We start from the raw sequence: 57,671 nt of genomic DNA, 5'->3' as shown, positions 1-57,671 counted from the left end.
CGGGATGCCGTAGACCTTCCCGCCGTCGGAGAACGCCGCCTTGGCGCCCGCGTCGATGCTGTCCCACGTCGGCACCGTCGAGGCGTTGGCGTACTGGGTGATGTCCATGACCTGGCCGGAGTCGAGCACCTGCTGTAGGTCGGTCATGTATCCGTAGAAGACGTCAGTGGTCGTGCCGCCCTGTAGGCGGGCGGTGAAGTCCGGCGGGTTGTTGCACTGGGTGCCGACCGAAACGCTCTTGATCTCGATATTCGGGTTTGCCTTCTGGAACGCGTCGACGTCGGCGTTCCAGTTGGCCAGCAGCTCTTTCTGTGACGCGACCGGCTGGCAGTCGACCGTGATGGTGACTTTTCCGCCGGACGAGGACGACCCGTCGTCGTCGCTCTTGGTGGAACACGCCGTGAGGCTCAGCCCCGCGACACCGGCCGCGGCCGCTATGGCGACGACCCTTCGAAACAGCGGTGCGGACATTGTCCTTCCCTTCGGGAACTGCACGAGCGCAAGTGGAGTCACCGTAGCTAACGCGACATATTTCTGCAAGGTTCTGATGGAACGCTGCAAACTTGAGACTTGGCCGTGTCTAATAGCTGACGGACACGCGCGGTATGCACCTAAAAAGGGCGGTTGCGTGATCGCAACCGCCCTGGGATCAGGCCGTCATCGAGGCAGGACGCGGGTCCAGATGTTGGTGGAGAGAGGACCCTGGGTCAGGCTGATCCGCTCCAGGCGCACGTTGTCGCCGCCGGGCCGCTCGAACAGCCGCGTGCCGTCGCCGAGCATCACCGGCGCGACGCTGACCAGCACCTCGTCGAGCAGGCCGGCGTCGAGGCACTCGCGGGCGACGTTGGCGCCGAGGATGTTGACGTACTTGTCGCCGGCCGCCTCCTTGGCCGCCGCGACCGCGCTCCCGAGGTCGTCCACGAACGTCACGCCGGGCACCGGCTCGGGCGGGACCCGGTGGGTCAGCACGAACGTCGGGCCGTCCCACGCGCCGCCGAAGGCCCCCTCGTGCTCGGTGCCCTTGTTGGGGTCGTCCCCCTCGAACGTGCGCCGGCCGACGAGCAACGCGCCGATCCGGTGTACCAGGCCGTCCATCTCGGGGTCGGGCCCGAAGTACGGCTTGAGCCAGGACATGTCGCCGCCGTGCCCGGCGATGAACCCGTCCAGCGACATCGTCGCCGCGTAGAGCATCTTTGCCATGAGCTGCCTCTTTCCCGTCAGGTGTCGGTTACACCCGTTGAGACGTCGGCGGCCGGAAAAGTCATCGGTAGCCCGAAAGCCTTGAACAGGCCGGTGTCGTGGAAGGCGCTGAGCTCGGCGACAAGCCCTCCCTCGACCCGGATCACACCGATCGCGAACGCCCGGAAGGTGTCGTCGCCAGGCGCGCGCACGTATCCCGCCACGGCCGGCATCCCGTTGGCCGCCGTCGGCACCATGCGGAAGCGGCCCACGTAGTAAGGCCCCGCGGGGTCCCAGCTCGCCCTGAGGGTGGCCAGCACCGCGTCCCGGCCGGCGAACCACATCGGCCACGGCGGCATGACCGCGCGGATGTCCTCGGCCAGCAGGTCGGCGAGCGCGACGAGGTCGGCCCGCTCGACCGCCTCCACGTAGCGGCGGACGACCGCCATTTCCTCTTCGGTCGGGCCGAGCGGTTGCGTCCACTCCAGCCGGTGCTCCGGCAGGTGCTCGCGCAGCGTGGCCCGGGCCCGCTGGAGCGCGCTGTTGGTCGAGGCGACGCTGGCGTCCAGCGCCGACGCGGCCTCCTTGGCCGACCAGCCGAGCACGTCGCGCAGGATCAGGGTGGCCCGCTGCCGCGGCGGCAGGTGCTGGATCGCGGCCAGGAACGCCAGCTCCATCGTCTCCCGCGTGACCGCGACGGAGTCCGGCTCGGTCTCGACCGGCGCCGCGCCGTCCGGAAAGGGTTGCAGCCACGGGATGTCCGTGCGCGGCGGCAGGTCGGCGGTCGGGTCGGACGCCGGCGCGAGGTCCTGCGGGAGCACCCGGCGGGCGCGGCCGCGCAGCGTGTCGAGGCAGGCGTTGGTGGCGATGCGGTAGAGCCAGGCCCGCGGCGACGACCGGCCGGCGAAGCCGTCCCGCCCCTTCCACGCCCGCAGGAAGGTCTCCTGCACCAGGTCTTCCGCCTCGTCGTACGAGCCGAGCATCCGGTAGCAGTGCACCCGCAGCTCCCGCCGGTGTCGCTCCACCATCTCCGCGAACGCGGACCCATCGCCCATAACCGCGAACGCTACCGTGATGGCTCCGTAAATCCTTGACGGATTTGCCAATCGAGCTTGACTACACGCCACCCCACGCGGTTATCGTGCGCACACTTTTCCCACGAGCAGACTCTGCGGGGGTCCCGGTGCGCGTTGGTCGATTGTGGACGATTGTGGTCGCGGTGCCGCTGGCGTTGACGGTGCCGGCCGCCGCCTCCGCGGCGGGTGCCGGAGCCGTGCGGGACGCCCGGCCGGGCGCGCCGACCGGCTTGCAGGTCTCGGGCGTCGCCTGCACGAACGCCGGCATCAGCATCGGCACGGTGACGCCGACGCTGTCCGCCGTCTTCCCGGACGTCGACTCGCACGAGTCCATCACCGGCACGTGGGAGTGGCTGGAGGTGCCGGCGTCCGGCGTCTGGGGCCCGTGGACCCCACGCCTGCCCGCGCCGCCGCAGACCACGGCCTCGGCGAACAGCCGGGCCACGACCTCGCCGCTGTCCGGCCTCGCGAACGCGAAGCGGTACGCGTTTCGGGTCAAGGGCACCGACCCGGCGCCGCGGAGCCAGACGAGCCCCTGGTCGCCGTGGTGCGTGTTCACGGTCGACACCGTGGTCCCCACGGCGACCGTGACCGTGGTGACGCCGCCCGCGGGCCTCGGCGAGCCGGGCACGTTCCGCCTCGACTCGCCGGCCCCGGACGTCGTCACATTCAGCTATGGCTGGACCGACCCGCCCGTCACCGAGGTGCCCGCGACGGGCGCCGGGACTGGCCGGACCGCCACGGTGACGCTGAACGCGTCGCGATACGGCACAAACATCCTGTTCGCGCGGGCGATCGACGCGACCGGCAACCACGGGCCCATCGTCTCGGTCGAGGTCCCGGTGCCCGAGCCTTCGGTGGCGGTGGCCGGGTGGGGCCTGGAGGCTTATCTGGGCATGACCGAGGAAAACGCGCTCGCCGACCTGAACGCGGCGAGGGCGGACACCCCGCTCACGCCGCATGACCTCACCTGGGTCGCGGACGCCCGGCTGATCGGCGCGCGGACCGCCGGCTTCGCTGGAAGCGCCACGTCGTACGCCTCCGCCGGCGCACCCGTCGTCAGCACCTCGCGGAGCTACTCGGTGGCCGCCTGGGTGCGTACACCGTCGCTGCCCTGCGCCGGGCGTCAGACGGTGGCCTCCGTCGACGGCGCGCACACCAGCGCCTTCTTCCTGACGTTCGACTGCGCCACGGCGCGATGGGGCATGCGGGTGGCCGACGCCGACCGCGTGGACGCCGCGACGGTGGACGCGTGGGCCCCGGCGGCGTCGACCGGCCCGCACTGGCGGCACGTCGCGGGCGTCTGGAACGCGGCCGCCCACGAGGTCCGGCTCTACCTCGACGGCGCGCTCGTCGCCACGGCCACCCCGTCGGCGGCTTGGCTCGCGGCGTACGGCGACGGCTGGGACGCGACAGGCCCGTTCGTGGTCGGGCGCGACCGGTACGGCGACGCGGACGGGGGCGGGTTCGCCGGCGAGGTCGCGAGCATGTTCGTGTACGACCGGGTGCTCCGCCAGGAGGACCTCACCGGTGACCCGGCGGCGTTCGAGCCGGGCCTGCTCGCACCGGCGAGCGTCGGGCACTGGGAGTTCGGAAACGGCGGCTCCTGCTACGACGACTCGATCGACCCGCTCTGGTGCATGGCGCCGCCCACGGATGCGTGGGAACGCTGGCTGCGCTTCCGGCAGGGGTCGGACGTCGACTACAGCCAGCGCAACGGCGCCCTTCTGCTGGACGGCGTGCACTTCGCCGAGGCGGGCGACCCGTTCCACGGCCTCGCCACTGTCGAGTACGCCGTGACCCAGCGCAACGTCGCCGCGCCCGGCGAGCCGGACCAGTGGGCGGACGCGCCGGTGCTGCGCACCGACCAGTCGTACACGGTGTCGTTGTGGGTGCGTCCGAGCCGGGTGACCGGCGACGACATGACTGCGCTGTCCCAGCAAGGTGCGACCGGGTCGGCGTTCACGCTTGGCGTCAGGGAGCAGCACTGGACGTTCGCGGCTTCGGGCGCCCAGGCCGTCGCGACGGCGGCGGACACCACGGTCTGGACGCACCTCGTCGGTGTCTACGACGCGCCCGCGGGGCAGCTGCGCCTGTACGTGAACGGCGAGCTCGCGGCCACCACGGCGTACTCCTCCGCCGCGCCGGCGAACGGTGCGCTGACAGTGGGCGCCGCGCGGTCCGGTGCCGGCATCGGTGAGCTCTGGTTCGGCGGGCTCGACGACATGTACGTGTACCAGAGTGCTATGACCGCTGCCCAGGTGGCGGAGCTGCACGACGAGCAGGACTGACCGCCGTGGTCGTGGTTTGATCGGGGCGTGGCTGGAGCTGACGTCAAACGGACGGTCGAGGCGGTGTGGCGGATCGAGGCCGCCCGCCTCATCGCCGGTCTCGCGCGGATGACCCACGATGTCGGGCTCGCCGAGGAGCTGGCGCAGGATGCCCTCGTCGCCGCGCTGGAGCAGTGGCCTGAGTCGGGTGTGCCGGACAACCCCGGTGCCTGGCTCATGGCCATCTCCAAGCGCCGGGCGATCGACCACTTCCGCCGCCGGGAGCGGTTCGACCGCAAGGTGGAGGAGCTGGGGCGTGACCTGGAGACGGAGCACACGCCCGACTTCGACGCGGCGGTCGAAGACATCGGCGACGACATGCTGCGCCTTGTGTTCACGGCCTGCCACCCGGTGCTCTCGACGGAGGCCCGCGTCGCGCTGACGCTGAAGGTCCTGGGTGGCCTGACCACCGAGGAGATCGCGCGGGCATACCTGGTATCCGAGTCCACCGTCGCCCAGCGGATCGTGCGGGCCAAGCGGACGCTGGCCGAAAAGCGCGTGCCGTTCGAGGTGCCGAGCGGTGCGGAGCTGCCGGCCCGGCTGGCGTCCGTCCTCGAGGTGATCTATCTCATCTTCAACGAGGGCTACACCGCCACCGTTGGCGACGACTGGATGCGGCCGGCGTTGTGCGAAGACGCGTTGCGGCTCGGGCGGATCGTCGCCGGGCTGGTGCCGCGCGAGCCGGAGGTGCACGGCCTTGTGGCACTGATGGAGATCCAGGCATCGCGGTCCGCGGCCCGGGTCGGTCCATCGGGCCAGCCGGTGCTGCTGATGGAGCAAAACCGCGGCCGCTGGGACCAGCTGCTCATCCGCCGTGGACTCGCCGCCTTGGACCGCGCCGAAAAGCTGGGCGGTGCGCGGGGTCCGTACGCGCTGCAAGCGGCGATCGCGGCCGTGCACGCCCGGGCGCGTACCGCCGAGGAGACCGACTTCGTGCGGATGGCCGCCCTCTACGAGCAGCTCGCCGTGGTCGCGCCGTCACCGGTCGTAGAGCTCAACCGCGCGGTGGCGGTGTCGATGGCGTACGGGCCGGAGGAGGGGCTCAAGCTCGTCGACGAGCTGATGGCTGAGCCGACACTCAAGGACTACCACCTGCTACCCAGCGTGCGGGCCGACCTACTGGTAAAGCTGGGACGCAAGGAGGAGGCGGGTGTCGAGCTGGCGCGGGCGGCGGGGCTGGCGCGCAACCTCCGCGAGCGAGAGCTGCTGCTGGAGCGGGCTCGCGCTTTGTAAACTCCGCGTCCCGAGGGCGCCATCCGATTGTGTGAATCAGTACCATCGGGCGCATGTCACGGGGCCCGATGTTCGCCGATCACGACTCCACCGAGGTCATCGAGATCCCGGAGGATCCACAGCCGCCGAAGAAGAAGTCGCGCCGGGGGCGAACGATCGTCCTCATCACGCTGCTGGTGCTGGCGCTGCTGGCCGGTGGTGGGCTGATCGCCGGCGGCCTCTACTACCGGTCGGTGGAGGGCAGCATCGATCGGGTCGACGCCTTCAAGGACGTGCCGGCGGAGTCGCGTCCGCAGAAGGTGGCCGACGACGCCAAAAACATCCTGATCTTGGGCAGCGACTCGCGGGATCCGGAAAACACGACCGGCACGCGCAGCGACACGATCATCCTGGCCCACCTGCCGAAGGGGCGGGGCAGCGCGCAGATGATCTCCATCCCGCGCGACCTGTGGGTGAGCGTGCCGAAGTCGAAGGACGGCCAGCACGGCGGGCGTGACGCGAAGATCAATTCGGCCTTCGCCTGGGGTGGCATCCCGCTGACCGTGCAGACCGTGGAGAAGTACACGGGCGTGCGGGTCGACCACGTGGCGATCATCGACTTCGCCGGGTTCCAGGAGATCATCGACGCGCTCGACGGTGTGGAGATCGACGTCGAGCAGAGCTTCACGTCCATCCACAAGCCACACCGCAAGTTCACCAAGGGTCCGCAGACGCTCGACGGTGCCGCCGCGCTCGACTACGCCCGCGAGCGGTACGCGTTCCGCGACGGCGACTTCGCCCGGATGCGCCACCAGCAGCAGCTCATCAAGGCGGTGCTGGACAAGGCGGCTTCCGGCGGGCTGCTAACCAACCCGGGCCGGCTCAACTCGTTCCTCCGGGCCACCGCGGACGCGGTTTCGGTCGACGAGACGATGAGCGTCTTCGACACCGCGACCGAGCTCCGCCACCTGCGCAGCGGCAGCCTGACGTTCCTCACCAGCCCCAACAAGGGTTCCGGGCGGGTCGGCTCGGAGAGCGTGGTGCTCGACGACCCGCAGAAGGCGAAGGCGCTCTACGACGCGGTCCGCCGCGACTCCGTCCCGGACCTGCTCAACGCGGCGAAGTAAGCGGCGAACGCAAGCGCTAGCCCGCGGCCACGAAGGGCAACACGTCGCCCTCGAAGCCGTCGATGTACTTCGCCGGATCGGCCTGGAGCACCGAGCCGATCACCGTGCCGAAGACCTGGCGGAAGTCCATCGTGGACTTGAGGTCGCCGTCGTCGAGGTTGGTGAGGCTCGGCTGCTCGCCGTAGAAGCCGCCGGCGACCCGGTGACCGAGCACGAAGACCGGACCGGCGGTGCCGTGGTCGGTGCCCTCCGACGCGTTGCCGTGCACCCGGCGGCCGAACTCGCTGTAGACCACCACCGTGACCTGCCGCCCGGCCTCGGTCTTCGCCATCCGGTCCACAAAGGACGTCAGTGCGGCGTCGAGCTGGGCGAGCAGCAGCTCGTGACCGGCGATCTCCTTGGCGTGCGTGTCGAAGCCGCCGAGGCTCACCGAGTACACCCGGGTCGGCACGCCCGCCTCGACGCACCGCGCGACGAGCGCGAGCTGCGTGGACAGGACGCTGGCCCCACCGGTGCCGGTGGCCGGCACGTCCGGCGCGGCGGCGCCCTTGTCGGTCGTGCCGGCGGCGTGCTCCACCTCGCGCACCATGTGCTCCACGTCCAGCAGGTCGGTGTACGACGTCGCGGCGTGCGCCTGATGGGCCGGCTCGCCGGGCTGCTGGTGGCCGAGCCCGGCGACCATCTGGAGGTCGATGCCCTCCGGGAGCGCGAGCCCGCCGATGCTGACGCACGCGCCGGCCCGGGTCTCGCCGGCGAGCAGCACCGGCAGCACGGGCTCGAAGCTCACCGCGGCCTCCGGTGCCGCCCGCGTGCCGTCGAGCCAGCGCCCCACCCACCCGGTGTGTACCGGCGTGAGCGGCGAGCCGGTCTGCCAGATGTCCATCGAGCGGAAGTGGCTGCGGTCGGGGCGCGGATAGCCGACCCCGCGCACGATCGCGAGGTGCTTTTCGTCCCAGAGCCGCTTGAACCCGGCCAGCTTAGGGTTGAGCCCCAACGCGTCGTCGAGCCGCAGGACCCGCTCGGGCGCGTAGGCGATATCGGGCCGCGCCCGGTAGTACGCGCCGTCCGCGTACGGGATGACGGTGTTGAGGCCGTCGTTGCCGCCGTAGAGGGTGACCAGGACGAGCTTCTGGTCGGCCTTGCCGGGGCCCGCTTCGGCGCCTTTCTGGAGCAGCTCGGCGATCCCGACGGCGGTGGTGCCGGCCATCAGCGCGCCCACACCGGCCACGCCGGAGGCGAGCAGAAACTTGCGGCGGGTCACTGCGTCCATTCAGGTCACCAGGTATTCCGGGCTCGCCATGCCGAGGGTCAGCATGTGGCGCGGGTCCTTCACCTCGCGCAGCACCGTGTACGTCCGGTCGGTCCACCCGTCGACGCAGAGGATGTACGCCACCTCCTCGGGCGTGAGCTTGTCGACCGCGGCCAGCTTGGCGAGCGTGCCGGCCAGGACGAGACGGACCCGACCGGCGGCCGAGGTGAGCCATGCCCCACCCGCCGCCCAGCCACCGACGCTCGGTGGTGCGAACGGCACCTGGCCCATCGCGCGCAGGCCGGTGAGGATCGTGGTGAGGGTCTCCGGCGGCAGGCCGCCGAGCCGCAGACCGAGCTGTCGCATCGCGCCCACGAGCCACTCCACCGGCTGCTTGACCATCGTCTTCGCGGTCGCTCCGAAGGCCTCGTCTTCGAGGAGCACCCGCAGCATCGCCCGGTGCGCCGGAAACACGGCCGCCATCGCCTCCCGGGTGGCTTCCGGGATCGGCTGGCTGGACGACGCGTACCTGTACCACATACGGGAGGCGATGAAGCGCGGGCACTCTTTGCGGCGCAGCAACAGGTTGGCCAGGCCGACGGCGTCGATCGCGCCGGTCACGCCGAGGATCGTCTTGCGGCCGCCGTCGTAGTGCTCGGGCTGCATGATGCAGGCCTCCGAGCCGAGGCTGACCCGGTAGCCGGTGAGCGCCCGCCCGGCTTCCTTCACGTCCTTCTCGGTGTACTGCCCGATGCCCAGCAGGAAGAGCTCCATCAGCTCGCGGGCGAGGTTTTCGTTCGGCGACTTCTTGGTGTTGAGGTGGCCGTCGAGCCAGTACACGAGGGCGGGATCCAGCACCATCTTGCGGGTCATCTCCGCGAAGTCGCGGGCCTGCCGGATGGTGCGGTTTTGCAGGAGCATCAGCTGGGAGCTGCGGACCTTGTCGACCGATGTGGCCCAGTGGCCGTGCCAGAAGAAGACGAGCTTTTCCAGGCCCTGGTGGTCGGCGACGGTCATCCGGTCGAGCCACCAGCGGGTGATGACCTCGATCTGCCGATCCCGCAAGGCGTAGGCCTTGGCCCGCTGCTGATCCGTCGGGTTGCGCAGGTCCGCGTACGGATCCAGGCCGAGTCGCGGCTCGGGTGCGCTGGTCGCGCCGATGTCGGGCCGCTGTGGATCGAGCAACGTGGACAGCGTGGCCGTGTAGCCCGCCTTGCGCGCCACCGCAAGCTCGGCGGCCGTCGGCCCGAAGCTGGCCCGGGCCAGCAACAGCGCGACGTCCTGAGTCATGTTTCGAAACATAGACGACTACTGGCCTACCGGCACCCTGCTGCCGGCGTTGTCGTTACTCCGGCCACGCAGGACGGCCAGCCCGAGCCCGATCGCGAAGCCGGCCAGCGCGCCGGCGAGCGCGTGCAGCGGCCAGCGCACGGCGCGTGGCTCGCCGGGCGTCGTCGCGGCGCTCTCGACGGAGACGCTCGTGCTGACCGGCAGGTCGGTGGTGGGCTTTTCCCGCTGGGCGACCTTGCCGAGCTCGGCCGCGAGGGCGGTGGCGATGGCGGCGGCCCGGGTGGGGCTGGAGTCGGTGACCGTGATGTTGATCTCGTGCGTGTTGAGTGGCGACGACGCTCGCACCCGCTCGCCGAGCCGCTCCGGCGTGGTGTCCAGCCGCAGTGAGTCGATCACCGGCTGGGTCAGGCGCGGCGTGGCCAGCATGGTCGTGTACGTCTTCACCCGCCGCTGCATGAGCCGGCTGGCCAGTGGCGAGGGGCGCTCGGGCGGCGGTGTGAAGGAGATCAGCAGCTTCGCCTCCGACGCGTAGACCGCATCCTTACTGTGTGCGAGCAGGCCAAGCCCAAATCCGCCACATATCACTAATGCGGTGATAAGCAGCCAATTGCCGCGAATCGCGCGGACATAGAGGGTGGCTGACATTGTGCTCCACAACGATTCGGTCGCAAGAGGTCCCGCAGAGATTACCTCCCAAGTGGAACACGGGGATACATAAGGCGAGCGAGCGGCAATCCGCCGGTAACAGATTGACTTGCGGCGTTGGGCCGGCATCAGGTAGGAAGGTCCCGCGACCATAGGCCGCTTGACGAGTCGCGCGCACACAATGGTCGATAAATGCCGCGGGGGTGGGGAGCCGTGACAGCGCTGCACCGGCGTCTTGTCACGCCCGAGCGGGTCTACATGGCCGCCCTCGGTTTCACCGGTTGCGCGGCCCTCGTCTCGGTGGCCCTGCCGGCGACCGAGCGCGGCGAGCTCGCCGCAAGCGTCGCCAGCGCCACGCTCGGTGCGGCGATCGGCAGCTTCTCGGTCGACACATTCCTCCTTTCCCGCCCGGCCGGCTGGATTTTCGAGCGCGGCGCGTGGTGGATGCTGGCGTTCCTGGCCGGCTGCCTCGCGCTCGCCGCGGGCGCCGCCGCGGCGCTCACCGCGCTGGCCGGCATCGGCAGCTACGCCGTCGGCGTCGGCGCCGCGTGCGCGCTGACCGTCTTCAACGCGTTCTCGTCGCTCGCCCTGCGGGTCGACAGGTTCCTTTTCGTGTACGGCACGCGCGCGCTCGGCGGCGCCATTCTCGTGCTCGCCTACGTCGGGCTGTACGCGGCCGACCGCCTCGACGGCCGGGTGTGGAGCGTGGCGTGGCTCGCGGTGCAGGCGTTCACCGGCGTGGTCATGTGCCTCACCGTGCTCGGCATGGCCTGGCGCTACCGGGCGCCGACCGGTGCGATCGCCACCGGTCAGGATCTCCGAGCCGACCTGCGCGCGATGGGCAAGCTCCACATAGGAGTGTGCGCGCAGATGTTGACGTACCGGCTGGACCAGATCCTGATCGCCCGCTTCGCCGGCAGCGGCCCGCTGGGCGTTTACGCGCTGGCCGTGGCGGCGCTCGAGTTCGCGCAGGCGGGCGCCGTCGTACGCGCCCAGCGGATCCTCGTCGACCGGGAGCGTGACGACGCCACACCGGAGCCCACCGGGCTGATCGTGCGGGCCGCGCTGCCGGTCGCGCTCGCCGCCGTCGCCGGGCTCGGCGTGGTCGGCCTGATCCGGTCGGAGTACGCGAACGGCTGGCTCTACGGCCTCCTGCTGCTGCCCGGTGCGATCGCGGTGGCGGCCGGCAAGACCTGGAGCGCGCTGCTGCTGAAGGTGCGTGGCGAGCAGGCGACCACCGCGGTGGCGCTCACCGTCATGTGCGTCGCGGTCGCGCTGTACTTCTTGCTGATCCCGGTGCTCGGCGCGTTCGGTGCCGCGCTGGCCTCGTCGTCGGCCTACGCCGTCTACGCGGTGCGCACCCGGCTCAGCCTGGTCCGCACCCCCGCCCTGACGGCTGGCGGGTGATCGGGCGATGGACGTCTCCGTTGTCGTACTGACCTGGGAGGATTTCGAGCGCACACAAGGGTGCGTGCGGTCGCTGCCCGACGGTGTCGAGGTGGTCGTCGTCGACAACGGCAGCGCCGAGGCGATCGGTGACAAGCTGCGCGCGATGTGCGCCGAGACCGGCGCGGCGTACGTGCGGTCGCCGGTGAACCTCGGCTACGCCAAGGGCATGAACCTCGGCGTGCGGCACACCACGCGCTCGGTCGTCGTCCTGTCCAACAACGACATCGTCGTACACCCCGGCGCGGTCGAGCTGCTCGCCGCCCGCGCCGCCGATCCGGCCGTCGGCGCGGCTTTTCCGGGTGTACGCGGCGCGGACGGCAGCGACCAGACCGCTGCCGGCCGCTTCCTCACCATCCCCGTCGGCCTCGCCCACGCCACCGGCCTGAGCCTGCTCCTGCGCGGGCTGCGGATCGTCGCGACACCGGAGCGGGGAGACTGGCTCTCCGGGCCGTTCGTCGCGATCAGACGGTCCACTCTGGACGACATCGGCGGCGTGGACGAGTCGTCGTTCTTCTACTCCGAAGACTTGCGGCTGTGTTGGGCCGTCCGCCGGCGTGGGCTGCGCCTGGCGTACGTGCCGGAGGCGGTCGTCACCCACGAAGACGACGCCAGCGCCAAGCGCCGCTGGAGTGGTGCGGAGATCGCCCGCCGGCAGACCCGCGAGTTCGTCCGGGCCAGCCGTGAGCTCGCCGGCTGGCGGGGCCGGATCGCCGGCGGCGCCTACGCGCTCGGCGCGCTCGTCCGGGCCGCGGCCAGCCGTGGCGAGGTGCGCCGGGCGGTCGCCCGCGGCGCTCTCGAGGGGATGCGCGCGCCATGAAGCTGATGGTCGTCTGCACCACCGGCGGCTACGGACGCCGGCAGCTCGGCGGTGCGGAGCGCTTCCTCGTCGAGATGCTGCCGGCGCTGGCGGAGCACGGCGTAGAGGTCATCGCGTGTACGCCCGACGACGAGGTCGCCGCGGGGCTGCGCGCGGCCGGAGTGTCCTGGATGGAGCTTGGCGCGAGCCGCCGCATCGACTTCGGTTACGTCGGCGAGATCCGCCGGCTCGCCAGCCGGCTGCGGCCCGACGTGGTGAGCGCCCACCTGCTCTCCGCCGCGATGCACACCCGCGCCGCGCTCCGCGGCGACCTGCGCCGCACCGGGCTGGTCGTCGCGTTGCACAACAGCCTCTGGCAGTACCGCGACGCGGCGCCGTCGGCGCGGGCGAGGGCCACGCTACAGACCAACATCATGCTCGACCTCGCGATGCGCCGGGTCCGCCCGCACACCACGGTCGCCGTCTCCGACTTCGAGGCGGAGGAGCTGCGCACCCGCGGTCGCGTCCGGGACGTGCGGGTCATCCCCAACCCGCTGCCGGCGGCCTGGCCCGCGGTGGACGACTCGGCCGGCATGCCGGCGGGGCGGATCCGGGTCGGCTTCCTCGGCCGGCTGGAGCCGGAAAAGGGCGCCGACCTGATCCCCGGGATCGCCGCCGCGCTGCCCGAGGCGGAGTTCCTCGTCGCGGGAGCCGGATCGACGCCGGTGCCGCCGCTGCCCAATGTGCGGGCGGTCGGCCGGGTCGACGCGGCCTCGTTCCTGCGCGGGCTGCACTGCCTCGTCGTGCCGTCCAGAGTGGAGTCGTTCGGGCGCAGCGCCCTCGAGGCGATGTCGCTGGGCGTCCCGGTCGTGCATTCGGGCGCCGGCGGCCTGGCCGACCTCACCCGGCACGGCGACGGTGTCCTGGCCCACCGGGCCGACCTCACGCCCGCCGGCGTGGCGACCGCGGTCGTGAAGGCCACCGAGGGCGCCGGCGCCACTGTTGTCGCCGCGCGGCGCGAGCTGGCCCGCTGGTACGCCCAGGAGTACTCCTTTGGTCAATGTGTTGAGCGGTGGCTCAGGCTCTACCGGTCGGTCGCTGATGGCACCCGGTGAGCGGCGCGACTGGTCGGCCGCACTCGCCTTCGCGGCGGGCGCCTTCCTGATCCTGCTGACCCAGGACACCGCGCTCGCCGCCACGTTCGCGTTCCTCGTGGCCGCCGTATCCGCCGCCCGCGCCCGGATGTGGGGACTCGCGCTCTGTGCCGCCGCCTGGGTCGCCGTCTTCGTCGCGGTGCTCACGCTCGACGGGCCGTACGACTCGTGGGCCGGTCCCGCCGCCATCCCGGCGCTCGCCGTCTACGCGGGCGGTTTCCTCGTCGCCTGGGCGGGCGGGCGGCGCCTCGCCGAGCGGCTTGGCGTCCCGCGTGCGGGCGAGCGACCGGCGCTCACCTGGCCGTCAGAGGGCCGGCTCCGGGTGTACCTGCTGGTGGTCTTCGCCGTCGCGGTGGTCGCCGCGTGGCTGCGGTTCCGCGGGATCACGCCGCCGCTGTTCGCCGACAACCCCGACGTCGCCCGGCAGGTGCTGCGCGAGCGGGCGAGCGTCCCGGTCGGCCTGATCTCCGAGGCCTGGACGCTCGGCATGGCCGTCTCCCTGCTGCGGGCGCTCACCTCGCGCGGCTGGCCGCTCGTGCTGTACCTGGCCGCCACCGTGGTGTTCACCGCCGGCGCCGCCCTCGGGGCGAGCAAAAACTCCGTGCTCGTCGGCCTCGTACCGGCGATCATCGCGGTGCTGTCGGTGCGCCGCGCCGGCGTGCGGCGGCCGCGGCTGCTTACCGGGCGGAGGCCGGTCGCCATCCTGCTCGCGGCCGTGGCGCTCGTCGGCGCGGTCGTGTTCCTCGGCGGGCAGCGCACGCTCGCCGGCACCGGTTCGTTCGAAGACGAGTTCCGCTCCCGGTACGGCGACAACCCGATCTCGTCGAGCGTCGGCTCGCTCGACCTGTCGCTCAGCTCGTCCACGGAGACGTTCGGCCGGCTGTGGGCGCAGCGCGACAGCATCCGGCCGGAGCACGGCGCGTACTCCGTGATGTTTCTCGGCTCCAGGGCCGAGGCGCTGGTCGGCCGTGTCGACCTCTACGGCACGACCTCACAGCTGAGCCAGCCCTACTACATGAACACGGCGACGTTCGTCGCGATCCCGCTGCTCGACTGGGGCCCGATCGGCGCGGCCGTGTTTCTGGTCGTGCTCGGGCTCGCCGTCGGGCTGGCCGAGCGGCGGCTGGAGTTCGGCGCCAGCCCGGCGCATCAGCTCGCCCGCGGCTTCATCGTGTACTTCGCGGCGTTCGGCGTCTACGAGCTGTACCCGTTCATCTACGCCACCTGGCTGGCGCTCGTCCCGGGCCTGTGGGTGCTGTACCGGCTGGGAAGGAGGACCGTGACGTGACCGAAGCGTTGACCGTCGTGACGGTCCTCTACCGGTCCGCGCCGATGCTGGCCGAGACGCTGCCGACCTGGGCGCGCAGCGCGGCGGGCCTGCCGGTGCGGTTCGTGTTCGCCGACAACTGGCCCGAGGACGGGTGCGCCAAGGTCATCGCCGACTGCCTCGACGAGGATCGGTACACGTACCTGCCCGAGCCGGCCAACCCGGGCTTCGCCGCCGGTTGTAACCGCGCGGTCGCCGCCGCCGGCACAAGCCACGTGCTCCTGCTCAACCCGGACGTGTGGCTGCGCGACGACTCGCTCACCCGGATCCGCGCGGCCATCGCGGCGGCGCCCGCCGACCCGATCGCGGTCGGGCTGGCCATGCGCGGCGGCGAGTACACGGGTATCGAGGTGCACCCGATCTCGCTGTTCAACGACCGGCCGGCCGGCACGCGGCGGCGGCCGATCGGTCCCTCGGGCGGTGGCGCGGTGTTTCCCACCGCGGTCTTCGAGGAGTTCGGCGGCTTTCACGAGCACCTCTTCGCCTGGGGCGAGGACGCCGACCTTGCCTACCGCCTCTACGCGGCGGGCCGGCGCACCCGCCCGCTCGACCTCGCGCTGCGACACGCCGGCGGGCACAGCGTCGAGGGCGACGGCAAGCTGCTCGGCTTCCGGGCGTTCCTGTTGGCGCGCAACAGGATTCTTGTCGCCGCGCGCACGTTCTCGTGGCCGCTGGCGCTGCTGGCGATCCCGTTCATCGCGCTGGCGCACTGCGCGCTGGCGGCTCGTCGGGCGCGGCAGGGCCTGCTGCGCCCGTTCCTGCGCGGCGTCGCGCGGGGTCTGTGGGAGTCCCCGGCGGCACGCCGGGAGTGGCGCGGTGAGCGTTTCGGCATCGCGTCTTTGACCGGCTATCTACGAACGGGGAGGGCCTCATGACAGGCCATTCGTGGAGCCTGGTGACCGTGACCTACAACTCCGCCGAGATGCTGCGGCGGTGCTGGAGCGGGCCCAAGCCGTACGACTGGATCGTGGTCGACAACGACTCCGAGGACGACTCGGCCGCCGTGGCGCGAGAGTTGGGCGCGCGGGTGGTGCGGCTGCCGGACAACGTCGGTTTCAGCACGGCCAACAACGCGGGGATGCGCGAGTCGGTCGCCGACTACGTCCTGTTCGCCAACCCGGACCTGGAGGTCGAGCCGGATGGGCTCGACCGGCTCCAGCTCCACCTCGACGCCCACGGCGGGCTTGTGGCGCCGCAGCTGCTCAGCACCACCGGCGAGGCGCAGCCGAACGGGCGCGGCTTTCCCTACTTCACGGCGCGGCTCGGCAACCGCAGGGTGTGGCCGTGGTCCCGCATCCACGCCGGCTACCGGGTCACGGCGGCGCCCGGTGAGGCGGTGTGGGTGCCCTGGGTGACCGGCGCCGCCCTCGCCGCCCGGCGGGAGACCTTCGCGAGCCTCGGCGGCTGGGACGAGCGGTTCTTCCTCTACTACGAAGACATCGAGCTGTGCCTGCGCGCCTGGCGCGAGGGGGAGCGGGTGGCGCTGCTCGGCGACGTCCGGTGGATCCACCACTGGGCCCGGGCCAACAACTCGCTGCGGTGGTCTCGGGCGCACGCGCAGGAGCTGCGATCGGCGCGTACGTTCTTCGCCATGTTCCCCGAGTTCGTCGCCGGCATCCCGCGGGCTCGCCGGCGGCACGCCAGGGCCGCCGCGCTGATCGGCACGCCGGTGAGCGACCCCGCGCCGTCGTCCCCGCCTCCGTCCGGTCTGCCGGGCTGACTCCAGCCCGCCAGCGGCCGGAGTCAGTCGACGGTCAGAAGAGCGCGCTGGTGCGCATCGAGCGGGAGATTTTCCGGATCACGTCGGCCTGTTTGACCGGCGCCGTCATCCGAAACACGAGCTGCCGGTCGATCGCCTCGTCGGGTGTGCTGCGCCAGTACGCCACGATCACGAGCCCGTAGCGTGGCTGGCCGTCGATCTCATTGGTCTCGGCGTACGCGGACGTGCGCGAACCCCGCTTCCACTGGAGCCCCCACGCCTCCTCGGCCTTGCGCATGGCGATCCGGCGCGCGTCGTCGCAGGGCGACGGACAATCGCGCACGACGAACTCGCCGCCGATCTCCGCGCCGCCCGGTCCGGGGCCGCAGTTGTACTTGACGAAGCCGTCGCCGCTCCCGGCGAGCTGGCAATCCCAGTCGCGCGGCACGAGAAACTTGAACCCGACCCCTTCCAGGATCAGCTCGCGGACCTTGTCTGGTGGGTCGGCGAACCTCGGCCAGTTCGCGCTCCAGTTGCCGTCTTCGGGTGGCTCGACACCCGGGCTGAGCGGGGTGGCGGTGGGCAGCGGCGCCTCGGTGGCGGTGTTGGTCTGCGTGGGCGGATTGGGCTCGCCGCCCGAGGCGCTCCAGGCGTAGACGCCGCCACCCCCGGCGATCAGCACCAGCACGGCTACGGCGATGCCGATCCACAACCCGGTGCGGGAGCGCCGTGGCGGCGGCGCCACCGGCGCGTAGGGATCGTAGGGCGCGGGGCCCTGCGGCGGGCGCGGCCCGTAGGCCGGTGCGCCGTAGGCGGGCGAGAGCGGCTGCCCGTACGCCGGCGACATCGGCGAGCCGGAGATCGGCTGCGGCGGGCCGGACGTAGGGAGCGGCCCGCCCGACGTCGGATGTGGAGCGCCGGATGTCGGGTGCGGCGCGCCGGAGGTGGGGTGCGGCGCGCCGGAGGTGGGGTGCGGCGCGCCGGAGGTCGGGTATGGGGGACCGGAGACCAATGGTGGCGGCGCGGGGGCGGCCTGCTGCGGGGGCGGGGACACCGGATGCCCGCCGCCCCACGGCGCGATCGGCGGTGGTGGTGGCGGCTCCATCCGCTGGGTGGGCTGAGTGGTCTCGGCGTCGACGTGGGCCGGCGCGGGCTGCTGAGCCGCGGCCTGGTGCACGGGCGGGGCCGGCGGCGCGGACTCGGCGGCCGGCGGTCCGGGCTGCGCCGGCGGTGCGGGCTGCGCGGGCGGTGGGGCCTGCACCGGCGGTGCGGGCTGCGCGGCCGGTCCAGGGTGCGCCAGCGGTCCAGGGTGCGCCGGCGGTGTGGGCTGCGGGGCCGGTCCAGGGTGCGCCTGCGGTCCGGGGTGCGCCGGCGGTGCGGGGTGCGCCTGCGGGAAGACCGTCGTCGGTGGTGCCTCGGTGGACGCGAGGACGTCGGGCGGCAGCGGCTGCTGCTGGGGAGGCGTGACCGGCGCAGCCACCGAGGCAGGCGGCGCCTGGGCCGCCGGAGTGGCCGGAATCACCTGCGTGGGCGGCGCCTCAGGAGTGCTCGGCGTCTCCGGCGCGGCCGGCGTCTCGTGCGTCGCCGGCTCGAACGGGGTGTAGTCCATCGGGCCGAGCCCATCCGGCGGCACCGGCTGGAAGTCCATGCCCAGCGCCAGGAAGACCCGCTCGGCACCGATGCCGTTTTCCGCCGAGTACGCCACCCAGGGCGCCCCGGACGCGAAGTCGGCGTACAGGTAGCCCGGCTCGCCGGCTTGTACCAGCGCGTTTGCCGCCTCCTGGAACGCCTCCCGCCAGCGCTGGTCGGTGGCGACGTTGGGGTCGAGCAGCGCCACCATCAGCGACCGGCCCTGTGGGTCGATGGCCGACCAGACACTGCCCACCTGACACGAGCCAACCGCCTCGATCAGGTGGTACGGATTGCCTGGCTGCATCCCCACATCCTCCCCGCAGATTCCGTATGCGGATCCTAGCGAGCGAGGGCACGTCCGCTAGTCGCAGGTCAGGTCGTACGCAGGGCGGATAGATGGTCGGCGAGGCTGGTCGCCGGGTGACCGGCCACCGTGGCGACCGCCTCGGTGACGCCGTCGAGCTCGCCGGCGGCGATCGCCGTGTAGGTGCTCACCCAAGCGTCGACCTGCCAGGCCGGTGCGCCGTACGCCGCACGCGACGCGTACGCCTCGTTGAGCGATTCGTCCTGGTAGCTGACCTGGCGGCCGGTGACCTCGGTGATAGTCGATGCCACCTCGCGCATCGTGAGGGCGGCCGGGCCGGTGAGGTCGTACCGCGCGTTCGCGTGCTTTTCCGGCTCGCGCAGCACGGCCACCGCCACGTCGGCGATGTCGTCCTGGGTGACGGCGGCCACCCGCCCCTCGCCGGCCGGTCCGCGCAGCACGCCGTCGTCGCCGACCATCAGCGGGAAGAAGTCGATGTACAGGTTGTCGCGCAGGATCGTGGCGCGCAGCCCGCTGGCGGCGATGTGCTCCTCGGTGGCCCAGTGGTCGCGGGCGAGCGTGAACGTCGCGTCCGGCGCGGCACCGAAGAACGACGTGTACACAAGGTGCGTGACGCCCGCCGCGGCCGCCGCGTCGATGAACGTGCGGTGCGTCTCCACCCGGCCCGGCTCCTCGGCGCCGGAGACCATGAAGAGCGTGGTGACGCCGTCGAGGGCGCGGCGGGCGGCCTCGCCGTCGGCGTACTCGGCGCGGACCGCCTCGGCGCCCGGCAGGCTTGGCGCGCGGTCGGGGTCGCGGACGATCAGCCGCTGCGGCACGCCAGCGGCGGCGAGCCGCTCGGCGACGCGGCGGCCTAGGCGTCCGGTCGCCCCGGTGACGGCGAGGGTCATGTCGGCATTGTCCTTCCACGATCGGCAACACGCGGCCGAAACCAACACGGGCGGCGTCAAACCTGGCACGCTGTACCCTGCCGCGAAACCCCCGTCCCAGAAACCCGCGGTTGCGTATCACCGTCATCCCACGCCGCCGGAGACCCGCTTGACCCCGCCGACCCCCGCACCAGCCACTCGCGCCGGCCCTGAGCTGCGCCGGGTGGTTACGGCATCGCTGGTGGGCACGGCCCTGGAATGGTACGACTTCTTCATCTACGGCCTTGCCGCGGCACTTGTCCTCGGTGACCTGTTCTTTCCCAACGCGTCCGATACGGTGCGGGTGCTGGCCTCGTTCGCGACGTTCGGCGTGGCGTTCATCTTCCGGCCGCTGGGCGGCTTCTTCTTCGGCCGCCTCGGCGACCGGATCGGGCGGCGCTCGACGCTCGTCATGACCACGCTGCTGATGGGCTTCGCGACCGGGATCGTGGGGCTGCTGCCCACCTACGAGAGCGCGGGCGTGCTCGCGCCCATCCTGCTCGTCGCCGCCCGCATCTGCCAGGGGCTGGGCGCCGGCGCGGAGTTCGGCGGCGCGTCCACGCTGCTGGCCGAGCACGCGCCGCGCGGCCGGCGGGCGTACTACGCCTCGTTCGTGCAGACCGGCGTGCAGGTCGGCCTGCTCACCGGCACGGTCGCGTTCCTGCTGGTGCAGATGCTCGGCGACGAGGCGGTGCGGGAGTGGGGCTGGCGGTTGCCGTTCCTGGCCAGCTTCGTGCTCATCTTCGTCTCGCTGTACGTGCGGCTGCGCGTCGCCGAGTCACCGGTCTTCCTGGCCATGGAGCGCGACCGCACGACCGTGCCGTCGCCGGTCCTGACCACGTTGCGCCGCTATCCGCGCAGCTTCCTCGTCGGCGTGGGCGCGCACGTCTGCGACACCGCGGTCGTCTACGTCTACGGCACCTTCATGATCACGTACCTGGTAAAGGAGGAGCAGCAGAGCCGGGCCGTCGCGCTGACCGGCGTGATCCTGTTCAGCCTCGTGGTGATCGCCCTCCAGCCGGTGTACGGCTCGCTCGCCGATCGCATCGGCCGCCGCCCGCTCAACCTCTTCAGCGTGGTGTTCACCGCCCTCTTCGCGGTGCCACCCTTCCTGCTGGTCGGCACCGGCCAGCCGGTGGTGATCTGGCTGGCGATGGTCACCGCGATGGCGCTCGGCTTCGCCCCGATGATCGCCGTGCAGCCCATCTTCTACGCCGAGCTCTTCGGCGCCGGCGTCCGCTACACCGGATTCGCCGCCTCCCGCGAGGTCGGCGCCGTGGTGTCCGGCTTCTCCCCGCTGTTGGCAGCGGCCCTGCTGCGGGCCGGCGGCGGCGCGCCGTGGCTGGTCGCCGGCTGGATCATCGCGACCGCGCTGATCTCGCTGGTCGCCTTCCTCTACTCCAAGGAGACCCGCGACATCGACATCACCGCGCCGACCCTCGCCCCCGCCACGCCCATCCGCGACAAGAGCTCGCCGCAAGCCGTCCTCACGACCTGAACGACTATTTGCCCCCGTCCGCGTCAGCTGCGGACCGCATGCTCCCGCGGGCACCGCTCCCGGCCGGCTCCTCGCCAGGGGCTCGTCGAAACCCCGGCCGTCCGCTGCCGGCTCCGCGCGCCAAGCCCCCCTTGTCCCAAAGAGGGCAGCCCTCTTAGGCGTGAGTCCCGGCAGGGGTCCCGTATACCCGCCCAGAGGGTGACAGGGCTGCCCTCTTGAGGGCGGGGGCCCCGCGTGACGGTCGGGACTACCGCGGACGTCGCGGTACCTCGAATCTGTTCTGGGGTTGGATTTTTGGCTTTAGGAGAGCGAGGCACGCATCGCGACGGGGGTGGAGAGGTAGTCGAGGACGCCGTCGGGTGGGCAGGGGCGGGCGAAGTGGTAGCCCTGGGCCAGCGGGCAGCCCAGCTCGCGCAGCAGCGCGGCCTGGCGGGGCGTCTCCACGCCCTCGGCCACCGTGGGCACGCCGAGGCTCGAGCCAAGGCCGAGGATCGCGCCGACGAAACGGCCGTCGCGTTCGCTGGGGGAGTCGAGCGTCGCGGTGAAGGTGTGGTCGATCTTCAGGATGTCGATCGGCAGGCGCTGGAGGTAGGCCAGCGACGAGTAACCGGTGCCGAAGTCGTCCACCGCGATCCGCACGCCGTGCTCGCGGAGGGTGGCCAGGCTGCGCTGGGACAGCTCGCCGGCTGCGCCGGCGGCCTCCACCAGGACGGTTTCGGTGATCTCGACGATCAGCGCGGCGGGCGGCAGCGAGCGGCCGGCCAGCACGTCGAGCACCTCGGCCGCGAAGGCGGGGGAGGCGAGCTGCCGGGCGGAAACGTTCACGCTAACGGCGACGTCGTGGCGCGTATGCCAGCGGCTGGCCTGGGCGGTGGCGTCGCGCAGGACCTTCGCGCCGACGTCGACGACCAGCCCGATCTCCTCCGCCACCGCGATGAACTTGCTGGGCGGCACGTCCCGGCCATCCGCCGTGCGCCACCGCAGCAGCGCCTCCATCGCCACCGGCTGTCCAGAGTGGAGGTCGACGATCGGCTGGTACAGCACGGTGAGCGCGTCGGCGGCCAACGCGGCCCGCAGGTTTGCCGCAAGCTGGGCGTGGCACAGGCGGGCCTCGCGCATCCGCGGGCTGAACTCGACCACCTGGTTTTTGCCGGCCTCCTTGGCCGCGTACAGCGCGAGGTCGGCGTCGCGCAGCGCCTCGGCGGGCTCGGTGCGCTCCCGGTCGAGGATCAGCAGGCCACCGCTGGCGGCCAGGCAGACCTGGCGCTCGGCCAGCGGGTACACCTCGCGGACCGCCTCGATGACGCAGCTGGCGACCTGCCGGCAGCGGTCGGCCCCGGTGTCGGTGAGCAGCACCGCGAACTCGTCACCGCCCAGCCGGGACACCGTGTCGGCGCCCGACGCGGCGACCCGCAGCCGCTCCGCGACCCGGACGAGAAGCTCGTCGCCGGCCGGGTGGCCGAGCGTGTCGTTGACGTCCTTGAAGCCGTCGAGGTCGATCAGCAGCAGCCCGCCCGGGCCCCGGCCGGCGTCGACCAGCACCCGCTCCAGCCGCTCGGCCAGCAGAGCGCGGTTGGCCAACCCGGTCAGCGGGTCGTGCAGCGCGCGGTGGGCCAGCTCCTTTTGCAGGGCCTCCTGCTCGCCGAGCGCCTGCTGTAGCGCGGTCGCCTGCACCATCAGGGCGGCGGACTGCACGTTCATCGCGCCGGCGCGGCGCACCGCCAGCCGGGCGAAGTTGCCCAGCCGCACGACAAGCAGCACCAGCAGCCCGCAGGTGAGCGCGGCCGCCCCGACGAGCGCGGGCACCGCCTCGGACGGGACGAGGTTGGAGGTGAGCAGACCGACCACGGGCACGACGGGCGCGAGCAGCGCCACCACGACGAAGGTGACGAACCTGGCGCGGGGCAGCACATCCTCCGCGCCGCCCTCGGGCCGGCGGTATCCCCGGCCGTACGACGGGTGCAGCGCGGCCGCGGCGACCAGCACGCCGCAGAGCTGCCAGGCCGTGAAGACGAGGCCGCCGGGCTGGAAGCCGGCCAGCCCGTGCGTGCCGACCCGCACGATCGACGCGAGGTCGGCGGCGAGCACCACGCCGGCCCCACCGGCGAGCAGCAGCATGGTCGGCGTGCGCGAGGTGGGGTTGGAGACGATGCGCAAGGAGAGCGCGAGCAGCAGCAGGTCGAGCGCGCCGAAGCAGACGACCACCCCGGTGTACTCGGCGCCCGGCGGCTGCGCGCCGAGCCAGGGCTCGATGAGAAACGCCCACGCGACGATCGCGAGGCCGGCGGCGACGATCGCGGCGTCGAGGAAGTTTTGGTCGGTGGGCTGCGCCCGGCGCACGCCGAGCAGCAGGATCAGGCCGAGCACGAAGAGCGCGGAGCGGGCCGCGAGCGCGATCGGCCACGCGGCGTCGTCGCTCGGCACGACGTGCAGCGCGGCGCTCGCCAGCCCGAGGCCGCAGCTGGCCAGCAGCACCCACCAACCCGAGCGGTGCAGCGCCTCGCGGCTCGTCAGCGCGTACGTCGCGACGCCCACCGTGACAAGCTGCGTGACGATCCAGGTCGGCGCGGCGACGGCCTGCGGCAGGGGCCAGGCCACGAGGACCAGGGTCAGCCCACCGGCCAGAACGATCTGCCACGGGCGGCGCGGCGCACCGATCACGGAACCCCCTGCGTGCCGCCCGACGGGTAGGCGGCGCCGTGAGTGTACTGCGCCCTTGCGCGCCGTACCTACGGACTAATCGGTATTTTCCGCCTCCTGGCGGCGCGGGTCCTCAGCCATTTACGATCCTCACAAAGGTCCCCTGGACGAGGTTTCCACCATGTCGATAGCCCCGGCGACACCCGCGATCGGGATGGCGCAGGAGCAGATCCACCGGCACAACGTCGGCACTCTGCTGCGCCACGTGCATCTGGGCGGATCCGTGTCGCGTGCCGTGCTCGCCGAGCGCATGGGGCTCAACCGGAGCACCATCATGGCGCTCACCGCGGAGCTGAGCGCGGCCGGCCTCGTGTGCGAGGAGCGGCCAGCGGGGCGTGGCCGCGCCGGCCGGCCCTCCCTCGTGGTGCGGGTGCGGCCCAACTGGGCGTACGTGCTGGCCTTCGACGTCGCCGTCGACCGGCTCGTCGCGGCCCGGGTCGGGCTGGGTGGCGCGGTGCTCGACCGGCGCGAGGCGGTGCGCCAACGCGCCGGCGCCGACCTCGACCACGTGGTGGAGGTGCTCGCGCGGTTCGGGCGCCAGCTGCACGAGGCGGCACCGCCGGATTCGGTGTGCGTGGGGCTCGGCGCGTCGTACTGCGGGATGATCCGGCCCGGCGACGGCATGGTGCGCTTCGGGCCGGACATGGGCTGGGTCGACCAGGCGTTCGGCGCCGAGCTGAGCCGCCGGTTGGGGCTCGGCATCCCGGTGCCGGTGGGCAACGAGGCACACCTCGGCGCGCAGGCCGAGCAGCTGCGGGGCGCCGGCGTCGGCCTGGAAAACCTGCTCTACCTGCACGGTGACGTCGGCGTGGGCGGCGGCATCATCGTCGGCGGCAAGCTGCTCGACGGCGACGGCGGGTACGGCTGCGAGCTCGGGCACATGGTGGTCAACCCGTACGACGGGCGGCCCTGCGGGTGCGGCTCGCACGGCTGCCTCGAAGCAGAGGTGGGCGAGCGGGCGCTGCTCGACGCCGCCGGCCGCCCGGCCGACCTCTGGGGCCGCGACGCGCTCCGGGCGGTGGTCGACGACGCCGACCGCGGCGACGAGCTGGCCCGCGAGGCGCTGCGCCGCGTCGGCGACTGGCTCGGCATCGGCGTGGCCAACCTGATCAACCTCTTCAATCCCGGCATGGTGATTTTCGGCGGCATGCTCCGCGACGTGTACCCCGGTGCCGCACCCCAGGTGCGCCACCGCATCGCCACCAACGTGCTGCCAGTCGCCCGCGAACGGGTGCGGCTGCGCACCTCCGGGCTGGGCGACGACTCCACTTTGGTCGGTGCCGCGGAGCTCGGCTTCGCCGCTCTGATGGCCGACCCGCTCGGCGTGCTCGCCCGCGCCTAGTCCTCGGGGCCGGGCTCGGGGGGCGGGGGCGTGGCGTCGGGGCGCCGGCGGCGGCGCTCCCGGAGCCACACCAGGATGCCGGAGGCGCCGAGCACGACCGCGAGCCCGATTTTGAAGCCGCCCTTGCCCAGCAGGAGATAGCCGCCGACTTGGCTCAGCAGGCTCAGCCACCAGCGCACATCGCCAAACCTGAGATCGTCGCTGGCCAGCACCCAGCCGCGCAGCCAGAAACCCACCGCCACGAGCGTCACGGCGGTGAGGCCCGCGATCACCGCCGCTGCCGCCAGAACCCCGGTGCCCCGCACGCTTCGATCGGCCATGCGATCGACGGTACGAACGGCCGAGGCGCGAATCGTCATACCGGACAAGGAGATCGTCCTGTATCGCTGGGTAGAGTCCGGGTATTCCCTGTGACCGGGGCACACCGGTCGACGGCGACAGCGGGAGGTAGCGATGGTTGTCCACCCCGAGCGTGTGGCATGGGACGGCGCCTCGGCCATCGTCGCCGCCTTGGACTCCGAGGCCCTCTACCCCTGGCTGCACCGCGAGGTGGCCGGGCTGCTCGGCACGGCGGCCGGAGACGCACTGCACGACTCCTTCCGGCTGCTGCACGGCCCGCAGGCCGACCGGCCGTTCGTGGAGGCGGCGAAATGGCGGGCCCGGCTCGACGAGGCGGTGCGCGCCCAGCCACGGGTGGCCGGCCACATCGGCGTGCTCGTCACCGAGGTGCGCGCCCGCATCGCACCGATCGGCCTCCGCTAGAGACCTTTCGCGGTCAGGGTGCGCGCTGCGACCTGGGGGGAGCGTGACCAGCGGCGGACGGGTGAGGCCGCGGGAGCAACGGCATGGACCACGACGGACGTCGCGGTAGCTCAGGTCCCGTGTCGTCGGGTGGACGGCGAGAGCGTGAAGCGGGATCGGCCGCGGCGGGTTGTCAGGGTGGACCGTGCGGTGCCGCGCCCCGCGGCCGCACCAGGCCGATGTCGTACGCCAGGATCGTGGCCTGCACGCGGTCGCGCACGCTCAGCTTGGTGAGTAGGGCGTTGACGTGGGTCTTGACCGTGCCGGTCGCGACGCCGAGCTGTGCGCCGATCTCCGCATTGGACAGTCCACTCGCGACAAGCGTGAGCACCTCGCGTTCGCGTGGCGTGAGGCCGGGCGGTGGCACGGCGTCGGCCGGTGGTGCGACGGTGCCGCCGGCGAAGGCGGCGATCAGGCGACGGGTGACGGCCGGCGCGAGCATGCCGTCGCCAGCCGCGACCACGCGGATGGCGGCGAGCAGGTCGTCGGGGTTGGCGTCCTTGAGCAGGAAGCCGGAGGCGCCGGCGCGCAGCGCCTCGAAGACGTAGGCGTCCAGGTCGAACGTGGTCAGCACCAGCACCCGCGGCGGATCCGGCGCACCGGTGAGCAGGCGGGTGGCGGTCAGCCCGTCCATCCCCGGCATGCGGATGTCCATCACCACCACGTCCGGCCGCAGGCTGCCGGCGAGCTCCACCGCGGCCGCGCCGTCGGCGGCCATGCCCACCACCGACAGGTCGGGCTCGGCGTCGAGGATCGCGGCGAACCCGGCGCGCACGACCGGCTGGTCGTCGACGACGAGCACGCGGGTCAGGACTGGGACGGCAGCCATACGTCCATCGTCCCCGTCTGGTCCACCGTCATCCGTCCCCCGATCGCCGCGACCCGGGCGCGCAGGCCGGCCGCGACCGGTCCGGCGGTCGCCGAGGGTACGCCGGTCACCGTGATCCGCAGATCGGCCGGGCCGTAGCCGAGGGTCACCTTCGCCGGGCCGGCGTCGCCCGCGCCGAGGGCCGTCTCCACCACGCGGTACGCGGAGACGTCCACCGCCGGCGGCAGCACCGGAGCGGGCGCGGGCGAGTGCAGCTCGACCCGCCGCCCGGCCGCGCGCAGGTCGCGGCAGAGCGCGTCGATCGCGGACGCGGTCGGCTGCGGTGCCCGCTCGGGGTCCACCCGCAGGTCGCCGAGAAGGTCGCGCATGGCGGCCAGCGCGGCCCGCGCCGACTCCAGCACCGCGTCGAGCCGGCCGCTCTCCGCCGCCTCGGTGACCCGCGTGGCGTGCCGCAGCACCGCGGCGCGCAGCCCGGCGGCGATGCGCAGCCGCTCGGCGTACGCGAGCTCGACCGCACCCGCCGTGGAGGCCGCCACCGCCCGCCGCTCCCGGGAGACCACTCCCTCGCGGCGCAACCGGGCCAGGAACCCGGCCGTCCACACCGGAGTGACGAGCAGCAGGTACGGCACGGCGGTCGGGATGAGCAGGATGGGCATCGTCGCCGGCTCTAGCGGCCGTCCCAGCAGCGACCCGTCGAGCGCCAGCGTGAGCAGGGTGACGGCGCCCTGCACGCCGGCGGCGAGCGGACCGGACAGCCAGGTGAGGTGGCGAGGGCGGCCGTAGGCGGCGACCGCGTACACGGCGACGAGGTCGGCGCCGATGCCCGCGAAGAGCGCGGCGAGCGCCGTCTCCGGCAGCAGCTCGAGCCCGGCGACGACTGGCCAGAGGGCGGTGGTCGCCAGCACCGCGCCGAGCACCCGCCAGGGCGCCCGGCGGCGCCACAGCAACGGGAGCGCGTGCGCCGCCATCAGCATCGTCGCGAGCGCCGCGGCGGACACGCCGACCCGGGGCATCGTGGGGTCGGGGACGAGCAGCAGTGCCACCGGCAGCACCGCCGCGGCCAGCGCGATCGCCATGTCGGCCAGGCGCGGCCCCCGCATCCGGCGCAGCGAACGATCCATCGTGGATGCCGGCGAGTCGGGCAGGACCGCCCGCACCTGCCACCCGCCGCCCGGCGCCGGGCCGGCCTCGAGTGTGCCGCCGGTGGACGCCGCGCGCTCCCGCATGCCCTCGATGCCCCGCCCGGACCCGAGTCCGCCCGCGGCGGCCGGTCCGGCGCCCGCGCCGTTGGCCACCATCACCTCGACCCCGCCGTCGCGCCGGCACAGCGCGATCTCGACGGCGCCGCCGGGCGCGTGGCGCAGCGCGTTGGTGAGTGCCTCACGCACGATGCCGTACGCCGCCTCGCCCACCGGCCCGGTCAGCGGGTCGGCGCTCACCCGGGTGTCGATCGGCTGGCCGAGCGCCGCGAAGCCGGCCGCCAGCTCCTCGATCCGGTGCCCGATGCCGACTTCGGCGTCCAGCTCGACCCCGCGCATCACCGCGACCAGACGGTGCAGCGCCGACTGGGTCTCCCGCCCGGTGCGGGCGGCGAACTCCAGTGCCTCGGCCGCGAGCTCGGGCCGCCGCTCGGCGAGGCGCTGCGCGGCGGTGGCGGTGACCACGATGGACGTCAGGTGGTGTGCGCTCACGTCGTGCAACTCGCGGGCCAGACGCTGGCGCTCCTGCACGGATGCCTGCCGCCGGTCTGCCTCGGCCAGCGCCAGGCGGTCGGCGGCGTCACGGCGGGCCGCCAGCCACCGCCGCCGGCTCCGCCCCAGACCGGCCGCGAGCAGGTAGACGACGATGCCGATCACGACGTTGCCGGTGTACTCACGGAAGTCTCGGTAGAGAACGAGGCCGATGGTCGCCTGCCAGGCCATCAGCGCGACCGTGACCGCGAAGGTGACCCGGGCCGGGCGGCGCGCACCGACCGAGTACAGCGCGATGGCGTCGGCGAACAGCAGCACCACGAGCGAGTCGCGTGGAGTGGCGAGGAGACCCAGCGTCAACGCTGGCATGATCACGAACAGCGCGCCGACCGGTGACCGCCGGCGCCATTCGAGCGCACCGCAGGCAAGTGCGGTGGCGGCCAGCGCGGCGGCGACCTCGACCCGGTCGACGGGGCGGTCGAGCAGCAGCGGGAGGCCCGGCCACAGCGCCGCCTGGCCGGCGGCCAGCAGCGCGGGCAGCAGCCAGCTTCGCAGTACCCCCATGACGGTTTGACGATAGGGCGCGGACCCCGGTCCGGGCATCCGACCGAGGGTGTAGGACGCCTATACCTCTGGAGGTAGTCAAGTCTTCCTGGCCGCCGCTGTTAACGCTGCGCAATGTGGACAGGACCCGCGTGTATCGGCTCGACCGAGTGACTGTGCGTGCTTAGGTTCGCACCGGATGTATTTCCCTGGGTGCCGGTCGGGTTGCCAGCCCGCGACCCGACCGGCACTGACATGGCTCGAGTGGGGGAGTCGGTCATGATCGATGAGGTCGAGGTGCGGCGGGACCTGAGCCGCGCCGCGCACGCGTTGGACCAGGCGGTGGCGTTCCTGGCCAGCTATGACGCGGCGCACGCGACCCAGCTGGGCATGGCACCCGGCTGGGAGTCGCCGCTCGCGCTGACGCTGCGCGACGGTCGCCAGGCCGTCGACCGCGTAGCGGCGTACGTACGGGCGCTCGCCGGCGAACAGGCGGCGGGCGAGTCTCTCAACGGCGTATCGGTGCGTCACATGGCGCTGCTGCGGCACGGCGACCCGGGAGAGTAGACCCCGGCCCCGCCCGGACCGTGGCATGGCCGGTGCCCGGCCCGGGCGGGCGTGGTGGTGCCCGGGCCGGGCGCGCCGGTTAGGGAGCCGCGCGGTGGTGCAGTGTGTCGGCCGGCGGCCGGCCGTACTCGGCGCGGTAGGCGGCCGCGAAGCGGCCCAGGTGCGCGAAGCCCCACCGGTGCGCCACGCTGGCCACGGTCTCCTCGCCGGGCTCGGCGGCGCGCAGGTCGGCGTGGGCTCGCGCCAGCCGTAGCCGGCGCAGGTAGGCCATCGGCGACAGGCCGACGTGCTGCCGAAAGCCCTCCTGGAGGGTGCGCACGCTCGTGCCCGCCGCCGCCGCGAGGGAGGTGGCGGTGAAGGCGCGGTCCGGCTCGGCCTCCATCGCGTCGATGGCCCGCTTGACCGCCCGCGGCCGGCTGGCGCGCTCCCGCTGGTCGCGGTCTTCGCGGAGCCGGTCGGCGGTGGCCGTCAGCAGCCCGCTCAACACGGCCTGCCACAGCCGCCCGGCCAGGAGTGGCTGGTAAATCAGGCCCTCGGGGTCGTCCATCTCGGCGCGCATGAGCGCGAGCAGCCGGGCGAGGCTGCGGCCGGCTCCGGTGCTCAGGTCGGCCTCGGCGGTGAGTGGTGCGAGGGGGGCCTGGACCGCGTCGGTATGCCGCGCCGGGAGCGCCATCGCCGGCGGGACCACGGGGCCGAAGCGGACGACGGCAAGGCGAGGCTCCGCGACCGCCTCATGTTGCTCGACGGCAAATGCGCAACCAGTGATCTCCCGCATACCGGGAGTATTTTCCTGCCTCAAGTTTCCGGTCAACAGAAACTTGCAACTTTCATCAGTGGCAGTACCTTATCGCGGCGGTTGCATGCGCACGCGGTGTGATCAGGCTGGCGCGCGGGGTTTACCGGCGGTATGGCGTCTCTCACGGACACACGCGAGCGGCGAAGCGGCCATCGCGGCCCTACGCTGCGGCGATCAACTCAATTCACCCCTGCCGACCGGCGATTCAAGTGGCGCGCACCGGTACCCTGGTGGGTAGTTTGCGTGCGTGGGGCTGTGGGCAAGAATGGTGCTAGCTGTCCGGGTTTGGGTGCCTTTGTCTCGGGAGACCGAGGCTTTGCCGCCACCGGGGGCTGGCGGCCGACCCGGCGGAGGAATACGCTCGGTCGCGGCCCGCGTACTGACGAGGCGCCTGGGTTCCGGGCGGGTGGAGGTGTTCGCGTGAGCCTGTCGATCGTGACGTCGGTTTCCGCCGACGGTGTTGTGGAGATTGCTCCGCGCGGAGAGATCGATGTCGACACGGCGCACGAGGTGCGTGAAGCGGTTGCGGGGGTGCTGGCCAAGAGCCGCCCCAACCGCATCGAGCTCAACATGAGACTGGTCACCTTTATCGACTCGGTAGGCATCAGCGCGATGGTCGCCGGGTTCCAGACCGCCGAGGTGAGCGGGGTCAAGCTGCTGGTGACCGAGCCGAGCCGGTTCGTGCACCGCCAGCTCTGGGTCACCGGGCTGCTCGGCCTCTTCGGTGCGCCCGAGCCCTACTTCGCGGGTGCGGCGCCGGCGCCAGAGGTGCCGTCGACCGGCGTCTGACAGGGGTCTTCTCCATCGGCGCGTAGTGGGCCAATCGCGCTCTGTGCGAGACGTTCATCGATGTCGTGTCGCTTGCAACTGACCCTTGTAACTCGCCCCGCATGTGCGGAATAGTCCGTTGGCGTGACGCTGCTGCGGATGGGCACCGCCATCGTCGGGCGGTACATCGTCTTGCGGCCGATCGGGCGCGGGGGCGTGTCGGTCGTATACGAGGCAGTGGACGTGGTGTCGCCGCGCCCACTCGCCGTCAAGGTGCTGTCTCCGGCGCTGGCCGAAGACGTCCGCGCGCAAGACAACGTCCGGCGTGAGGCCCTGATCACGCAGCGGCTGCGGCATCCGAGCGTGCCGCGGATCTACGACTTCGGCGACATGCGGTTGCCCGATGGTGGTTCCGCGCCGTACATGGTGATGGAGCTTCTCAACGGCGTATCGCTGGCCGACCGGCTCGCCGGCGGCCCCCTGCCCTGGGCGGAGGCCGTGCGCGTCGCGGCCACCGTCGCCGACGTGCTGGCGGTGACGCATCGCCGCGGCTTCGTGCACCGCGATCTCACCGTCGAAAACGTCATGCTGACCCGCGACGGTGTGAAGATCATCGACTTCGGCCTCGCGACCACAGTGGACCGCCCGCGAAACGACCGCCCGCGGGTCACCCGTACCACCGTCCCCCGCCGGCCCGTCGTGCCCGCCCACCCGGTCAACAGCGCGGCCCAGCCGGCCGACGACGTCTACGCGCTGGGCGTGCTCATCTACCAGATGGTGACCGGCCGCTCGCCCTACCCCGGAAAGCTCGAGTCGCCGCACGTCCGCCGCCTGGCGCCGACGCCCGTGCTCGCGGTGGCCGGGCTGCCCCGCGAGATCGCCGACATGTGCCGCTCGTGCATGAGCAAGCGCCCGACTGACCGGCCGAGCAGCCGCGACGCGGCGTTCGCGCTGTGGGGCATGCTCCCCACCCCGTCGCCAAACTAGAAGACGTCGTTGCGGCGCGCCCGACGCGAATCTCTCTAGCGACCTTCGGGGTCGGGGCGGTCTAGCTCTGAGTTCCTGTTAGGACGGAGATTGGGCTACCGCGATGTCCGTCGTGGTCCGGACCGCTGCTCCCGCGGCCTCGCCCGTCGCGGTTGGTCGCGGTCACCCCCTGCGGGGTGTCTGTTGCTGGGCGGGTGGCGAGGGTGGGAACAGCAGGATTCGTCGCTAGGAGTAACGGCCGAGGGGTATGTGCACCGTGGACGGTTGAGATCTAGGGGAGTTTGTGCGCTATATCAGCCCTAACTCCCCTAGATCTCGAAGTCCGCACCCAGGGCTGGTAACGCAGTGTTACAACCGGTGCGGCGACAGCCGCACCGACCGAAGGCACCCCTCCGACAAGGAGTCCGGCCTCCCGTGGGCTTGCGGCGCGGACCTGGCAGCGCGGGTCGGGGATCTCGGCGAGCGCCAGCTCGCCGCCGACCCGCGCGCTCTCCGGCGGGAGCGGCGGTCCGCAGCTGACGCGGACCCGGGCAAACTCAAGCTCGAGGCACACGACGACGGCGTCGCCCTGACCCCCAACCCAAGGGGTCTACGTGGGGTCGGGGAGGCTCAGCTCTACTTCGGACACCGCGCGGACCGGCGTCAGCGTGGCGTAGCCGTCCGCCAGCAGCGCGAGGTCGGTGCCTTCCTCCAGGCGGGCGCTGGACTCCTCGAGCGCCGTCCGCACGTATCCGCGGCCGGTCTCCGCCACCGCCATCTGCACCTGGCCGAAGCGGGCCAGCCGCGCCGGGCGTACCCCCTTGATCTTGTCGCGGGGGAGGTCCGGGACGTTGAGGTTGAGGACGGCGCCGTCGGGGAGGTCTTTGAGCGCGGGCAGCAGGTCGGCCGCGATGGCCGCGGCGGTGCCCCAGTGCCGGCCCTCGTCGAGGGCGGACGGTTGCAGCCCCGCCGCGCCGCCGCTCGCCGCGGAGGCCGAGCCGGCGGTCAGCACGTCCAGCGAGACGGCCATCGCGCGCGCCCCGTTGGCCGCGGCGGTGAAGGCGGCGCCGACCGTGCCCGAGTGCAGCACGGCGAGGCCCGCGTTGGCGCCCCGGTTGATGCCGGAGAAGACAAGGTCGGGTGGCGGTCCGAAGGCGCCGCGCGCGGCGATCAGCACGATGAACGCGGGGGAGCCGGCCACCCCGTACGCCTCGACGCCGTCCAGCCCGTCGAGCGCGTGGGTGGCCACCACGATGCGGCCGTCCTCCTCGACGGCCGTCATGGCGGCGCTCATGCCGCTGGCTTCGTGGCTCGGCGCGGCGACCACCACGTCGTGCCCGGCGCCGGCCAGTGCCTGGGCCAGGGAGCGGATGCCCGGCGCCTCGATCCCGTCGTCGTTCGTGATCAGTACCCTCATCGCTCCAACCTCTTGAGACGTACGCGGTCGACAAGGCTGCGCACCGCGTCGGCCCGGCCGCTGCCGAGCCCATGCCGGGTCACGTTGAGCGCGCCCGCGGCGGCGCCCGTGCGTACCGCCGTGGCCAGGTCGCCACCCTGTGCCAGGACGGCTGCCACACCGGCGGTCATCGAGTCGCCCGCGCCGCGCGCGTCGGCGACCTCCAGGCGGGGCGCGTCCACCTCGTACGCCTCGCCGTCGATCAGCGCCAGAGCGCCTTTGGCGGCCCGGCTCACCAGCACCGCGCGGGCGCCGTCGCCGTGCAGCCCACGCAGAGCGTCGAGGAGCTCGGGATCGCTGTCGTCGTTGGCCCGCCCGTCGTCGATCAGCTCTTCGTGGCTGACCTTGACGAGGTACGGCTCGCCCTCGAGTACCGCCGCCAGGTGGTCGCCGGAGAGGTCGGCCACCACCTTGACGCCGTTGCCACCGAGGTCGGCGGCCAGCCGGCGGTAGGTGTCCGCGGGCAGCACCGACGGGTCGGCCGGCCCGCTGAGCACGGCCACCGGCGCGTCGAGGGCGGCGGCAAGCGTGAGGCTGTACAGCTCGTCCAGCTCGTGGCGGCTCAGCGGCTCGCCGGCCACCTCGGCGATCTCCGCGCGGCTGCCGTCGCGCCGGTCGTGCACGTACCCGCCGCTGGTCGCCTCGCGGGTGACCGCGCGCAGCTCGATGTCCTCGGCGGCGATCAGCGCCCGCAGCACCTGGCCGATCTCGCCGCCGACCGTCGCGCACATCACCACGGCCGGACCCAGCTCGGTGATCATGCGGGCTTGCCACACGCCCTGACCGCCGGGGTGTACGTGGATCTCCACCGTGTCGGCCGGTTGCTCGACCGTCACGGTGAGCTGCGGCGCCGGGGCGAATACCAGGACATGGCTGCTCATGGTCCTCTACTTCCCCGTCGGGGCGGTACCTACGCGGGTCTGGAGCGGACGACGACTCATTGATGACTATGATTAGCGAACATCATCAATGGAGGGTTGCTTCATGAGAGTGCACGCACGGGCGGCCGTCGCCGCGGCGGCCGCGCTGCTGGTCGGCGCCGCGGTGGCGGTGAGCCCCACCCTGGTGCCGCCGGCGGGCGCGGCCGCCGGTTGCCTCGTCGACTACCAGGTCAACCAGTGGACCGGCGGCTTCACGGCGGCGGTGCGGGTCACCGCGGGTGACGCCGCCGTCAACGGGTGGACGGTCACCTGGACCTACGGCGGCGACCAGCGCGTCACGAACGGCTGGAACGCGGCCGTCACCCAGGCCGGCGCCGCGGTCACCGCGCGCAACGCGGCGTGGAACGGGTCGCTGCCGGCCGGCGGCTCGACGGAGTTCGGCGTGCAGGGCACGTACTCCGCGAGCAACGCCGCGCCGACCGGCTTCACCCTGAACGGTGAGCCGTGCAACGGCGCCGGCCCCACCACGCCGCCGCCCACGACTGTGCCTCCCACCTCAGTGCCTCCCACGTCCGTGCCGCCCACCTCGGCGCCGCCGACCTCCGCTCCGCCCACGTCGCCGCCCCCGCCCACGGGCTGTGGCAGCGCGGCCTTCTGTGACGGCTTCGAGAGCCAGGAGGGCGGTGCGCCGTCAGGTGTGTGGAGCGTGTCCTATCCGGACTGCCAGGGCGCCGGAACAGCCACAGTGGACACCACCACGGCGCACAGCGGCGCGAAGTCGGTACGCGTCAACGGCGCCACCGGCTACTGCAACCACGTCTTCGTGGGCACGACGAGCGGGGTGAGCGGCCTGGGCGCGGTGCGCTTCGCGCGCTTCTGGGTGCGGCACACGACGGCCCTGCCGCAGCAGCACGTCACGTTCCTCGCCATGCGCGACGCCAACGACGGCAACCGCGACCTGCGCATGGGCGGCCAGAACGGCGCCCTCCAATGGAACCGCGCCTCCGACGACGCGACACTGCCCGAGCAGAGCCCGTCCGGAGTCGCGCTGAGCCTGCCGCTGGCGACCAACCGGTGGACCTGCGTCGAGTTCACGGTGGACGGCTCGCAGGGTCACCTCCGCACCTGGGTGGACGGCGCCGAGGTGGCCGGCCTGGTCGCGGACGGCACGCCCACACACGACATCGACGGCCAGTGGTCGTCCCGCGCCAACTGGCGGCCCAGCCTGACGGACCTGCGGCTGGGCTGGGAAAGCTACGGCGAGGGCGCCGACACCCTCTGGTTCGACGACGTAGCGATGAGCACCACCCGCATCGGCTGCTGACCCGAGGTCCGGGAGGGAGTGACGCTGCTCCCTCCCGGCCACAGGTCGATAACCAAGACCCTGGTCAGCCGGCCTGGGCGGCGCAGGAGCTTCGCGGGAGGCCGGCGACCGCGACGGGGGAGCGGCCGGTCGCCGGGGCCTTGCCGGCCAGCACCGCCGCGAGGCCGGCCATCGACGGTTGGCTCGACGAGTACGTGGCGAGCAGCACCGGCGAGTCCGACTTGGACAGTAGGTACGGGGTGTCCATCGCCACGGTCACGGCCGCGCCCTTGCGGAGGTCGCCGGGCTCGTCGCCGTACCCGACCAGGTGGACCACCGTGCCACCGTTCGTGACCACCTGTACGCCGGCGGCGCGCAGGGCCTCGATCAGCCAGCCGCGCGCGGTGTCGCGGCCGCCGGCGGCGGTGACCTGCACCGGGCCGCGCAGTGCGGTGCCGCAAGTGCCGCGCAGCTGGGTGACCGCGGCCGCGGCCAAGCGGGCGGCGGCCTCGCGGTGGGCGGCGCTGCCCACAGTGGACATGTCCGGCGCGGGCTTGCCGGCCAGCTCGAACTTCAGCGTCAGCACCCGGGTGACCGCCTCGACCAGGCGGGCGCGGCTCAGGTCGCCGACCCGCAGCCCGGACAGCAGGCCGTTGTAGGCCTCGGGCAGCTTGTCCGGCATCAGCAGGATGTCGTTGCCGGCGTTGAGCGCGCGCACCGCGGCCTCGCCGGCGGGCCAGCGCTTGGCGGGCGCCATGTTCATGCCGTCGGTGATGACGACGCCCTTGAAGCCGAGCTCGCCGCGCAGCACGTCGGTGAGCACCTTGCGGGAGAACGTCGCGGCCGTGCCCGGGTCGACCGCCTTGACGTCGAGGTGGCCGGACATCACGAGCTTGGCGCCGGCGCCGATACCGGCGACGAACGGCGGCAGGTCGCCGCGGTCGAGGCTGGCGCGGTTCTGCGCGAGGCCGGGGAGGGCGTTGTGCGAGTCGCCGGAGGTGTGGCCGTGGCCCGGAAAGTGCTTGAGCGTGGCCGCGACGCCGCTGGCTTGCAGGCCGCGTACGGCGCCGGCGACCTGGGCGGACACCTTGGCCGGGTCGGAGCCGTACGAGCGGGAGCCGATCACGGTACTGCCCGCGTTGCCGAGCACGTCGGCCACCGGTGCGAAGTCGACGTTGACGCCCAGCGCGGCGAGCTCGTCGCCGGCCGCGCGCCAGGCCGCCTCGGTCAGGCGGGGGTCGCCGGCCGCGCCCGCGCCCATCGCGCTGGGCAGCGCGGTCACGCCGGTCTTGATGCGGGTGACGACGCCGTACTCCTGGTCGGTGCCGATCAGCATCGGCGCGGAGCCGGCGGCGAGCTTGGCGTGGGCGGCCTGGAGGCCGGTGGTGAGGCCGCGCACCTGCCGCACGTCGTCCACATTGGTGGTGCCCTGGTTTTGCGACGTGGGGTCGTCCGCGGAGAAGCCGACCAGGATCAGGCCGCCGAGGCGGTAGCGCGCGACCATCTCGGCGGGGGTGTCGACGCCGGCCAGCTGCCGGTTGCCCGCCGCGTTGCCGGGCGTGACCTCGGTGGCCGAGGAGCCGTACGCGTACGGCATAAGCACCTGTCCCACCAGATCCTCGTCGGAGAGGGTGGCGGCGAGGGCGGCGGCCCGCTGCGCCGGGCTCGCGTCGGCCGGTGGGGCGGGTCTGGCGGTCGTGGGTGCGGGCGTCGGAGCCGGCGCCGGAGGGGAGGACTGGCAGCCGGCCGCGAGGAGGAGCACGGTCAGGAAGAGCGCGCGGGTACGCAGACGCACGCCCGCTATCAGAACAGCCCGGCGCGAGCGGAGCAAATGGACGATGGTCAGCCCACCCGGGTGAGCAGCGTGACCGGGGCGCCGTCGCCGGCGTAGCGGTAGGGCTCGAGCTCGGCGTCCCACGCGGTGCCGAGCGCCCGGTCGAGCGCGTGCGCGAGGGCCTCCGGGGCGCGTGCGGCCTCCATGATGCTGCGCAGCCGGTCTTCGCCGAGCTGGATGTCGCCGGCCGCGCCCATGGTGGCGCGGAAGAGGCCGCGGCCGGGCACGTACATGAAGCGTTCACCGTCGATGCCCGGACTGGGATCCTCGGTGATCTCGAAACGGATCATGGGCCACTGCCGGAGGGCAGCAGCCAGCTCCGCGCCGGTCCCCGGGCGTCCGGTCCAGCTGCACTCGGCCCGACGGGCGCCGGATTCGACCGGCTGGGCGGTCCAGTGCAGGTTGACCGGCGCGGTGAGGACGCGCGCGATCGCCCACTCGACGTGTGCACACACGGCGAGCGGGGTCGAGTGGACGTATACGACGCCACGCGTTGGCACGGTGACCTCCCGGAGAAGCGAGGTGCGTCTTCCCCTACGACCTCGATCAACGGGCGGTTGACCAACATGATGACTGGTGTGACGGATGATGCGCTAGAGAATCGGAAAAACGACACGACATTTCCGCACGCTTGTGACGCAGAGCGCCGGTCACCGCACGAGCGGTGGGGCCTGGCCATCGGGTAAAGTTCACGGGTCTGACTTCAGCCTGCCTGCAACAAGGAGCGTCTCCGTGGCGAGCAACACCTCCAAGACCGCGCGCGCATCCGTCCGCGCCGGCCAGGGCGCGGGTGGCGCCCTGAGCGTGCTCGGCGAGTACAAGTACCTGATCCCGCTCAACAAGGGCAAGCACGCCTACGTGCGCAACCTGACCAACGGCAAGACCCTGCACCTGCGCACCGACTCGGACGCGTTCGTGGAGGAGATCCGGGTGCTGGCCGGCGCCGGCCACGGCCCCAAGATCCGTGCGGAGCTCGCCGCCCTCGCGGCCGCCGCCCCGGGCGACGGCTGGGACGAGACCGAAAAGCGCCTGGTCGACGCCGGCGTGTTCGAGGCCTGAGCGCCCTCCAAGTACAAGAGCAGCGCCCTCCAAGTACAAGATCTGACAAGAGGTCCCGCTACGGCGGGGCCTCTTGTTGTGTAACGCGGGTGTTTTCGGGGCATGATTGTTACCCGTGGGTACTAACGGAGGAGCCCATGACAACGGTCGAGCAGGCTGAGATCCGCCTGGCGGACGGCCCCCGACTGCACGTGCGCACCGCCGGCCCGCCCGGCGCCCCGGTCACCGTCGTGCTGCTGCACGGCTGGGCGCTCGACGGCCGGACATGGCATCGCCAGGTGCGGCAGCTCGCCAAGGTGGCCCGGGTCGTGACGTACGACGCGCGGGGCCATGGGCGCTCCGGCGGCGTCGACCGCAGCGCCGCCACGCTCGACCGGCTCGGCGATGACCTCGCCGAGGTGCTGCGTACGGTCGCTCCCACCGGCCCGGTCGTCCTCGGCGGCCACTCGCTCGGCGGCATGACGATCATGGAGTACGCCCACCGGCATCCGGAGGACTTCGCCGCGCGGGTCGCCGGCCTCTTCCTCCTGAGCACCACCGCCGAGGGACACACCCACACGGTGTACGGGCTGCCGTCGCGGGTCGCGCACCTCGTCCGGATGGCGGAGATGACCAGCGCGCAGGTGCTCGCCCGGCTGGGTGACTGGCGGCCGCACCGGGCGTTCACACTGGCGCTCCGGCCGAGCCTGCGCTGGCTGCTCTTCGGGCACCCGTGCGACCCGGCGGACGTGCGGCTCACGACCAAGGCCGTCGCGCGCGCCTCGCTCAGCTCGATCGGCGGCTTCCGCCCCTCGGTGGGCGCGCAGGCCCGCCTGGAGACGCTCGCCGCGCTGCCGACCGTGCCGACCGCCGTGATGGTGGGGGAGCGCGACCGGCTCACCCCGCCGGTGTGCGCGCTGTCGATCGCCAAAGCCCTGCCCGGCGCGGCGCTCACCGTCTGCCCGGACGCCGGCCACATGCTGATGCTGGAGCGCCCGGACATGGTCAACGCCGCGCTGCTCGATGTCGTCCACGCCGCAATTGATCACGGCAGGAAGGCGTGACGAGCGCCGGACGCGTACTGTTGTCTGGCCTCGTGACACACCAGGCGCCGCACTTCTCCTGGGAGCCCCGAAAACTTGACCGACGCCGCCACCACCCTTCAGCAGGAGATCGCCGCCGAGCAGCGCCACGTCGACCGGGTGTACGCCCGGCTGGCGGAGCTGCGGCAGGCCGCGGCCCGGGCCGAGAAGGAGGGCTACCGCCTCGCCCGGGTGGGTAACTTCGGCGCGCTGGTGGAGCGGGACGCGATGGTCTTCCACGCCGCCCGGCGACGGCACGCGCTGGACGCCGAGCACGAGGGTCTCGTCTTCGGCCGGCTCGACATGCGCGAGGGTCAGGTGTTGCACGTGGGGCGCCTGGGGGTGCGCGCGGAAGACGCCGAGCCGCTCGTCGTCGACTGGCGGGCGCCGGCCGCGGCGGCGTTCTACCAGGCCACGGCCGCCGACCCGCGAGGTGTGGTGCGCCGCCGCATGATCCAGTCGAGCGGCGAGAAGGTCACCAACATCGAAGACGACCTGCTCGACCCGGAGGCCGCCCCGGAGGGCATGCGGGTCGTCGGCGACGGCGCGCTGCTGGCCACGCTCGCCCGCGCCACCGGCCGAGGCATGCGCGACATCGTCGCCACCATCCAGCGCGAGCAGGACCAGGCGATCCGCTCGCCCGCCTCGGGCGTGACGATCGTGTCGGGCGGCCCCGGCACCGGCAAGACCGCCGTGGCGCTGCACCGCGCGGCCTACCTGCTCTACTCCGACCGCTCCCGGTTCGCCGGCGGCGGCATCCTCGTGGTCGGGCCGTCGTCGGTGTTCGTCGAGTACATCGCCTCGGTGCTCCCGTCGCTCGGCGAGGACGCCGCCACCCTGCACTCGCTCGGCTCGATCGTCGAGGGCGTGACCGCCACGCGTACCGACCCGACCGCGGTCGCCTCGGTGAAGGGCTCGCTGCGCATGCGCCGGGTGCTGGAGCGCGCGGTCCGCGACGCGGTGCCGGGCGGGCCGACCGAGCTGCGCCTGCTGTACCGGGGCGACCTGCTCCGCCTCAACCGCCCTGAGCTGGACGCCATCCGCTCCCGCGCGCTGCCCCGCGGCGCCCGCCGCAACGAGGTGCGCCGGGCCGGCATCGACGGGCTGTTCGACGCGCTGTGGGCGCAGGCCCAGCGCCATAAGATCGGCGGCCTGCCCGCGCAGGTCGACTTCGAAGACGAGCTGGCCGAGCGCACCGACTTCCGCGACTTCATCAAGGCGTGGTGGCCCCGGCTGGCGCCCCGGCACGTGCTCGCCTGGCTGGCCGACCCGGCGCGGCTCCGCGCGTACACGGGAGGGATCCTCACCACCGCGGAGGGGGGGCTGCTCCGCGGCGCCTTCACCCCGGGTGACCCCACGGTCGCGGACGTGGCGCTGCTCGACGAGCTCGACGAGATGCTCGGCCGCCCGCCGCAGCCGGCCAAGCGCCAGCGCGACCCGTTCCACGTGGTCGACGGGGTGCGCGAGGTGAGCACGTACGCCGACCGGCAGCGCGCCGCCCGCGCGGCCGCGGTGCGCCGGCCGGACGACTACCGCGAGTACGCGCACGTGGTGGTCGACGAGTCGCAGGACGTCTCGCCGATGCAGTGGCGGATGCTGGGGCGGCGCGGGCGGCTCGCGTCCTGGACCGTGGTCGGCGATCCCGCGCAGACCGCCTGGACCGGTGACCCGGGCGAGCTGTCCCGGTCCCGCGACAAGGCGCTGGGCGGGCGGCGCCGGCACGAGTTCACCCTCACCACCAACTACCGCAACTCGGCGGAGATCTTCGCGGTGGCGGCCAAGGTGATCCGCGAGGTCTCGCCGGACATCGCGCTGCCGCGGGCGGTGCGCTCGACGGGGGTACCACCGGAGGAGCTGACGGTGTCCGCGGCGGCCCTGCCGGGCGCGACCCGCGAGGCCGCGGAGCGGCTGCTCGCGGACGTGGAGGGGACGGTCGGCGTGATCACGCCGGTGCCCCGCCGCGACGAGGTCGCCGGCTGGCTGGCCGGCCTGCCCACCGACCGCCTCCAGGTGGTCACGAGCCTTCAGGCCAAGGGCATGGAGTACGACGGCGTGGTCCTCATCTCACCCGAAGAGATAAGGACCGACGCCGGCGCACGGACGCTCTATGTCGCCCTCTCCCGAGCCACTCAGCGCTTGACGACGTTGGCGCTGTAGGTGGTGTCGGGGGTCACGGTCACGCCGAAGCGGGCGTTCGGCAGGTAGAGCCGGTCGCCGAAGGCCGCCACGGTGGTGGGCACGTCGAAGTTGGGGTTGGTGCGCGTGCCGGTGAGCCGGCCGCTGAGGCCACGCTTGTCGAGCGCGAATACGGCGACCTGGTTGAGGCGGTTTTGCACCACGTAGAGCGTGCGGCCGATGGTCAGCAGGCCGTCGCCGTTGGTCAGCGCGTAGCCGCCGAGGTCGACGGCCCTGGTCACGCCGGTGTCCGGGTCGACCCGGAAGAGCGTGGCGGTGTTGGACTGCACGACCAGCAGGCCGCGCCCGTCGGGCGTGCGGGCGATGCCGTTGACGTTGAAGCCGGTCTGGTAGACGAGGTCACCGGTGAGCGGGAGCTTGACCGGCTCGCCGCGCAGGCTCAGCGGCACCTTGTAGAGGAACGGCTGGTTGGAGTCGGTGAAGAACGCGCCCTTGGGGGTGAGCACCACGTCGTTGACGAAGGTGGGTGCGGTCGCGAACGTCCACGACGCCAGGATGCGGCCGCTGTGCGTGTCGACCACGCGGCCGTTGCCAGCCGCACCGCCGGCGACGAAGAGCCGCCCACGGTCGTCGATCTTGAGGCCTACCGACGGGGTGCCGGGGCCGGCGGAGATGATCTTCCCGCGGCCGGTGGCCAGGTTGGCGCGGTAGATGTCGCCGTTGGCGAGCGAGCCGAAGTACGCGAACGGCGCCCGCCCGATCGCGATGCCCTCGGGCTGGAACGCGTTCGGCAGCGGGAAGGAGTCAGGGAAGAGCCGGTGGCCGGAGCCGTGGGCGCTGGCCGCGCCCGGGACGGTGACTGTGGCCGCGGTGAGGGCCGCGGCGGCGGATGAGGTGATCAGGGCTCGTCTGGTCAGCACGATGGGTACTCCCTGTGATCGGTCCACATCAGAATTCACGTACGTCTTTACCCATCGGTTCGACGTTGAACGCTCAATTATGAGAACGCCCGATGACACTGATTGCCAGTGCCATTTTTGCATACATAGCAATGTCAGCATATATTCTTGGCCCATGGGAGCCGGACACGATCACGGAGCGGACGTCGCACGCGCGGGGGAGCGCCACCGCGGGCGGCTCTGGGCCGCGTTCGCCCTGCTCGCGGTCTTCATGGTGATCGAGGCGGTGGCCGCCCTGCTCACCGGCTCGCTGGCCCTGCTCTCCGACGCCGGCCACATGTTCACCGACGTGCTCGGCATCGGCATGGCGCTCGCGGCGATCTGGGCTGCGTCCGCCGCCGCGGCGCCCACCCGCGACGGCGCCACGGACGCGGCGCGGGCCGGCAGAGGGGCGTCCAAGGCGGCCGGCGACCCACAGCGCACATTCGGGCTGTATCGCCTGGAGGTCCTCGCCGCTCTCGCCAACGCCGTCCTGCTCTTCGGCGTGGCGATCTACGTGCTGGTCGAGGCCGTGCGCCGCTTCGGCGACCCGCCCGACGTGCCCGCCGGCCCGATGCTCGTCGTGGCGGTCGCCGGCCTCGTCGCCAACCTTGTGGCGTTCGGGCTGCTGCGTTCGGGCGCGCGGGAGAGCATCAACGTGCGCGGCGCCTACCTGGAGGTGCTCGGCGACCTGCTCGGCTCGGTGGGTGTGATCGTCGCCGCGGCCGTGATCGGGCTGACCGGCTGGGCGTACGCCGACCCGATCATCGCGGTGGCCGTCGGCCTGTTCATCCTCCCGCGCACGTGGCGGCTGGCCCGGGCGGCCGTACGCATCCTGGTGCAGGCCGCGCCGGAACACCTCGACGTGACCGCGGTGCAGCGGCGCCTCGCCGCCGTGCCCGGTGTGTGCGACGTGCACGACCTGCATGTGTGGACGCTGACGTCGGGCATGGACGTCGCTTCCGCGCACCTCACGCTGGAGGAGTCCGCGCAGGTGGGGCCGGTGTTGGTCGCGGCACGGGAGGCGCTGCACGACGACTTCGAGATCGGGCACGCCACCCTCCAGGTCGAGCCGCGACCCGGCGACTGCCACCCCACGACGTGGTGAAAGCGCCCCTGAGCAGGGCGTACTTGATTCGTCACCATCGGTACAACAGTGGGCACATCAATGGAAAGCCGCTATTCTCGGCTCCGGTCAACGCCCGGCGGCGCCCCCCGGCGCCGGTGTTGGCCGCCGCCGAGTCGCCCTCGGGCGAGCCGGGGAACCACCGATCCACTGGGGTGAATCCGCGACAGCGGTAGGGAGACTTCCGTCCCGAACCCGTCAGCTAACTCGGTAGGCGGCTGACTGGAAGGATGGTTGATGGGTCATGCCCGCAGCCGGGTCGGCCTCGTCGCGGTGCTTGTCACCGCGGCGTTCGCGCTGATCGGCTTACCAGCGGGGCCGGCGACCGCCGCACCCAACGACGACGAGGGCGGCACCGCTACCCTGCGCGAGCAGCTCGACGCGGCGAGCAAGGGCTTCGTCGCCGCGCAGAAGACTCTGGACACGTCCAAGAAGCGCCAGCGGGAGCTGACCACCCAACTGGCCCAATTGGAGCGTGACCTGGTCACCAAAACGGCCGTGATCGGCGAGGTGGCCAACGCGGCCTACCGCCGGGGCCGGCTCGGCCCGATCTCCGCGATGCTCAACAGCACCTCGCCGGAGGGCTTCGTCGACCGGGCCGCGGCGCTCGACACGGTGGCCGCCACCGAAGACAAGAAGCTCCGCGACCTGCTCGACACCAAAGACGAGGTGACCCGCGCCAAGCTCGCGATCGACAACGAGATCCGCGAGCAGCAGAAGCAGGTGCAGATCATGGCCGCCCGCAAGAAGCAGGCGGAGACCGCGTTGAAGAACGCCGGCGGCGGCGAGAACGCCAGCGGTCCCAGCGGGAGTGGCAGCGCCGCCAACGCGTCCGGGTTCTCCGGTGGGTCCGGCTGCTCGATCAGCCCCGACCCGACCTCCGGCAACGGGTGCATCACGCCCCGCCTGTGGCACGCGGTGCAGCAGGCCAAGGGAGCCGGCTTCAAGATCTTCGTCTCCTGCTACCGCAGCGGCGGGTCGGGTGAGCACCCGAAGGGTCGGGCCTGCGACTGGGGCGTCGACTCGGGCGACGTCTTCGGCGGCACGGCGTCCGGTTCGGCGAAGACGTACGGCAACAACCTGTCCAACTTCTTCATCAAGAACGCGAGCCGGCTGGGCGTGCTCTACGTGATCTGGTTCAAACAGATCTGGCTGCCCAGCAGTGGTTGGAAGTCGTACAGCGGCTGTTGCGGCCCCAGCGAGCTGCACACCAACCACGTGCATCTATCGGTCGTCGAGTAAGTGCGTTGACGGGCTCGACCAGGGGGTGACACGGTTGCCCCATGGTCGAGCCCACGCGCCATCCCGCATGACGTAGCACCGCCTGGCGCCTCTGCGCCCTGCGCGCCTGCACCGAGGGCGTGCTCCTCTACCCGGTCTACGCGCTGCTCTTCGCCGACGCCGGGCTCGGCACGGGGCAGATCTCCTCGCTGTTCGTGATCTGGTCGGTCGTCGGCTTCACGCTGGAGATACCGTCCGGAGCGTTGGCGGACGCGTACTCGCGCCGCCGGCTTGTCGCGATCGCCGCCGTCCTCCGGGCCATCGGCTTCGCACTGTGGACGTTCTTCCCCTCGTACGCCGCCTTCGCCGCCGGGTTCGTGCTGTGGGGCGCGTCGACCGCGATGACCTCCGGCAGCGTGGAGGCGCTCGTCTACGACGAGCTCGCCGCCGCGGACGCCACCGACCGCTACGTGCGCACGGCCGGGCTGGCGCAAACCACCGCTCTCGTGGCGGAGCTGGCCGCGATGGTGCTCGCCACGCCGGCGTTCCTGCTCGGCGGGTACCCGCTGGTCGGCCTGGCCAGCATCCTCGTCAGCCTGGCCGTCGTGCCGGTCGCGCTGTCCTTCCCCGAGGCGTCGCGGGTGGAGGAAACCGGCGGCAGCTACGCCAAGACGCTGCGAGCAGGTCTCGCCGAGGTGCGCGCCAACCGGACCGTGAGCCGGGCGGTCCTGCTCTACGCGGTGGTCACCGGCATGGGCGCGATCGACGAGTACCTGCCGATCCTCGCCCGCGAGATGGGCGCGGCCACCGCGTTCGTACCGCTGCTCTTCGTGCTGCCCGTCGCCGCGATGGCGGTCGCGAGCGCGCTGGCCGAGCGGTGGGCGCACCTCTCGGCGGCCCGGTTGGCGGCGATCGTGGCGGTCGGCGGGGTGCTGCTCGCGGCCGGCGCCACCGCGGGACACCCGGCCGGCATGGTCGCGGTCGCGCTCGGCTTCGCCGCCCTCGAGCTCTTCGACATCCTCACCGAGGCGCGGATCCAGGACGCGATCGCCGGCCCGGCGCGGGCGACAGTGCTTTCGGTGGCGGGGTTCGGGCAGGAGATCGTGGCGCTCGCCGTGTACGCCGGATTCGCGCTCGGGTCGGCCGTCCTCTCCGTGCCGGTGCTGCTCGCAATGGTGGGCGTGCCCCTCGTCCTTTCGGGCGGCCTGACCCGTCGGTGGCTACCCGCGGCATCCAGTTCGTCCTGATACCGTGCGGGCGTGGTCGCGTCCGAGCCGGCACTCTCCGTGGTCATCCCGATGTACAACGAAGAGTCCGTACTGCCGCTGCTCGTGGCCCGGTTGCGCGGGGTGCTCGACGCGCTCGGCGAGCCCTACGAGGTGGTGGCCGTCGACGACGGGAGCACCGACCGCACCCCCGTGGCCCTGCTCGCAGCCCGGCGGCAGTGGCCCCAGCTGCGCGTGCTGCGCCTGCGGCGCAACAGCGGCCACCAGCCGGCGCTGCTCGCCGGCCTCATGCGGGCCCGCGGCGGCTACGTCGCGACCATCGACGCCGACCTCCAGGACCCGCCCGAGACCATCGTCGAGATGCTACGGCTCGCGCGGGGTCAAAACCTCGACATCGTGTACGGGATACGCGCCAACCGCCAGGCGGACACCACCTTCAAACGGTGGACCGCGGGCGTCTACTACCGCCTGATGCGCCGCATCGTCGGCAACGACGTGCCCGCCCACGCCGGCGACTTCCGGCTGCTCAGCCGGGCCGCGGTGGAGGCGCTGCGCGAGCTGCCGGAGCGGGCGCCGGTGCTGCGGCTCGTGGTGCCCTGGCTCGGCTTCCCGAGCGGCGAGGTGCCGTTCGAGCGGGCGGAGCGGGCCGCCGGGCGCACCAAGTACCCGCTGTCCCGCATGATCGCGCTCGCCGCCGACAGCGTCACGAGCTTCTCCGCCGCACCGCTGCGGGTGGCCACCTGGCTGGGGCTGGCCGGCGTGGTGCTCTGCGGGATCCTGGTGGTCATCGCGCTGATCGCGTACTTCAACGGCGCCACCGTCAGCGGCTGGCCCTCCCTCTACGTGGCGGTCCTCTTCCTCGGCGCAGTGCAGCTGCTGTGCCTGGGCCTGCTCGGCGAGTACGTGGCCCGCATCTACACCGCCGTGCAGGGCCGGCCGGCCTACTCGGTCGTGGCCGACACCGACGAAGCAGAGTCCATCGTGGATAGTCTGAGGTGACCGCTACCGAGAGCCGCTCGGCGGAGAGCGCCGGCGAGGCGAAACGGACTCCTTTCGTACCAGAGAATGTGCGGCGATGGACCCCGGCGGTGGTGGCCTTCGCGGTGGTGGCCGGCGCGTTGCTGGTGACTGGGACGCCGGTCCTGGATGTGTTGCGATACACCGCCTACGCGGCGTTGGCCGTGGTGCTGCCCGGCACGCTCGTCTACCGGGCGCTGCGCCGCACGCCGCACACGCTTGTCGAAGACCTCGCGGTGGGTGCGGTGGTCGGGCTGGTGCTGGAGCTCGCGGCCTGGTTCGTGTTCGTGTCGGTGGGCGCCGAGCGGTGGCTGTGGGTGTGGCCGGCGGCCGTGATCGGGCCGTTCCTCGCGGTGCCGGCGCTGCGGCGGCACTGGGTGGTGCGCGGCTACACGCCGGTCCCGGCCGGGTGGGCGTGGGCGGTGACCGGTGTGATCGCCGGCTTCACGGCCTACCTGTGGCAGTCGTTCCTGAGCCGCAACCCGATCCTGCCCACCTCGGAGGAGCAGGCGCAGTACATCGACCTGTCGTTCCAGATGTCGCTCGCCGGCGCGGCCACGCACCAGGCGCCGCTCGACGTGCCGCAGGTGGCCGGCGAGCCGCTGCACTACCACTGGTTCGGCTTCGCGCACATGGGCGCGGCGTCGCTGGTCAGCGGCGTCGACCTGCCGACCGTCTTCCTGCGGCTCGCGGTGCCGGCGCTGTGCGCGCTCGCCGTCGTGCTCGTCGCGGTGGTGGGGTGGCGGGTCAGCCAGCGGCCGTACGTGGGCGTGGGCGCCGCGGTGCTGATGTTCACGATCGGCGAGTTCGGCTACGAAAACGGCGTGCGGCAGCTCTTCGGCACGCAGGCGACGTTCATCGTGTGGGGCAGCCCGTCGATGACGTACAGCTGGGTGCTGCTGATCCCGTTGATCGGCGTGCTCGCGTCGATCGTCCGCGGCGACTCCTCCCGCGGGGCGTGCGTGCTCGCGGGGCTCTTCCTCGCCGGCTCGACCGGTGCGAAGGCGAGCTCCGTCCCGGTGGCCGCGGGCGCGCTCGGCATCACCGCGCTCGTGCTCTTCGTGACCCGGCGGCGGCTGCCGTGGGCGGTGCTCGGCGCGCTCGGGCTCGCGGTGGCGGCGCAGCTGTTCGCGACCGCGATCCTGTTCGCGTTCGAAAACCACGGCGTGTCCGTGGCGGCGGCCTCGGGCCTCGAGCCGTACACCTCCGGCGCCCTGTCGTGGGGTTTCGTGTTCGTGGCCTTCCTGCTCAACATGCAGCTCCGGCTGGCCGGCATCGTCGCGCTGGTGTGGCGGCAGCGGATGCGGCTGCTGCCGGAGCAGGTGTTTCTGCTCGGCGGGGCGGTCGTGGGGCCGGCGCTCTACCTGGTCACCGCGCACCCGGGCAGCAGCAACCAGTACTTCATGCGGGCCGGCTTCGCGTTCGGCGTGATCCTGTCGGCGTGGGGCTGGGCGGTGGTCGGCCCTCGGGTGGCGTTCGCGGTCGGGTTCGGGGTGCTGCTGTGCGCGGTCCAGCTTGTCACCGGCGCGGTCAGCGTCGACTGGGACCCGCCGTACGAACCGCTGCTGCCGCTGCTCTCCTGGGCGTTGGCGCTGGCGCTGGTGTTCGCGATCCTGGGTCTTGTGTCGCGGCGGCGATATCCGGCCGTCCTGTTGACGGGCGTCCTGGTCGCGGGGGCGCCCGGCCTGGTGATGGACGCGGCGGCCGCGTACCGGTACCCCAACGGCGGCGCCTACGCGCTGACCCCGCTGCCCGCCTCCCGGATCGCGGCCGCCCGCTGGGTGCACGACCACAGCGACCCCGACGACGTGGTCGCCACCAACGTGCACTGCCAGGGCGTGACGGCGGACGGCTCGTGTGACGCGCGGTCGTTCTGGCTGAGCGCGTACACCGAGCGGCAGGTGCTCGTCGAGGGCTGGACGTTCGCGCCGCGCATGCTGGGTGATCCGCTGGGGCCGTGGGCGCCGTTCTGGGATCCGGCGCTGCTCGCGGTCAACGACGCCGCGTTCTCCGCACCGACCGCAGCCGGGCTGGCGACCCTGCGCGCGCGGGGCGTCCGCTGGCTGGTCGTCGACCGCGAGGTCGCGCCGGAGTCACCGGAGCTTGCCGCGCTCGCCCAGCTGCGGTACGAAAACGCGCGTATGGCGGTATATGCGCTGTCCACTCGATGAATGTCGGTAGCAGTGGATAGCGTCTAGGGCGTCATGGGTCGAGGGCGGGAGATCATCGGGCGGGACCATCCCGCGGGGGTGCTGCGCGCGGAGGTCGCGCGTGCGGCCGAGAGCCACGGCGGGCTGGTGCTGGTCACCGGCGAGGCCGGCATCGGCAAGACGACGCTCGTGACCGGTGCCGCCGACGAGGCCCGTGCCCGCGGCGCGCTGGTGCTCGGTGGCGCCTGCTGGGATTCGGAGAGTGCCCCCGGCTACTGGCCGTGGGTGCAGGCGGTGCGGGCGCTGCGCCGGGCGGCCGCCGCGGCGGAGTGGGCGGCCGCCGAGGAGGCCGGCGGCGCGGGCCTGGCGGCGCTGCTCGGCGAGCGGTCCGGCGGCGACCCGCTGGAGGGCTTCGAGCTGTACGACGCGCTCACCACCGCGCTCGTCGCCGTCTCGCACCACCGGCCGGTCGTGGTGGTCCTCGACGACCTGCACTGGGCAGACACGGCGTCGCTGCGGCTGCTGGAGTTCGTCGCGCGGCACACCTGGTTCGAGCGGCTGTTGATCGTCGGCACCTACCGTGACGTGGAGGTCGAGGCCACCGACCACCCGCTGCGGCCGCTGATGGCGCCGCTCGTGGCCAAGGCCACCACCGTCACGCTGACCGGGCTCGAGCGCGACGAGGTGGGCGCGCTCATCGCCCGCACGGTGGGGCAGGAGCCGGAGGCCGACCTGGTCACCGAGGTGCACCTGCGCACGGGTGGCAACCCGTTCTTCGTGGAGCAGACCGCCCGCCTCTGGCGCGGCGGAGCGGTAAGCGCGATCGCGCCGGGCGTGCGTGATGCCGTGCGCCGCCGCCTGTCCCAGCTGCCGGAGGCGGTTGCCGGCATGCTCACCGCCGCGGCGGTGCTCGGCCGCGAGTTTCACCGGCAGGTGCTCGCCGCCACCCTGTCCGCCCCGGTGCCCGAGGTCGATCGGCTGATCGACCAGGCCATGGTGGCGCGGCTGGTGGTGGCGCTCGGCGAGGGGCGGTTCGCGTTCGCCCACGATCTCGTCCGCGAGACGCTCTACGACGCGCTCGACGACGCCGAGCGGCGGCGGCTGCACGCCACGGTCGTCCAGGTGCTCGACCGCGACCTGCTTGTCCCCGGCGACCTGGCCCGCCACGCGTGGCTGGCCGGCGGCGAGCTGGAGCCCGAGCGGGTGGTCGACGTGCTCGTGCGGGCCGCCCGCGACGCCGGCAGCCGCTTCGCGATGGAGGAGTGTGTCGGGCACCTCCGCCGGGCGTACGAGCGGAGTGCGAGCCTGCCGCGCCGCCGTGTCGTGGTCGGCCTCGATCTGGTCAGCGACCTGCGCCACGGTGGCGAAGGCGAGGAGGCGTCCCGGATCTACGACGAGGTGGTCGCGCTCGCCCGCCAGCTCGGCGACCCGGAGCTGCTGGCCCGCGCGGCGCTCACCACCGATTGGCACGAGGAGTCCGGCCGGGCCGCGTTGCTCCGCGAGGCATACCCGATGCTGGCCGGCAAGGAGTGGGAAGGCGGCGACGAGGGGCTCACCCGCGACCTCGCCAGCCGCACGGTCGACCTGGCCCGCGCGCGGGGTGATGACGAGGCCCTCCAGATCGCGCTCTGGGCCCGCCACGACGCGATCTGGGGGCCGGGCACCGCGGACGAGCGGGTCGGCATCACCGCCGAGCTGATGCGGCTGGCCCGCCGCGAAGACAACAAGGGCCGGGCGTACTTCGCGGCGTCGTTTCGCTGGGTGGCCCTGCTGGAGCGCGGCGATCCCGCCTACCTCGACCAGTACGAGGAGTTTGTGGCGATCGCGAGCAGCGAGGGCAAGCCGCGCTCGGCGTTCTCCTCGGCCATCGACCAGACGATCATCGCCACGGTCAACGGCCGCTTCGACGACGCGGAGACGCTGCTGGAGCGGGCGGTCGCCGCCTACAGCGAGCACCACCAGGAGCACGACCACTTCACGGACATGGTGGGGCACCTGCGCTGGTCGCTCTACCAGACGCAGGGGCGCTACGAGGAGCTGCCCGCGCCGCACGAGCTGCTCGACGAGCGCCGCCCGCACCGCACACTGCTCGCCGCGATCACGGCCGCGGCCACCGGCGACCCGGAGACAGCGGTGCGCGTGCTGCCCGCCGGCGCGCCGCGTATGTACGAGGCGCTGAGGCTGCGCGCCCAGGCCCAGGTGGCCGCCGCCGCGGGCGACGCGGGGTTGCGCGAGCGGGCCCGTGCCGACCTGCTGCCGTACACCGGCCAGTGGCTCGTCTCGCTCTACGGCTGCGACGTCAGCGGCCCGGTCGACCTCTGGCTGGGCGCGCTCGACGCGGCCGAGGGCCACTGGGACGCCGCGGTCCGCCACCTCACCGCCGCCGCCGAGTCGGCCGACCGCCTCCGCTCCCGCCCGTGGGCGATCGAGGCCCGCCGCCGCCTCGCGGACGCGCTAGCCGCCACCGACGCCGAGGCCGCCTCGGCCCTGCGCCGGCGCGTCGACGCCGAGGCCGCGGCGATCGGCATGCGCCTGGCCGGCGCGCCCCCGTCGGGCAACGAGTTTCGCCTCGACGGTGCCGTGTGGGTGCTCTGCTTCGCCGGCCACCAGGTGCACGTGCCCGACGCGAAAGGCCTGCGCGACCTCCACCTGCTGCTCGGCGCGCCCGGCCGTGACATACCGGCCGTCGAGCTGCTCAGCCCCGAGGGCGGCGCGCTCGTGGTCGCGGCCCGCCGCATGGGCGGCGATCCGGTGCTCGACGAGGAGGCCAAGTCCCGCTACAAGCAACGGCTCGTGTGGCTCGACGACGAGATCGACAAAGCCGCCTCCCCGTCCCGGGTGGCCGAGCTAGACCGTGAGCGCAAGGCCCTGATCGACGAGCTCCGCGCCGCCGCCGGCCTGGGCGGCCGCACCCGCAGACTGGGCGACGAGGCCGAACGCGCCCGCAAGACCGTCACCGCCCGCATCCGCGACACCCTCCGCCGTCTGGACGAGAGCCACCCCGAGCTGGCCGCCCATCTGCGCACCACCGTCTCGACCGGCGCGACCTGTCGCTACGACCCCCAGCCGAGCGTGACCTGGCGCCTCTGAGATATTCCACAGTGGATTGTGTAGACATCAACCGTCGTCGTCCTGACAATGGCGAACCATGCGGTGGACACGGGGGACCCTCGCGACGGGGATCGTCGCACTGCTCGTTTCCGGTGGTCTTGTCACGGTGACCGCGCCCGCCGCCCACGCCGCCGCGGCGTCGGTCGTCGTGGACGCGGCGAGTGACCTCGGCCCGCTCGACAACCCGGCCTGGTATCACAATCAGAACCCCACCCCGCTGCCCGCCGGTGACCTGGCCCAGATCGACGACATCGGGCCGGCCCGGGTGGTGCGGGTCTGGGCGAAGCCGGCCGAGTACTACGACGAAGTCCACGGGACATACGACTTCTCGGCGCACCACGACTACTTCGACAGCGCCGCCGGGCACGCCGACCAGCTCTACGCCAACTTCGACCAGTGCGACGCCGCGCTGATGGACCTGGCCGCGCCGCAGACATGTCGAGAGGTGCTCAAGGCGGGCATCCGGCACTACAAGCAGCGATACCCGATGCTGCGCTACGTCGAGGTCTTCAACGAGCCGGACAAGACCTGGACCCCGCAGGACCACGAGGCGCCGCCGCTCGCGGTCGACGACTACTACGAGTGGTACAAGATCGCTTATGCCGTGGTGAACGAGGTCAACGCGGAGCTGCGTCCGGATCTGCCGATCCTTGTCGGCGGACCGGTGACCTACCAGTTCAACGGCGCCTACCTGCGCGCCTTCCTCACCCGGTTCGCGGCCGACACCGACGAGGCCAAGGCGCTGGACTTCCTCTCCTACCACGAGTACGGCCGCCGGGCGAACCCCGCGGACGTGCGTACGGCGAAGGCGACACTGGCGGGCTGGCTGGGCAGCCGCGGCCTCGATCCGGAGACGCCGGTCGTGGTCAGCGAGTACGGCGTCTTTCCTGGCAAGGCGACCGATTCCAGCGGGCACGGGCCGGGCACCGAGGCGGAGGACATGCTCACGCAGTCGGCGGCGATGGCGACGCTCGGCATCTTCTACGTCGACGGCGGCACCGACATGCCGATGCACTGGGTCTACAACCACGGGAACAACGAGCGAAAGTCGATGTTCGTGGACGGGGCGCCGGGGAGCGTGCGGCCGTACTACAACGTCGTGCGGATGCAGCGGATGCTCAAGGAACGGCGGATCCGGGCCACCTCCAGCGGGCTCGACGCCAACGGGATCGGGGTCAACGCGCTGGCCACCCGGGACTCCTCCGGCATCGCGGTGCTCGCCACCAACTACCAGTGGACCACCGGTGTGGCATCGCACGACGTCACGCTCGGCGTGCTCAACCTGCCGGCCGAGTTCGCCGGTGAGAAGATCCGACTCGAGCGCTACCTCGTCGACGCGACGACTCCGTCCGGTGCCGCGTTGCAACGGATCGAGCAGCGCGTGCTGCCGGCCGGCGGCTCGGCCAGCGGGTCGTTCACGCTCACGCCCAACGCGACGACGCTGGTGGTGCTCACGCCGCTGGTGCGGCAGATGGAGGCGGAGGACCTGCCGACCGTCGCGTCGACCGGCGACCTGGCACAGAGCATCAGCGACACGGTCGCCAGCGGCGGCCGGCTGAGCAAGCTCACCGCGGACGGCCCCGGTGACCACATCCGCTACACGGTCACGGTGCCGCAGGCCGGCCTGTACCGGGTGAGCGCCCGGATGAAGGACAGCCCGGACCGGGCGCGAGCGCAGCTCGCGATCGACGGCGTCGACCAGGGCGACCCCGTCGACGGGTACTCGACCGGATACAGCTTCCGCGATGTCGAGTTCGGGCTGGTCACCTTCGGTACGGCGGGCGCCAGTCAGTTCACCTTCACGGTCACCGGGACGTCGGGCGGCGGCTGGACGCTCGGCGTGGACCAGATCACCCTGCAACGGCTGCCCGGTTTCGTGGTCGAGGCGGAGACGACCACCCCGAGGATCTCCGCCGGAGATCACGTCTACTACCTGACCGACGCCGGAGCGAGCGGGGGTGGGCTGGTCAAGCTCGGTCCTGACGCACCCGGAGACTGGATCCGGATGGGGATCCACGTGCCGCGCGCCGGCACCTACCGGCTCAGCCTGGTGGTGAAGGCCTTTCCCAACCGCGGCCGGTGCCAGGTCACCGTCGACGGGGTGGCGGTCGGTGCGCCCATCGACTCTTACGCCGCGACCAGCGGGTTCAAGACGCTGCTCGCCGGCACGGTGACCTTCGATCACACCGGCGCGGCGACGATCGGCTGCGCGGTGACCGGCGCCAACCCGGAGAGCACCGGCCACGAGGTGGCGATCGACGCCATCCGCCTCGACGCCTAGGCGCGTGACCGACCCTGCCCGCTAGATCGGATCTAGCGGGCGGCCTCGCGCCTACCGGGCGTGGAGCCGCTGCGAGTCGCTGTGATCATCGGGAGCACCCGGGAGGGCCGGGTCGGCGACCGGATCGGGCGGTGGTTCGTGTCGCGGGCGGAGCGGCGCGACGGCATCGTGCTGCGGGTGCTCGATCTGGTCGAGTACGACCTGCCGGCGCGGTATCCCAAGACGCCCACGGCCGAGGTGACCGAGTTCGCCGCCGCGGTCGGGCTGGCCGAGGCGTTCGTGGTGGTGACGCCCGAGTACAACCGCAGCTTTCCGGCCTCGCTCAAGCAGGCGATCGACTACGCCTACGACGAGTGGCGGGCCAAGCCGGTCGGCTTCGTGTCGTACGGGCACCGGTCCGACGGCATCTGCGCCGTGGAGCAGCTCCGCCCGGTCTTCACCGAGCTGCACGCCGTCACCATGCGCGACGGGGTGCGGCTGGACCTGATGCACGACCGGCTCGACGAGGACGACCACGCGGTCGTGGCAATGCTCGACCAGCTCACCTGGTGGGGGCTGGCCTTACGGGAGGCGCGCGCCGCGCGTCCGTACGTGTCCTGAATAGATGGAGGAACAACCGTGAACGCGCTCGCTATCGAGACCACGGGACTGGTCAAGGTGTTCGGCAAGACCCGCGCGGTGGACGGCATCGACCTGTCGGTGCCCGCCGGCACCGTGTACGGCGTGCTCGGCCCGAACGGCGCCGGCAAGACCACCGCCGTGCGCATGCTCGCCACGCTGCTGCGGCCGGACGGGGGTGATGCGCGGGTCTTCGGCCACGACGTGCTGCGCGAGCCGGACGAGGTGCGCCGAAGGGTGAGCCTGACCGGCCAGTACGCGTCGGTCGACGAGGACCTGACCGGGGCGGAGAACCTCGTGCTGCTGGCCCGCCTCCTGGGGTACGACAAGCGGGCCGCGCGGCGCAGGGGAGGGCAGCTGCTGGACGCGTTCGGGCTGACCGAGGCGGCCGGCAAGCAGGTGAAGAACTACTCCGGCGGCATGCGGCGGCGACTCGACATCGCGGCCAGCATCCTCAACACGCCGAAGCTGCTCTTCCTCGACGAGCCCACCACCGGGCTCGACCCGCGCAGCCGCAACCAGGTGTGGGACATCGTGCGCGCCGTCGTCTCGCACGGCACGACGGTGCTGCTGACCACGCAGTACCTGGACGAGGCCGACCGCCTCGCCAGCCGGATCGCGGTGATCGACCACGGCAAGGTGATCGCCGAGGGCACGCCGGGCGAGCTGAAGTCGTCGGTGGGCGCGGGCGCGGTGCACGTACGGCTGCGCGACCCGGGCCAGCGCACCGAGGCGGAGTGGGTGCTGTCCCGCTGCCTCGGCGGGCAGGTGGTGCTGGAGGCCGACCCGGTCGCGCTGACCGCGCGCGTGTCGGGCAACGGCAACGGCGACAGCGACCGCCGTACCGCCGAGCGGGCGGCCGCCGCGCTCACCGCGCTCGCCGAGGCGGGCATCACCGTGGACGACTTCTCCCTCGGCCAGCCCAGCCTGGACGAGGTTTTCATGGCACTGACCAACGGGGAGGCAAAGGCATGAGCACGGCCACGACAACCGAGACCCACGAGGCCGTCTACACGTTTTCACCGGAGACGCTCCAGGCTGTGCTGGCGCCCGACGAGGCACCGCGCCGGCCGAGCTGGCTCTCCGCGTCGATCACGTTCGGCTGGCGGGCGATGCTGAAGATCAAGCACGTGCCGGAGCAGCTCTTCGACGTGACCGCCTTCCCGATCATGATGACGCTGATGTTCACGTACCTCTTCGGCGGTGCGCTGGCCGGCTCGACCACCGAGTACCTACAGTTTCTGCTCCCCGGCATCATGGTGATGAGCGTCGTGATGATCACGATGTACACCGGCATCGCGGTCAACACCGACATCACCAAGGGCGTCTTCGACAGGTTCCGCACGCTGCCGATCTGGCGACCGTCCACTATGGTCGGTTACCTGCTCGGCGACGCGTTCCGGTACACGGTGGCCTCGCTGGTGATCCTCGGCATCGGCCTGGTGCTCGGCTTCCGCCCAGACGGCGGCGTGGTGGGCGTCGCGGCGGGCATCGGTGTGCTGGTCGCGTTCTCGTTCGCGTTCTCCTGGATCTGGACGATGTTCGGCCTGCTGCTGCGCAGCGAGAAGTCGGTGATGGGCATCAGCATGATGGTGCTGTTTCCGCTGACGTTCCTGAGCAACGTCTTCGTGGACCCGAGCACGATGCCAGGCTGGCTCCAGGCGTTCGTCGACGTCAACCCGATCTCCCACCTGGTCGGCGCGGTGCGGGCGCTGATGGACGGCGGCTGGGACACCACCGACATGACCTGGGTGCTCGTCTCCGGCGCGCTCTTCACGGTGGTCTTCGGCTTCCTGACGATGCGCCTCTACAACCGCCGCTGAACACTCGCGACCTAGGGCCTGCCGCCAAGATCGGGGCAGGCCCTAGGCGATGTCCGTTGCGGTCCGGAACAAGCCGGGGACGGCCCGGCCGGAGCACGAGGCCTCGCCTGAGGCGCAGCAGTAACCGCAAGCAACAGCGGACGGGTGAGGCCGCGGGAGCAACGGTCCGGACCACAACGGACGTCGCGGTAGCTCAATCCTTCAAAAGGCGCTGGGGCCTGTCTCGAGAGACAGGCCCCAGTAGTGGGTGAGTGCGGGTCAGAGCGGGATGTTGCCGTGGGCGCCGCGGGCCGCGGGCGCGGCGGCGAGGGCCTCGGCGACGCGGCGCCGGGTCTCGCCCGGCTTGATGACGTCGTCGACCACGCCGATCTCCAGGGCGCGACCGACGCCGCCGGCGACGCGGGTCTGCTCCTCGACGAGCTGCATGCGCAACGCCTCGCGTTCCTCGATGGGAGCGGCGGCGAGCTTCTTGCGGTGGAGGATGTTGACGGCCGCCGAGGCGCCCATGACCGCGAGCTCCGCGTTGGGCCA

At 72.4% G+C, this 57,671-nt stretch carries 48 protein-coding genes and 1 riboswitch (1 of these 49 running past the window's edge); of the genes, 29 read left to right on the top strand and 19 right to left on the bottom strand.

The annotated features are described in order from the left end of the window. The 3 genes from AC5L36_RS43430 to AC5L36_RS43420 all read right to left on the bottom strand — a co-directional run. Positions 1-471 carry the start of an ABC transporter substrate-binding protein gene (locus AC5L36_RS43430; protein ID WP_441224571.1) on the bottom strand. 924 nt of this gene lie to the left of the window's left edge, so only the first 471 of its 1,395 coding nucleotides appear in the window; it begins with the start codon at positions 469-471; its stop codon lies beyond the left edge, outside the window. 186 nt (positions 472-657) lie between these two features. After that, positions 658-1,200 (bottom strand): dihydrofolate reductase family protein, encoded by a 543-nt coding sequence (locus tag AC5L36_RS43425; RefSeq protein WP_441224569.1) that lies wholly within the window; start codon positions 1,198-1,200, stop codon positions 658-660. A 17-nt stretch (positions 1,201-1,217) separates the two neighbouring features. Then, positions 1,218-2,234, bottom strand: a complete 1,017-nt coding sequence (locus AC5L36_RS43420; RefSeq protein ID WP_441224567.1) for a sigma-70 family RNA polymerase sigma factor — start codon at positions 2,232-2,234, stop codon at positions 1,218-1,220. Between the two features lie 164 nt (positions 2,235-2,398). On the opposite strand from AC5L36_RS43420, the gene AC5L36_RS43415 reads away from it, so the two are divergent. Genes AC5L36_RS43415 through AC5L36_RS43405 form a run of 3 tightly spaced genes read left to right on the top strand, consistent with a single transcriptional unit; the run spans position 2,399 to position 6,924 of the window. Next, positions 2,399-4,546, top strand: a complete 2,148-nt coding sequence (locus AC5L36_RS43415; protein ID WP_441224566.1) for a LamG-like jellyroll fold domain-containing protein — start codon at positions 2,399-2,401, stop codon at positions 4,544-4,546. 27 nt (positions 4,547-4,573) lie between these two features. After that, positions 4,574-5,818, top strand: coding sequence for an RNA polymerase sigma factor (locus AC5L36_RS43410; RefSeq protein ID WP_441224565.1), 1,245 nt, complete (start codon positions 4,574-4,576; stop codon positions 5,816-5,818). A gap of 53 nt (positions 5,819-5,871) precedes the next feature. Then, the gene (locus AC5L36_RS43405) at positions 5,872-6,924 is read left to right on the top strand and encodes an LCP family protein (protein ID WP_441224564.1); all 1,053 of its coding nucleotides are present in this window, start codon (positions 5,872-5,874) and stop codon (positions 6,922-6,924) included. Between the two features lie 16 nt (positions 6,925-6,940). Here AC5L36_RS43405 and AC5L36_RS43400 read toward each other — a convergent pair whose 3' ends face one another. The 3 genes from AC5L36_RS43400 to AC5L36_RS43390 are packed head-to-tail and all read right to left on the bottom strand — an operon-like array spanning position 6,941 to position 9,907. Then, complete coding sequence (locus AC5L36_RS43400; RefSeq protein ID WP_441224562.1) at positions 6,941-8,194, bottom strand: DUF1501 domain-containing protein; 1,254 nt, start codon at positions 8,192-8,194, stop codon at positions 6,941-6,943. Next, the gene (locus AC5L36_RS43395) at positions 8,195-9,463 is read right to left on the bottom strand and encodes a DUF1800 domain-containing protein (RefSeq protein WP_441224560.1); all 1,269 of its coding nucleotides are present in this window, start codon (positions 9,461-9,463) and stop codon (positions 8,195-8,197) included. An 18-nt stretch (positions 9,464-9,481) separates the two neighbouring features. After that, positions 9,482-9,907: a YveK family protein gene (locus AC5L36_RS43390; protein WP_441224558.1), complete on the bottom strand. Its 426-nt coding sequence runs from the start codon at positions 9,905-9,907 to the stop codon at positions 9,482-9,484. A 414-nt stretch (positions 9,908-10,321) separates the two neighbouring features. On the opposite strand from AC5L36_RS43390, the gene AC5L36_RS43385 reads away from it, so the two are divergent. From AC5L36_RS43385 to AC5L36_RS43360, 6 genes are read left to right on the top strand one after another with little or no spacing between them, the layout of a single operon-like run. Next, complete coding sequence (locus AC5L36_RS43385) at positions 10,322-11,515, top strand: lipopolysaccharide biosynthesis protein (RefSeq protein ID WP_441224557.1); 1,194 nt, start codon at positions 10,322-10,324, stop codon at positions 11,513-11,515. Between the two features lie 7 nt (positions 11,516-11,522). Continuing rightward, entirely contained in the window at positions 11,523-12,374 is an 852-nt protein-coding gene (locus AC5L36_RS43380; protein ID WP_441224555.1) for a glycosyltransferase family 2 protein, read from the top strand. Continuing rightward, positions 12,371-13,468, top strand: coding sequence for a glycosyltransferase family 4 protein (locus AC5L36_RS43375; protein WP_441224554.1), 1,098 nt, complete (start codon positions 12,371-12,373; stop codon positions 13,466-13,468). The genes AC5L36_RS43380 and AC5L36_RS43375 overlap by 4 nt, the downstream gene beginning before the upstream one ends. Continuing rightward, positions 13,455-14,795, top strand: a complete 1,341-nt coding sequence (locus tag AC5L36_RS43370) for a hypothetical protein (RefSeq protein WP_441224552.1) — start codon at positions 13,455-13,457, stop codon at positions 14,793-14,795. Before AC5L36_RS43375 ends, AC5L36_RS43370 begins: the two co-directional genes overlap by 14 nt. Next, a complete protein-coding gene (locus tag AC5L36_RS43365) occupies positions 14,792-15,709 on the top strand; it encodes a glycosyltransferase family 2 protein (protein WP_441224551.1) in 918 nt (305 codons plus the stop codon). The genes AC5L36_RS43370 and AC5L36_RS43365 overlap by 4 nt, the downstream gene beginning before the upstream one ends. Then, positions 15,706-16,554 (top strand): glycosyltransferase family 2 protein, encoded by an 849-nt coding sequence (locus tag AC5L36_RS43360; protein ID WP_441224549.1) that lies wholly within the window; start codon positions 15,706-15,708, stop codon positions 16,552-16,554. The genes AC5L36_RS43365 and AC5L36_RS43360 overlap by 4 nt, the downstream gene beginning before the upstream one ends. A gap of 34 nt (positions 16,555-16,588) precedes the next feature. Here the strand turns inward: AC5L36_RS43360 and AC5L36_RS43355 are convergent, their stop codons facing one another. Further along, the gene (locus AC5L36_RS43355; protein WP_441224547.1) at positions 16,589-18,469 is read right to left on the bottom strand and encodes a hypothetical protein; all 1,881 of its coding nucleotides are present in this window, start codon (positions 18,467-18,469) and stop codon (positions 16,589-16,591) included. Positions 18,470-18,537: 68 nt separating this feature from the next. Further along, positions 18,538-19,380, bottom strand: a complete 843-nt coding sequence (locus AC5L36_RS43350; RefSeq protein WP_441224546.1) for an SDR family oxidoreductase — start codon at positions 19,378-19,380, stop codon at positions 18,538-18,540. Positions 19,381-19,582: 202 nt separating this feature from the next. Between AC5L36_RS43350 and AC5L36_RS43345 the strand changes: the two genes are divergently transcribed. Then, positions 19,583-20,896 (top strand): MFS transporter, encoded by a 1,314-nt coding sequence (locus AC5L36_RS43345; protein WP_441224544.1) that lies wholly within the window; start codon positions 19,583-19,585, stop codon positions 20,894-20,896. Positions 20,897-21,196: 300 nt separating this feature from the next. Here the strand turns inward: AC5L36_RS43345 and AC5L36_RS43340 are convergent, their stop codons facing one another. Next, positions 21,197-23,557 carry a putative bifunctional diguanylate cyclase/phosphodiesterase gene (locus AC5L36_RS43340; RefSeq protein ID WP_441224542.1) on the bottom strand — a complete coding sequence of 787 codons (2,361 nt, stop codon included), beginning with the start codon at positions 23,555-23,557 and terminating at the stop codon, positions 21,197-21,199. 160 nt (positions 23,558-23,717) lie between these two features. Here AC5L36_RS43340 and AC5L36_RS43335 point away from each other — a divergent pair, with 160 nt between their 5' ends. Further along, positions 23,718-24,938, top strand: a complete 1,221-nt coding sequence (locus tag AC5L36_RS43335; protein WP_441224540.1) for an ROK family transcriptional regulator — start codon at positions 23,718-23,720, stop codon at positions 24,936-24,938. On the opposite strand, the gene AC5L36_RS43330 is transcribed toward AC5L36_RS43335, so the two are convergent. Then, positions 24,935-25,258 (bottom strand): hypothetical protein, encoded by a 324-nt coding sequence (locus tag AC5L36_RS43330; RefSeq protein ID WP_441224538.1) that lies wholly within the window; start codon positions 25,256-25,258, stop codon positions 24,935-24,937. The genes AC5L36_RS43335 and AC5L36_RS43330 overlap by 4 nt on opposite strands. A 133-nt stretch (positions 25,259-25,391) precedes the next feature. Between AC5L36_RS43330 and AC5L36_RS43325 the strand changes: the two genes are divergently transcribed. Then, complete coding sequence (locus AC5L36_RS43325) at positions 25,392-25,700, top strand: hypothetical protein (protein WP_441224537.1); 309 nt, start codon at positions 25,392-25,394, stop codon at positions 25,698-25,700. Between the two features lie 172 nt (positions 25,701-25,872). On the opposite strand, the gene AC5L36_RS43320 is transcribed toward AC5L36_RS43325, so the two are convergent. Next, positions 25,873-26,568, bottom strand: coding sequence for a response regulator (locus AC5L36_RS43320; RefSeq protein ID WP_441224535.1), 696 nt, complete (start codon positions 26,566-26,568; stop codon positions 25,873-25,875). Then, positions 26,547-28,823 (bottom strand): sensor histidine kinase, encoded by a 2,277-nt coding sequence (locus tag AC5L36_RS43315; protein WP_441224534.1) that lies wholly within the window; start codon positions 28,821-28,823, stop codon positions 26,547-26,549. Before AC5L36_RS43315 ends, AC5L36_RS43320 begins: the two co-directional genes overlap by 22 nt. Before the next feature lie 258 nt (positions 28,824-29,081). Here AC5L36_RS43315 and AC5L36_RS43310 point away from each other — a divergent pair, with 258 nt between their 5' ends. After that, entirely contained in the window at positions 29,082-29,369 is a 288-nt protein-coding gene (locus AC5L36_RS43310) for a hypothetical protein (protein ID WP_441224533.1), read from the top strand. Between the two features lie 79 nt (positions 29,370-29,448). On the opposite strand, the gene AC5L36_RS43305 is transcribed toward AC5L36_RS43310, so the two are convergent. Then, positions 29,449-30,144, bottom strand: a complete 696-nt coding sequence (locus AC5L36_RS43305; protein ID WP_441224532.1) for a helix-turn-helix transcriptional regulator — start codon at positions 30,142-30,144, stop codon at positions 29,449-29,451. A 441-nt stretch (positions 30,145-30,585) separates the two neighbouring features. Here AC5L36_RS43305 and AC5L36_RS43300 point away from each other — a divergent pair, with 441 nt between their 5' ends. Both AC5L36_RS43300 and AC5L36_RS43295 read left to right on the top strand, forming a co-directional pair. Then, positions 30,586-30,954 carry an STAS domain-containing protein gene (locus AC5L36_RS43300; protein ID WP_441224530.1) on the top strand — a complete coding sequence of 123 codons (369 nt, stop codon included), beginning with the start codon at positions 30,586-30,588 and terminating at the stop codon, positions 30,952-30,954. Positions 30,955-31,077: 123 nt separating this feature from the next. Next, positions 31,078-31,920 carry a serine/threonine-protein kinase gene (locus tag AC5L36_RS43295; protein WP_441224529.1) on the top strand — a complete coding sequence of 281 codons (843 nt, stop codon included), beginning with the start codon at positions 31,078-31,080 and terminating at the stop codon, positions 31,918-31,920. 589 nt (positions 31,921-32,509) lie between these two features. Here AC5L36_RS43295 and surE read toward each other — a convergent pair. Both surE and AC5L36_RS43285 read right to left on the bottom strand, forming a co-directional pair. Then, positions 32,510-33,316, bottom strand: coding sequence for a 5'/3'-nucleotidase SurE (surE, locus tag AC5L36_RS43290; protein ID WP_441224527.1), 807 nt, complete (start codon positions 33,314-33,316; stop codon positions 32,510-32,512). Continuing rightward, entirely contained in the window at positions 33,313-34,236 is a 924-nt protein-coding gene (locus AC5L36_RS43285; protein WP_441224525.1) for a 1-phosphofructokinase family hexose kinase, read from the bottom strand. Before AC5L36_RS43285 ends, surE begins: the two co-directional genes overlap by 4 nt. Positions 34,237-34,339: 103 nt before the next feature. Between AC5L36_RS43285 and AC5L36_RS43280 the strand changes: the two genes are divergently transcribed. Beyond that, a complete protein-coding gene (locus AC5L36_RS43280; protein ID WP_441224524.1) occupies positions 34,340-35,560 on the top strand; it encodes a cellulose binding domain-containing protein in 1,221 nt (406 codons plus the stop codon). Between the two features lie 64 nt (positions 35,561-35,624). On the opposite strand, the gene AC5L36_RS43275 is transcribed toward AC5L36_RS43280, so the two are convergent. After that, on the bottom strand, positions 35,625-37,334 hold the full coding sequence (locus AC5L36_RS43275) for a glycoside hydrolase family 3 protein (protein ID WP_441224522.1): 1,710 nt from the start codon (positions 37,332-37,334) through the stop codon (positions 35,625-35,627). A 47-nt stretch (positions 37,335-37,381) separates the two neighbouring features. Beyond that, the gene (locus AC5L36_RS43270; RefSeq protein WP_441224520.1) at positions 37,382-37,873 is read right to left on the bottom strand and encodes a DUF3145 domain-containing protein; all 492 of its coding nucleotides are present in this window, start codon (positions 37,871-37,873) and stop codon (positions 37,382-37,384) included. A 232-nt stretch (positions 37,874-38,105) separates the two neighbouring features. Between AC5L36_RS43270 and AC5L36_RS43265 the strand changes: the two genes are divergently transcribed. From AC5L36_RS43265 to AC5L36_RS43255, 3 genes are all read left to right on the top strand, one after another. After that, positions 38,106-38,432 (top strand): hypothetical protein, encoded by a 327-nt coding sequence (locus tag AC5L36_RS43265; protein WP_441224518.1) that lies wholly within the window; start codon positions 38,106-38,108, stop codon positions 38,430-38,432. Positions 38,433-38,569: 137 nt separating this feature from the next. After that, positions 38,570-39,475, top strand: coding sequence for an alpha/beta fold hydrolase (locus tag AC5L36_RS43260; protein ID WP_441224516.1), 906 nt, complete (start codon positions 38,570-38,572; stop codon positions 39,473-39,475). A gap of 75 nt (positions 39,476-39,550) precedes the next feature. After that, positions 39,551-41,650 carry a HelD family protein gene (locus tag AC5L36_RS43255; RefSeq protein WP_441224514.1) on the top strand — a complete coding sequence of 700 codons (2,100 nt, stop codon included), beginning with the start codon at positions 39,551-39,553 and terminating at the stop codon, positions 41,648-41,650. On the opposite strand, the gene AC5L36_RS43250 is transcribed toward AC5L36_RS43255, so the two are convergent. Further along, entirely contained in the window at positions 41,623-42,549 is a 927-nt protein-coding gene (locus AC5L36_RS43250) for an SMP-30/gluconolactonase/LRE family protein (protein WP_441224513.1), read from the bottom strand. The two genes, AC5L36_RS43255 and AC5L36_RS43250, sit on opposite strands and share 28 nt — an antisense overlap. 154 nt (positions 42,550-42,703) lie before the next feature. Between AC5L36_RS43250 and AC5L36_RS43245 the strand changes: the two genes are divergently transcribed. From AC5L36_RS43245 to AC5L36_RS43200, 10 genes are all read left to right on the top strand, one after another. Then, positions 42,704-43,675 carry a cation diffusion facilitator family transporter gene (locus tag AC5L36_RS43245; protein ID WP_441224511.1) on the top strand — a complete coding sequence of 324 codons (972 nt, stop codon included), beginning with the start codon at positions 42,704-42,706 and terminating at the stop codon, positions 43,673-43,675. Between the two features lie 117 nt (positions 43,676-43,792). Beyond that, a riboswitch (cyclic di-AMP (ydaO/yuaA leader) is annotated at positions 43,793-43,926 on the top strand. Positions 43,927-43,930: 4 nt separating this feature from the next. After that, on the top strand, positions 43,931-44,935 hold the full coding sequence (locus AC5L36_RS43240) for a coiled-coil domain-containing protein (protein WP_441224509.1): 1,005 nt from the start codon (positions 43,931-43,933) through the stop codon (positions 44,933-44,935). A gap of 119 nt (positions 44,936-45,054) precedes the next feature. After that, the gene (locus AC5L36_RS43235) at positions 45,055-46,161 is read left to right on the top strand and encodes an MFS transporter (RefSeq protein ID WP_441224508.1); all 1,107 of its coding nucleotides are present in this window, start codon (positions 45,055-45,057) and stop codon (positions 46,159-46,161) included. A 12-nt stretch (positions 46,162-46,173) separates the two neighbouring features. Then, positions 46,174-47,139, top strand: coding sequence for a glycosyltransferase family 2 protein (locus tag AC5L36_RS43230; RefSeq protein WP_441224507.1), 966 nt, complete (start codon positions 46,174-46,176; stop codon positions 47,137-47,139). 68 nt (positions 47,140-47,207) lie between these two features. Beyond that, positions 47,208-49,328: a hypothetical protein gene (locus AC5L36_RS43225; RefSeq protein ID WP_441224505.1), complete on the top strand. Its 2,121-nt coding sequence runs from the start codon at positions 47,208-47,210 to the stop codon at positions 49,326-49,328. 33 nt (positions 49,329-49,361) lie between these two features. Then, positions 49,362-52,397: an ATP-binding protein gene (locus AC5L36_RS43220; RefSeq protein WP_441224504.1), complete on the top strand. Its 3,036-nt coding sequence runs from the start codon at positions 49,362-49,364 to the stop codon at positions 52,395-52,397. 58 nt (positions 52,398-52,455) lie between these two features. Beyond that, the gene (locus tag AC5L36_RS43215; RefSeq protein WP_441224503.1) at positions 52,456-54,699 is read left to right on the top strand and encodes a hypothetical protein; all 2,244 of its coding nucleotides are present in this window, start codon (positions 52,456-52,458) and stop codon (positions 54,697-54,699) included. Between the two features lie 81 nt (positions 54,700-54,780). After that, complete coding sequence (locus AC5L36_RS43210) at positions 54,781-55,299, top strand: NADPH-dependent FMN reductase (RefSeq protein ID WP_441224501.1); 519 nt, start codon at positions 54,781-54,783, stop codon at positions 55,297-55,299. 18 nt (positions 55,300-55,317) lie between these two features. Continuing rightward, positions 55,318-56,292 carry an ATP-binding cassette domain-containing protein gene (locus AC5L36_RS43205; protein WP_441224499.1) on the top strand — a complete coding sequence of 325 codons (975 nt, stop codon included), beginning with the start codon at positions 55,318-55,320 and terminating at the stop codon, positions 56,290-56,292. After that, entirely contained in the window at positions 56,289-57,140 is an 852-nt protein-coding gene (locus tag AC5L36_RS43200) for an ABC transporter permease (protein WP_441224498.1), read from the top strand. The genes AC5L36_RS43205 and AC5L36_RS43200 overlap by 4 nt, the downstream gene beginning before the upstream one ends. Before the next feature lie 258 nt (positions 57,141-57,398). On the opposite strand, the gene AC5L36_RS43195 is transcribed toward AC5L36_RS43200, so the two are convergent. Continuing rightward, positions 57,399-57,671: carboxyl transferase domain-containing protein (locus AC5L36_RS43195; RefSeq protein ID WP_441224497.1), on the bottom strand; the 273-nt coding region annotated here is incomplete at its 5' end.

The sequence above is a fragment of the Phytohabitans sp. LZ39 genome (assembly GCF_059359075.1).
This window is presented reverse-complemented; position numbering and strand designations above follow the sequence as displayed.

What these genes read in the sequence shown, in the direction of transcription:
- AC5L36_RS43425 (WP_441224569.1), bottom strand. Translation starts at nt 1,200, where the DNA reads ATGGCAAAGATGCTCTACGCGGCGACGATGTCGCTGGACGGGTTCATC.
- AC5L36_RS43420 (WP_441224567.1), bottom strand. Translation starts at nt 2,234, where the DNA reads ATGGGCGATGGGTCCGCGTTCGCGGAGATGGTGGAGCGACACCGGCGG.
- AC5L36_RS43405 (WP_441224564.1), top strand. Translation starts at nt 5,872, where the DNA reads ATGTCACGGGGCCCGATGTTCGCCGATCACGACTCCACCGAGGTCATC.
- AC5L36_RS43400 (WP_441224562.1), bottom strand. Translation starts at nt 8,194, where the DNA reads ATGGACGCAGTGACCCGCCGCAAGTTTCTGCTCGCCTCCGGCGTGGCC.
- AC5L36_RS43395 (WP_441224560.1), bottom strand. Translation starts at nt 9,463, where the DNA reads ATGACTCAGGACGTCGCGCTGTTGCTGGCCCGGGCCAGCTTCGGGCCG.
- AC5L36_RS43380 (WP_441224555.1), top strand. Translation starts at nt 11,523, where the DNA reads ATGGACGTCTCCGTTGTCGTACTGACCTGGGAGGATTTCGAGCGCACA.
- AC5L36_RS43375 (WP_441224554.1), top strand. Translation starts at nt 12,371, where the DNA reads ATGAAGCTGATGGTCGTCTGCACCACCGGCGGCTACGGACGCCGGCAG.
- AC5L36_RS43370 (WP_441224552.1), top strand. Translation starts at nt 13,455, where the DNA reads ATGGCACCCGGTGAGCGGCGCGACTGGTCGGCCGCACTCGCCTTCGCG.
- AC5L36_RS43360 (WP_441224549.1), top strand. Translation starts at nt 15,706, where the DNA reads ATGACAGGCCATTCGTGGAGCCTGGTGACCGTGACCTACAACTCCGCC.
- AC5L36_RS43355 (WP_441224547.1), bottom strand. Translation starts at nt 18,469, where the DNA reads ATGCAGCCAGGCAATCCGTACCACCTGATCGAGGCGGTTGGCTCGTGT.
- AC5L36_RS43350 (WP_441224546.1), bottom strand. Translation starts at nt 19,380, where the DNA reads ATGACCCTCGCCGTCACCGGGGCGACCGGACGCCTAGGCCGCCGCGTC.
- AC5L36_RS43335 (WP_441224540.1), top strand. Translation starts at nt 23,718, where the DNA reads ATGTCGATAGCCCCGGCGACACCCGCGATCGGGATGGCGCAGGAGCAG.
- AC5L36_RS43330 (WP_441224538.1), bottom strand. Translation starts at nt 25,258, where the DNA reads ATGGCCGATCGAAGCGTGCGGGGCACCGGGGTTCTGGCGGCAGCGGCG.
- AC5L36_RS43325 (WP_441224537.1), top strand. Translation starts at nt 25,392, where the DNA reads ATGGTTGTCCACCCCGAGCGTGTGGCATGGGACGGCGCCTCGGCCATC.
- AC5L36_RS43320 (WP_441224535.1), bottom strand. Translation starts at nt 26,568, where the DNA reads ATGGCTGCCGTCCCAGTCCTGACCCGCGTGCTCGTCGTCGACGACCAG.
- AC5L36_RS43315 (WP_441224534.1), bottom strand. Translation starts at nt 28,823, where the DNA reads ATGGGGGTACTGCGAAGCTGGCTGCTGCCCGCGCTGCTGGCCGCCGGC.
- AC5L36_RS43310 (WP_441224533.1), top strand. Translation starts at nt 29,082, where the DNA reads ATGATCGATGAGGTCGAGGTGCGGCGGGACCTGAGCCGCGCCGCGCAC.
- AC5L36_RS43305 (WP_441224532.1), bottom strand. Translation starts at nt 30,144, where the DNA reads ATGCGGGAGATCACTGGTTGCGCATTTGCCGTCGAGCAACATGAGGCG.
- surE (WP_441224527.1), bottom strand. Translation starts at nt 33,316, where the DNA reads ATGAGGGTACTGATCACGAACGACGACGGGATCGAGGCGCCGGGCATC.
- AC5L36_RS43285 (WP_441224525.1), bottom strand. Translation starts at nt 34,236, where the DNA reads ATGAGCAGCCATGTCCTGGTATTCGCCCCGGCGCCGCAGCTCACCGTG.
- AC5L36_RS43280 (WP_441224524.1), top strand. Translation starts at nt 34,340, where the DNA reads ATGAGAGTGCACGCACGGGCGGCCGTCGCCGCGGCGGCCGCGCTGCTG.
- AC5L36_RS43260 (WP_441224516.1), top strand. Translation starts at nt 38,570, where the DNA reads ATGACAACGGTCGAGCAGGCTGAGATCCGCCTGGCGGACGGCCCCCGA.
- AC5L36_RS43245 (WP_441224511.1), top strand. Translation starts at nt 42,704, where the DNA reads ATGGGAGCCGGACACGATCACGGAGCGGACGTCGCACGCGCGGGGGAG.
- AC5L36_RS43240 (WP_441224509.1), top strand. Translation starts at nt 43,931, where the DNA reads ATGGGTCATGCCCGCAGCCGGGTCGGCCTCGTCGCGGTGCTTGTCACC.
- AC5L36_RS43220 (WP_441224504.1), top strand. Translation starts at nt 49,362, where the DNA reads ATGGGTCGAGGGCGGGAGATCATCGGGCGGGACCATCCCGCGGGGGTG.
- AC5L36_RS43215 (WP_441224503.1), top strand. Translation starts at nt 52,456, where the DNA reads ATGCGGTGGACACGGGGGACCCTCGCGACGGGGATCGTCGCACTGCTC.
- AC5L36_RS43200 (WP_441224498.1), top strand. Translation starts at nt 56,289, where the DNA reads ATGAGCACGGCCACGACAACCGAGACCCACGAGGCCGTCTACACGTTT.